Annotated in this window: 50 protein-coding genes, 1 tRNA gene and 1 pseudogene (2 of these 52 cut by a window edge); 19 read left to right on the top strand and 33 right to left on the bottom strand. The window is 66.1% G+C overall.

Features of this window, described 5'->3' with window-relative positions; all coding sequences use genetic code 11:
* From AC1DOM_RS07445 to AC1DOM_RS07425, 5 genes are all read left to right on the top strand, one after another.
* Positions 1-583, top strand: the 3' portion of a protein-coding gene (locus AC1DOM_RS07445) for a cytochrome C assembly family protein (RefSeq protein ID WP_498961800.1). 200 nt of this gene lie to the left of the window's left edge; 583 of the gene's 783 nt are visible here — the last part of the coding sequence; its start codon lies off the left edge, out of view; its stop codon occupies positions 581-583.
* Between the two features lie 78 nt (positions 584-661).
* Positions 662-1,108 carry a MarR family winged helix-turn-helix transcriptional regulator gene (locus AC1DOM_RS07440; protein ID WP_498961798.1) on the top strand — a complete coding sequence of 149 codons (447 nt, stop codon included), beginning with the start codon at positions 662-664 and terminating at the stop codon, positions 1,106-1,108.
* A 1-nt stretch (position 1,109) separates the two neighbouring features.
* The gene (locus tag AC1DOM_RS07435) at positions 1,110-2,570 is read left to right on the top strand and encodes an efflux transporter outer membrane subunit (protein WP_498961796.1); all 1,461 of its coding nucleotides are present in this window, start codon (positions 1,110-1,112) and stop codon (positions 2,568-2,570) included.
* A 31-nt stretch (positions 2,571-2,601) separates the two neighbouring features.
* Complete coding sequence (locus AC1DOM_RS07430; RefSeq protein ID WP_498961794.1) at positions 2,602-3,783, top strand: HlyD family secretion protein; 1,182 nt, start codon at positions 2,602-2,604, stop codon at positions 3,781-3,783.
* 9 nt (positions 3,784-3,792) lie between these two features.
* The gene (locus AC1DOM_RS07425) at positions 3,793-5,355 is read left to right on the top strand and encodes a DHA2 family efflux MFS transporter permease subunit (protein WP_498961792.1); all 1,563 of its coding nucleotides are present in this window, start codon (positions 3,793-3,795) and stop codon (positions 5,353-5,355) included.
* 19 nt (positions 5,356-5,374) lie between these two features.
* Here AC1DOM_RS07425 and radA read toward each other — a convergent pair whose 3' ends face one another.
* From radA to AC1DOM_RS07360, 13 genes are all read right to left on the bottom strand, one after another.
* Complete coding sequence (radA, locus tag AC1DOM_RS07420) at positions 5,375-6,772, bottom strand: DNA repair protein RadA (protein ID WP_498961790.1); 1,398 nt, start codon at positions 6,770-6,772, stop codon at positions 5,375-5,377.
* A 246-nt stretch (positions 6,773-7,018) separates the two neighbouring features.
* On the bottom strand, positions 7,019-8,092 hold the full coding sequence (locus tag AC1DOM_RS07415; protein ID WP_498961788.1) for a polysaccharide biosynthesis/export family protein: 1,074 nt from the start codon (positions 8,090-8,092) through the stop codon (positions 7,019-7,021).
* 168 nt (positions 8,093-8,260) lie between these two features.
* The gene (locus AC1DOM_RS07410; protein WP_498961786.1) at positions 8,261-9,028 is read right to left on the bottom strand and encodes a YdcF family protein; all 768 of its coding nucleotides are present in this window, start codon (positions 9,026-9,028) and stop codon (positions 8,261-8,263) included.
* Position 9,029: 1 nt separating this feature from the next.
* Positions 9,030-10,190 carry a glycosyltransferase family 4 protein gene (locus AC1DOM_RS07405; RefSeq protein ID WP_498961784.1) on the bottom strand — a complete coding sequence of 387 codons (1,161 nt, stop codon included), beginning with the start codon at positions 10,188-10,190 and terminating at the stop codon, positions 9,030-9,032.
* Positions 10,187-11,404 carry a hypothetical protein gene (locus AC1DOM_RS07400; RefSeq protein WP_498961782.1) on the bottom strand — a complete coding sequence of 406 codons (1,218 nt, stop codon included), beginning with the start codon at positions 11,402-11,404 and terminating at the stop codon, positions 10,187-10,189. Before AC1DOM_RS07400 ends, AC1DOM_RS07405 begins: the two co-directional genes overlap by 4 nt.
* Positions 11,401-12,753: a lipopolysaccharide biosynthesis protein gene (locus AC1DOM_RS07395; protein WP_498961780.1), complete on the bottom strand. Its 1,353-nt coding sequence runs from the start codon at positions 12,751-12,753 to the stop codon at positions 11,401-11,403. Before AC1DOM_RS07395 ends, AC1DOM_RS07400 begins: the two co-directional genes overlap by 4 nt.
* Before the next feature lie 153 nt (positions 12,754-12,906).
* A complete protein-coding gene (locus AC1DOM_RS07390) occupies positions 12,907-14,058 on the bottom strand; it encodes a glycosyl hydrolase family 28-related protein (protein WP_498961778.1) in 1,152 nt (383 codons plus the stop codon).
* 141 nt (positions 14,059-14,199) lie between these two features.
* Complete coding sequence (locus AC1DOM_RS07385) at positions 14,200-15,252, bottom strand: right-handed parallel beta-helix repeat-containing protein (protein WP_498961776.1); 1,053 nt, start codon at positions 15,250-15,252, stop codon at positions 14,200-14,202.
* A 14-nt stretch (positions 15,253-15,266) separates the two neighbouring features.
* Complete coding sequence (locus AC1DOM_RS07380) at positions 15,267-16,661, bottom strand: asparagine synthase-related protein (RefSeq protein ID WP_498961774.1); 1,395 nt, start codon at positions 16,659-16,661, stop codon at positions 15,267-15,269.
* Positions 16,658-18,136 carry an asparagine synthase-related protein gene (locus AC1DOM_RS07375; RefSeq protein ID WP_498961772.1) on the bottom strand — a complete coding sequence of 493 codons (1,479 nt, stop codon included), beginning with the start codon at positions 18,134-18,136 and terminating at the stop codon, positions 16,658-16,660. The genes AC1DOM_RS07380 and AC1DOM_RS07375 overlap by 4 nt, the downstream gene beginning before the upstream one ends.
* A 4-nt stretch (positions 18,137-18,140) precedes the next feature.
* On the bottom strand, positions 18,141-20,402 hold the full coding sequence (locus AC1DOM_RS07370) for a polysaccharide biosynthesis tyrosine autokinase (protein ID WP_498961770.1): 2,262 nt from the start codon (positions 20,400-20,402) through the stop codon (positions 18,141-18,143).
* Between the two features lie 135 nt (positions 20,403-20,537).
* A complete protein-coding gene (locus tag AC1DOM_RS07365) occupies positions 20,538-22,859 on the bottom strand; it encodes a UDP-N-acetylglucosamine 2-epimerase (protein WP_498961768.1) in 2,322 nt (773 codons plus the stop codon).
* 249 nt (positions 22,860-23,108) lie between these two features.
* Positions 23,109-23,546, bottom strand: coding sequence for a low molecular weight protein-tyrosine-phosphatase (locus AC1DOM_RS07360; protein WP_498961766.1), 438 nt, complete (start codon positions 23,544-23,546; stop codon positions 23,109-23,111).
* A gap of 36 nt (positions 23,547-23,582) precedes the next feature.
* Here AC1DOM_RS07360 and AC1DOM_RS07355 point away from each other — a divergent pair, with 36 nt between their 5' ends.
* Positions 23,583-24,074, top strand: a complete 492-nt coding sequence (locus AC1DOM_RS07355; RefSeq protein ID WP_498961764.1) for a hypothetical protein — start codon at positions 23,583-23,585, stop codon at positions 24,072-24,074.
* Positions 24,075-24,125: 51 nt separating this feature from the next.
* Here the strand turns inward: AC1DOM_RS07355 and AC1DOM_RS07350 are convergent, their stop codons facing one another.
* The 6 genes from AC1DOM_RS07350 to AC1DOM_RS07325 all read right to left on the bottom strand — a co-directional run bounded on the left by AC1DOM_RS07350 (position 24,126) and on the right by AC1DOM_RS07325 (position 31,085).
* Positions 24,126-25,691, bottom strand: coding sequence for a PAS domain-containing sensor histidine kinase (locus tag AC1DOM_RS07350; RefSeq protein ID WP_498961762.1), 1,566 nt, complete (start codon positions 25,689-25,691; stop codon positions 24,126-24,128).
* A gap of 148 nt (positions 25,692-25,839) precedes the next feature.
* Complete coding sequence (locus AC1DOM_RS07345; protein WP_498961760.1) at positions 25,840-26,964, bottom strand: S41 family peptidase; 1,125 nt, start codon at positions 26,962-26,964, stop codon at positions 25,840-25,842.
* A 92-nt stretch (positions 26,965-27,056) separates the two neighbouring features.
* Positions 27,057-28,040 (bottom strand): aldo/keto reductase, encoded by a 984-nt coding sequence (locus AC1DOM_RS07340; RefSeq protein ID WP_498961758.1) that lies wholly within the window; start codon positions 28,038-28,040, stop codon positions 27,057-27,059.
* A complete protein-coding gene (locus AC1DOM_RS07335; RefSeq protein ID WP_498961756.1) occupies positions 28,037-29,164 on the bottom strand; it encodes a (R)-mandelonitrile lyase in 1,128 nt (375 codons plus the stop codon). Before AC1DOM_RS07335 ends, AC1DOM_RS07340 begins: the two co-directional genes overlap by 4 nt.
* An 11-nt stretch (positions 29,165-29,175) precedes the next feature.
* A complete protein-coding gene (locus AC1DOM_RS07330; protein ID WP_498961754.1) occupies positions 29,176-30,228 on the bottom strand; it encodes an alpha/beta hydrolase in 1,053 nt (350 codons plus the stop codon).
* Complete coding sequence (locus AC1DOM_RS07325) at positions 30,225-31,085, bottom strand: aldo/keto reductase (RefSeq protein ID WP_498961752.1); 861 nt, start codon at positions 31,083-31,085, stop codon at positions 30,225-30,227. Before AC1DOM_RS07325 ends, AC1DOM_RS07330 begins: the two co-directional genes overlap by 4 nt.
* A gap of 101 nt (positions 31,086-31,186) precedes the next feature.
* On the opposite strand from AC1DOM_RS07325, the gene AC1DOM_RS07320 reads away from it, so the two are divergent.
* Together AC1DOM_RS07320 and AC1DOM_RS07315 are read left to right on the top strand one after the other, a co-directional pair.
* On the top strand, positions 31,187-32,077 hold the full coding sequence (locus AC1DOM_RS07320; protein ID WP_498961750.1) for a LysR family transcriptional regulator: 891 nt from the start codon (positions 31,187-31,189) through the stop codon (positions 32,075-32,077).
* A 109-nt stretch (positions 32,078-32,186) separates the two neighbouring features.
* Positions 32,187-33,323: an aldo/keto reductase gene (locus AC1DOM_RS07315; RefSeq protein WP_498961748.1), complete on the top strand. Its 1,137-nt coding sequence runs from the start codon at positions 32,187-32,189 to the stop codon at positions 33,321-33,323.
* 35 nt (positions 33,324-33,358) lie between these two features.
* Here the strand turns inward: AC1DOM_RS07315 and AC1DOM_RS07310 are convergent, their stop codons facing one another.
* The 7 genes from AC1DOM_RS07310 to murJ all read right to left on the bottom strand — a co-directional run bounded on the left by AC1DOM_RS07310 (position 33,359) and on the right by murJ (position 41,397).
* Complete coding sequence (locus tag AC1DOM_RS07310) at positions 33,359-34,222, bottom strand: DUF429 domain-containing protein (protein ID WP_498961746.1); 864 nt, start codon at positions 34,220-34,222, stop codon at positions 33,359-33,361.
* 171 nt (positions 34,223-34,393) lie between these two features.
* A tRNA-Thr gene (locus AC1DOM_RS07305) sits at positions 34,394-34,469 on the bottom strand.
* Between the two features lie 42 nt (positions 34,470-34,511).
* Positions 34,512-35,465: a 4-hydroxy-3-methylbut-2-enyl diphosphate reductase gene (ispH, locus tag AC1DOM_RS07300; protein ID WP_498961744.1), complete on the bottom strand. Its 954-nt coding sequence runs from the start codon at positions 35,463-35,465 to the stop codon at positions 34,512-34,514.
* 8 nt (positions 35,466-35,473) lie between these two features.
* Complete coding sequence (gene lspA / locus AC1DOM_RS07295) at positions 35,474-35,971, bottom strand: signal peptidase II (RefSeq protein WP_498961743.1); 498 nt, start codon at positions 35,969-35,971, stop codon at positions 35,474-35,476.
* The gene (gene ileS / locus AC1DOM_RS07290; protein WP_498961741.1) at positions 35,971-38,811 is read right to left on the bottom strand and encodes an isoleucine--tRNA ligase; all 2,841 of its coding nucleotides are present in this window, start codon (positions 38,809-38,811) and stop codon (positions 35,971-35,973) included. Before ileS ends, lspA begins: the two co-directional genes overlap by 1 nt.
* Complete coding sequence (locus AC1DOM_RS07285) at positions 38,808-39,749, bottom strand: bifunctional riboflavin kinase/FAD synthetase (RefSeq protein ID WP_498961739.1); 942 nt, start codon at positions 39,747-39,749, stop codon at positions 38,808-38,810. The genes ileS and AC1DOM_RS07285 overlap by 4 nt, the downstream gene beginning before the upstream one ends.
* 55 nt (positions 39,750-39,804) lie before the next feature.
* Complete coding sequence (gene murJ, locus AC1DOM_RS07280; RefSeq protein WP_498961737.1) at positions 39,805-41,397, bottom strand: murein biosynthesis integral membrane protein MurJ; 1,593 nt, start codon at positions 41,395-41,397, stop codon at positions 39,805-39,807.
* A 161-nt stretch (positions 41,398-41,558) separates the two neighbouring features.
* Here murJ and rpsT point away from each other — a divergent pair, with 161 nt between their 5' ends.
* Positions 41,559-41,828, top strand: coding sequence for a 30S ribosomal protein S20 (gene rpsT / locus AC1DOM_RS07275; protein ID WP_232897862.1), 270 nt, complete (start codon positions 41,559-41,561; stop codon positions 41,826-41,828).
* Positions 41,829-41,898: 70 nt separating this feature from the next.
* On the opposite strand, the gene obgE is transcribed toward rpsT, so the two are convergent.
* The 3 genes from obgE to rplU all read right to left on the bottom strand — a co-directional run bounded on the left by obgE (position 41,899) and on the right by rplU (position 43,613).
* A complete protein-coding gene (gene obgE, locus AC1DOM_RS07270) occupies positions 41,899-42,951 on the bottom strand; it encodes a GTPase ObgE (protein WP_498961735.1) in 1,053 nt (350 codons plus the stop codon).
* Positions 42,952-43,025: 74 nt separating this feature from the next.
* Positions 43,026-43,280, bottom strand: coding sequence for a 50S ribosomal protein L27 (gene rpmA, locus AC1DOM_RS07265; protein WP_498961733.1), 255 nt, complete (start codon positions 43,278-43,280; stop codon positions 43,026-43,028).
* Between the two features lie 12 nt (positions 43,281-43,292).
* Positions 43,293-43,613, bottom strand: coding sequence for a 50S ribosomal protein L21 (gene rplU / locus AC1DOM_RS07260; protein WP_498961731.1), 321 nt, complete (start codon positions 43,611-43,613; stop codon positions 43,293-43,295).
* A 205-nt stretch (positions 43,614-43,818) separates the two neighbouring features.
* On the opposite strand from rplU, the gene AC1DOM_RS07255 reads away from it, so the two are divergent.
* The 3 genes from AC1DOM_RS07255 (at position 43,819) to AC1DOM_RS07245 (ending at position 48,337) form a co-directional block, all read left to right on the top strand.
* On the top strand, positions 43,819-44,814 hold the full coding sequence (locus AC1DOM_RS07255; protein ID WP_498961729.1) for an OmpA family protein: 996 nt from the start codon (positions 43,819-43,821) through the stop codon (positions 44,812-44,814).
* 143 nt (positions 44,815-44,957) lie between these two features.
* Positions 44,958-47,933, top strand: coding sequence for an excinuclease ABC subunit UvrA (gene uvrA, locus AC1DOM_RS07250; RefSeq protein ID WP_498961727.1), 2,976 nt, complete (start codon positions 44,958-44,960; stop codon positions 47,931-47,933).
* Entirely contained in the window at positions 47,930-48,337 is a 408-nt protein-coding gene (locus tag AC1DOM_RS07245) for an acyl-CoA thioesterase (RefSeq protein WP_498961725.1), read from the top strand. Before uvrA ends, AC1DOM_RS07245 begins: the two co-directional genes overlap by 4 nt.
* Positions 48,338-48,567: 230 nt before the next feature.
* Here the strand turns inward: AC1DOM_RS07245 and AC1DOM_RS07240 are convergent, their stop codons facing one another.
* Entirely contained in the window at positions 48,568-49,017 is a 450-nt protein-coding gene (locus AC1DOM_RS07240) for a copper chaperone PCu(A)C (protein ID WP_498961723.1), read from the bottom strand.
* 41 nt (positions 49,018-49,058) lie between these two features.
* On the opposite strand from AC1DOM_RS07240, the gene AC1DOM_RS07235 reads away from it, so the two are divergent.
* A complete protein-coding gene (locus AC1DOM_RS07235; RefSeq protein ID WP_498961721.1) occupies positions 49,059-49,814 on the top strand; it encodes an enoyl-CoA hydratase/isomerase family protein in 756 nt (251 codons plus the stop codon).
* Here the strand turns inward: AC1DOM_RS07235 and AC1DOM_RS07230 are convergent, their stop codons facing one another.
* The 3 genes and pseudogenes from AC1DOM_RS07230 to AC1DOM_RS07220 all read right to left on the bottom strand — a co-directional run bounded on the left by AC1DOM_RS07230 (position 49,815) and on the right by AC1DOM_RS07220 (position 52,316).
* Positions 49,815-50,660, bottom strand: a complete 846-nt coding sequence (locus AC1DOM_RS07230; protein WP_498961719.1) for a sulfurtransferase — start codon at positions 50,658-50,660, stop codon at positions 49,815-49,817. It lies immediately after the preceding gene.
* Between the two features lie 43 nt (positions 50,661-50,703).
* Positions 50,704-51,539, bottom strand: a pseudogene (locus AC1DOM_RS07225) (NUDIX hydrolase).
* Positions 51,540-51,620: 81 nt separating this feature from the next.
* A complete protein-coding gene (locus AC1DOM_RS07220; RefSeq protein WP_498961718.1) occupies positions 51,621-52,316 on the bottom strand; it encodes an FKBP-type peptidyl-prolyl cis-trans isomerase in 696 nt (231 codons plus the stop codon).
* Positions 52,317-52,502: 186 nt separating this feature from the next.
* Here AC1DOM_RS07220 and AC1DOM_RS07215 point away from each other — a divergent pair, with 186 nt between their 5' ends.
* From AC1DOM_RS07215 to pstC, 6 genes are all read left to right on the top strand, one after another.
* The gene (locus tag AC1DOM_RS07215; RefSeq protein ID WP_498961716.1) at positions 52,503-53,285 is read left to right on the top strand and encodes an enoyl-CoA hydratase/isomerase family protein; all 783 of its coding nucleotides are present in this window, start codon (positions 52,503-52,505) and stop codon (positions 53,283-53,285) included.
* Positions 53,285-53,650 carry a hypothetical protein gene (locus AC1DOM_RS07210; protein ID WP_498961714.1) on the top strand — a complete coding sequence of 122 codons (366 nt, stop codon included), beginning with the start codon at positions 53,285-53,287 and terminating at the stop codon, positions 53,648-53,650. The genes AC1DOM_RS07215 and AC1DOM_RS07210 overlap by 1 nt, the downstream gene beginning before the upstream one ends.
* Positions 53,651-53,653: 3 nt before the next feature.
* Positions 53,654-54,334 (top strand): endonuclease III, encoded by a 681-nt coding sequence (gene nth / locus AC1DOM_RS07205; RefSeq protein ID WP_498961712.1) that lies wholly within the window; start codon positions 53,654-53,656, stop codon positions 54,332-54,334.
* Between the two features lie 98 nt (positions 54,335-54,432).
* Positions 54,433-55,713 (top strand): OprO/OprP family phosphate-selective porin, encoded by a 1,281-nt coding sequence (locus AC1DOM_RS07200; RefSeq protein WP_498961710.1) that lies wholly within the window; start codon positions 54,433-54,435, stop codon positions 55,711-55,713.
* 205 nt (positions 55,714-55,918) lie between these two features.
* On the top strand, positions 55,919-57,055 hold the full coding sequence (pstS, locus tag AC1DOM_RS07195; RefSeq protein ID WP_498961708.1) for a phosphate ABC transporter substrate-binding protein PstS: 1,137 nt from the start codon (positions 55,919-55,921) through the stop codon (positions 57,053-57,055).
* Positions 57,056-57,167: 112 nt separating this feature from the next.
* Positions 57,168-57,295, top strand: partial view of a phosphate ABC transporter permease subunit PstC gene (pstC, locus tag AC1DOM_RS07190; protein WP_498961706.1) — the beginning only. The gene runs 844 nt beyond the window's last position; only the first 128 of its 972 coding nucleotides appear in the window; its start codon is at positions 57,168-57,170; its stop codon lies off the right edge, out of view.

The following is a 57,295-nucleotide window of genomic DNA, read 5'->3' as shown; positions in this document are numbered from 1 at the left end:
CGGCCTGGGCATGGCCGTGCTGACCACCGCGTTCGGCGCGAGCGGGCGGATGGCGGCGCTGGGCGTGATCGTGTTTCCGATCGCATCGGTCGTCGCCATCGCCTACGCATCGCGCGGGCACGTCAATGCCACGCAACTGGACTGGCGCCTGCAATTGCATGCGTGGTGCGCGTTGCTCGCCTACGCCACGCTCGGGATCGCGGCCCTGATCGCGGTCCTGCTCTGGGCACAGGAACGCGGGTTGCGCCGCCGCGAATTCCACGGCTGGCTGCGCGCGATGCCACCGCTGACGCAACTGGAGTCGTTGCTGTTCCGTACGATCGCCGTCGGATTCGGCCTGCTCACGGCCACACTGCTGACCGGCGTGTTGTTCGTCGAAAACCTCCTGGCCCAGCACCTGGTGCACAAGACGGTGTTGAGCGTCCTGTCCTGGCTGGCCTTCGGGGTGCTGCTGCTCGGCCGCTGGCGCTGGGGCTGGCGCGGGGCGAAGGCAGTCCGATGGACGCTGGTCGCCATGGTGCTGCTGATGCTGGCCTTCTTCGGCAGCCAGTTCGTGCTGGAGATGGTGCTAAAGCGCGTTTAAGCGGCCGTTGGCGTGGGAAGGCTGCTTTCACAATAATTGCATTGACAACTATTGCAGGGGCACGCATCATCCCGCCCCATGTCGACCACCCCTCCCTGTAACGGCTCCTCCCTGGGCCTGCTGTTCCGCCAGGTGCGCGATGCCATGTGGGCGCGGATGGAAGCCGAACTCGCGGCCAACGGCCACGACCTGAACTTCACCCAGTACATCACCCTCAAGACGCTGGCCCATGGTCCGGCGGGCGCGACCGAACTGGCTCGAGCGGCCTACCTGCATCCCGGCGCGATGACCCGCCTGCTCGACAAGCTCGAAGAGCGCGGCCTGCTCGCCCGTGAAGCCGTCCCCGGCGACCGCCGCGCGCTGACGATCATGCTGACCGACGCCGGCCGCGCGATGTGGAACGACATCGCGCCTTCCGCGCAACGCGTGCACGACCTCGCTATGGCGCACCTGAGCCCCACCGAACGCGAAGAACTCCTCCGACTCCTTTCCCAGGTCCGCGACAACCTCGCGGCACAGGACTGACATGCGCTTGCCCCTGATCCCCCTCGCACTCGCCGCCACCGTCTTCATCGCCGGTTGCGCCAGTTCGCGCGGCCTTGCGCCGGAATCGCAGCCGCGCGATGCGAACGCGACGCTCGCGACGAAGCAATCCTTCGGCGCTGCGTCCGACGCGCAGTTCCCCGCGCACGACTGGTGGACCGCGTACGGCGATCCGCAATTGAACGCGCTGATCGACGAAGCGCTGGCCGGCACGCCGTCGCTGGCCGCCGCCGATGCGCGCGTGCGCCAGGCCGCCGCGCAGGCGGGCCTGGCCGATGCCGAACGCAAGCCGACGCTCGGCGCGAGCGCGCAATACATCGGCCTGCTCGTGCCGGAGAGCATCGCGCCCGAAGGCCTGGGCGGCGACTACCAGAACATTTACCTGCTCGGGCTCAACTTCAAGTGGAGCATCGACCTGTGGGGCGCGCATGCGGCGCAATGGCGCGGCGCACTCGACCAGGCGCGCGCCACCGAAGTGGACGCGCAAGCCGCGCGCCTGATGCTGGCCTCCAACATCGCGCGCACCTACATCGCCCTCGCGCTCGCGCACGACGCGGCCGAAACGGCGAATGCCGAGGCGGCGCGTGCGTCGAACCTCGCGTCGCTGTCGAAGCAACGCGTCGACGCCGGCATCGACAACCAACTGCAATTGCGCAACGCCGAAGCGAACGTCGGCGCGGCCAAGCAACAGGCGCAGGCCGCGGAACACCAGGCGCAGCTCGCGCGCAACGCCATCGCTGCGCTGCTGGGCAAGGGCCCCGATCGCGGAGTTGCGATCACCAAGCCTGCGCTTCTACAGGCACCCGCCCCCGGCGTGCCGGATGTGTTGCCGAGCGAGTTGCTCGGCCATCGCCCCGACGTCGTCGCCGCGCGCTGGCGCGTGGAAGCGGCGGGCGAATCGATCCACGTCGCGAAGGCCGCGTTCTACCCGGCGGTGAATCTCAACGCGCTGGTCGGGCTCGCATCCGGCCATCTGTCCGATCTGTTTTCCGGCGACGCCGCGCTCGTCAACGGCGGTCCTGCGTTGAGCCTGCCGATCTTCGACGGCGGCCGCCTGCGCAACTCGCTCGCCAAGACCGACGCGGCGTACGACCTGGCGGTCGCCGATTACGACCAGACGCTGGTCGGCGCGGTGCGCGAAGTCGCCGATGCCGTGCAATCGGCGCGCGCGCTCGAATCGCAACTGGCGACGCTCGCGCAGGCGCGCGAAGCAGCGCAGTCGGCGTACTCGGTCGCCTCGCAACGTTACAAGGCGGGCCTGGGCACGCAGCTCGACGTGCTGGCCGCGCAACGCCCGTTGTTGCAGTTCGACCAGCAGATCGACGCGTTGCGTGCGCAACGCTTGCAGTCGACGGTCGATCTGCAGGGTGCGCTCGGCGGCGGATTGCAGATCGCCCATCCGGTCGCGCTCGACGCCGCGAACGCCCAAGCCTCCACGCATTGATCCCCTTTCCCACTTTCCCCCGCGCCCAACCATGACCCAGCAAATCAATCCCAATGCCGCAGCGCCGGCCGGTGCGCCGGTGAACAAGCGCAAGCGCGCGCTGACGATCCTCGCCCTCGTGGTCGTGGTCGCCGCCCTCGCATGGGCGGCGTACTACTTCCTCGTCGCGCGCTGGCACGAAGACACCGACGATGCCTACGTCCTGGGCAACGTCGTTTCGATCACGCCGCAGACCCAGGGCACGGTGGTCAGCATCGGCGCCGACGACGGCATGAAGGTCGTTGCCGGCCAGGTGCTCGTGCAACTGGATCCGAACGACGCGCGCGTCGCCTACGAACAGGCCGAAGCCAACCTCGCCAATGCGGTACGCCAGGCGCGCGGCTTGTACAGCGCGGTCGAAGCCAACCAAGCCGACATCGCCGCACGCCGCGTCGCCGTGGAGCAGGCCAAGCAGGACGTCGCACGTCGCGCGGGCCTGGTCGCCACCGGCGCGGTCGCCGCCGAAGAACTCGCGCATGCGCGCGACGAATTGGCCGCCGCGCAAGCCGCGCTGGCCGGTTCGAACGAAAACCTCTCGCGCAACCGCGCGCTAGTCGATGCGACCACCGTGCAGACGCAGCCGCAGGTCGCCGCCGCCGCCGCGCAGTTGCGCCAGGCCTACCTCAACCTGCAGCGCATGGCGATCGTCGCGCCGGTGACCGGTTACGTCGCCAAGCGTTCGACGCAGCTCGGCCAGCGCGTGCAGCCGGGCGTCACGCTGATGACCGTCGTGCCGCTGGAACAGGTGTGGGTGGAGGCGAACTTCAAGGAAACGCAGCTCGCCAACATGCGCATCGGCCAGCCGGTGGAACTGCATTCGGATCTGTACGGCAAGGACGTGCGTTTCGACGGGCACCTGGTGAGCCTCGGCCTGGGCACGGGCAGCGCGTTCGCGCTGCTGCCTGCGCAGAACGCGAGCGGCAACTGGATCAAGATCGTGCAGCGCGTGCCGGTGCGCATCTCGGTCGACACCGAGCAGCTCAAGGAACATCCGCTGCGCCTGGGCCTGTCGATGCATACCGATGTCAGCATCCGCGATCGCAGTGGTCCGCTGCTCGCCGATGCGCCGCCCGCCAAGCCGCTGCTGACGACGAACGCGTATGCCAAGCAATTGGCCGACGCCAACGCGCGCATCGCGAAGATCGTCGAGGCGAACCTGGGCCGTCGCGGTTAAGCCACGCCCATGTCCGCAACCACCGCAAACGCGGCGCCGATGCCGCAGGCCGGCTTCCGCCCGCCGAACATGGCGCTCACGACGATCGGCCTGGCGCTCGCATCGTTCATGCAGGTGCTCGACCTGACAATCGCGAACGTCTCGTTGCCGACGATCTCCGGCAACCTCGGCGGCAGCGCGAACCAGGCGACGTGGGTGATCACCTCCTTCGCGGTGAGCAACGCGATCGCCCTGCCCCTGACCGGCTGGCTGACGCGGCATTTCGGCGAGCGCAAGTTGTTCGTCTGGGCCACCGCGCTGTTCGTCGTGGCCTCGTTCCTGTGCGGCCTTGCCAACAGCATGGGCCTGCTCGTGGCGGCGCGTGCGCTGCAGGGATTCGTCGCGGGCCCGATGTATCCGATCACGCAGGCCCTGTTGATTTCGATCTATCCGGCGCACAAACGCGGACAGGCGATCGCATTGCTGGCGATGGTGACCGTCGTGGCGCCCATTGCGGGCCCCATCCTCGGCGGCTGGATCACAGACAACTATTCGTGGGAATGGATTTTCTTCATCAACGTGCCGATCGGGCTGTTCTGCTCGTTCGTGGTCGGCCGCCAGTTGAAGGGGCGGCCCGAGCGGCTCGAAAACCCGAAGATGGATTACGTCGGCCTGATCACGCTGGTGCTCGGCGTGGGCGCGCTGCAGATCCTGCTCGACCTGGGCAACGACGAGGATTGGTTCCGCTCGAACCTGATCGTCGGTCTCGCGATCCTTTCGGCGATCTCGCTCGCGGTGTTCGTCATATGGGAGATGACGGACAAGGACCCGATCGTGAACCTGCGCCTGTTCCGCCACCGCAATTTCAGCGCGGGGACCGCGGCGCTGGTGCTGGCGTACGCGTCGTTTTTCAGCGCCAGCATCCTCGTGCCGCTTTGGTTGCAGCGCAACCTGGGTTACACGGCGATCTGGGCGGGTTTCGCCACCGCGCCGATCGGCATCCTCCCGGTGATCCTGACGCCCTTCGTGGGCAAGTACGCGCACAAGTTCGACCTGCGCGCGCTCGCGACCACGGCGTTCATCGCACTGTCGCTGACGAGTTTCGCGCGCGCTGGCTTCAACCTCGACGTGGACTTCAACCACATCGCGATGATCCAGTTGTTGCAGGGTTTCGGCGTGGCGCTGTTCTTCATGCCAGTGCTGCAGATCCTGCTGTCGGACCTGCAGCCGCACGAGATCGCCGCGGGTTCGGGCCTGGCGACGTTCATGCGAACACTGGGCGGTTCATTCGCAGCGTCGCTTACCACCTATGCATGGAGCGAGCGCGGCGCGGTGCACCACGCGCACCTGACGGAGAAGTTGTCGGCTTACGACCCGGCGACGATCGAAGCCACCACGCGCCTGGGCAACGGCGACCTGCAACGCGGCGCGGCGGTGCTCGAACGCCTGATCTCCAACCAGGCCGCGCAGATCGGCTTCAACGAGATCTTCCACCTGCTCGGGATCGTCTTCCTGATCGTGATCGCGTTCGTGTGGATCGCAAAGCCGCCGTTCCAGGCCAAGGCGGGGCCGGAAGCTGCTGCCGGGCATTAGCCTTTTCGCGCGGCGGCGATCAACTCGCCGCCGACAACGCATCCGACAAACGCTCGACCGCGATGACTTCCAGCCCCTTGTAGGCGCCCACCTTCGGCGCATTCGCCTTCGGCACGATGGCGCGCTTGAAGCCGTGCGTCGCCGCTTCACGCAAACGTTCTTCGCCGTTGGGCACGGGGCGGATTTCGCCGGAGAGGCCGATTTCGCCGAAGGCGACGGTTTTCTCCGCGAGCGGGCGGTCGCGCAGGGAAGACAACACCGCGAGCAGCACCGGCAGGTCCGCGGCGGTTTCCTGCAGGCGGATGCCGCCGACGACGTTGACGAACACGTCCTGGTCGCCGACGCCCACGCCCCCGTGGCGATGCAGCACGGCGAGCAACATCGCCAGGCGATTCTGTTCGAGGCCGACGGCGACGCGGCGGGGATTGGATAGCGGCGAGGAATCGACGAGCGCCTGTACTTCGACCAACAACGGCCGCGTGCCTTCGCGCGTGACCATCACCGCGCTGCCCGGCTGCGGCGTGCTGCCGCCGGAGAGGAAGATCGCCGACGGATTGGGCACTTCGCGCAGGCCCTTCTCGCCCATCGCGAACACGCCCAGTTCGTTGACGGCGCCGAAGCGGTTCTTGAACGCGCGCAGCACGCGGAAGCGGMTGCCGCTCTCGCCTTCGAAGTACAGCACCGCATCGACCATGTGTTCGAGCACGCGAGGGCCGGCGATGCCGCCTTCCTTGGTGACGTGGCCGACGAGGAACACCGTCGTCCCCGTTTCCTTCGCGTAACGCACCAGGCGCGCGGCGCTCTCGCGCACCTGGCTGACCGAACCGGGCGCCGCGCCCAGGGATTCGGTCCACAGCGTCTGCACCGAGTCGGCGACGATCACCTTCGGGCGCATCGCGACGGCTTGTTCGAGGATGCGCTCCACGCCGGTTTCGGCGAGCGCGTGCAGGTGATCGATCGGCAACCCGAGGCGGACCGCACGCCCGGCCACCTGCGCGAGGGATTCCTCGCCGGTGACGTACAAGCCCGGCAGGGTCGCGCCCATCAGCGCGAGCGCCTGCAACAACAAGGTGGATTTGCCGATGCCCGGATCGCCGCCGACCAGCACGACCGCGCCTTCGACCAGGCCGCCGCCGAGCACGCGATCGAATTCGCCGATGCCGGTGGACACGCGCGCTTCTTCGCTGTGACGCACTTCGCGCAAGGCGGTGACTTGCGGGGCGTCGACCTTGCCTGCCCAGCCGCCACGCCGCGCGGCGGGTGCCGCTGCCGATGTGGATTCCAACACGACTTCGCCCATCGAATTCCACGCTCCGCAGGCGTCGCACTGCCCTTGCCACTTGGCGTAGTCGGCCCCGCATTCGTTGCAGACGTAGGCGGAATTCTTCGGTTTCTTGCCGGCGGCGAGCTTGGACATTGGCAACGCACGTGCTTGGACGATGCAGCACTGTAGCCGCTGCAATCCCACGACGTGCGACGCCGCGTCGGCAAACGCACTGATCGCGCATAAAAAAAGGCCGGGGCGGTCCCCGGCCTTGCGACGCCATCCCTGGCGTGCGTCCCTGTCTGAATCCGTCCAGGCCTCCTTGCCCGGAGGCTCGCGCGAGCGCCGTCCCTTACGCCGCGCGAGCTTTGGTCGAACTGTTTTTCCCCACGTTGTTCCTTACAAATCGCTCCCGGCCGCGGCCGCGTTGCGGATCAGGCCCGAGAACGGCAGCAACTGCGTGATGTAACGGTTCCAGCGGGTGATACCGGCCGGGCCGATCCACACCACGTCGCCCGCCTTCAGCGTGAAGCGCGAGGCGACGGCGAAGGCCGCCGGCGACGTCGCATCCAGGTTGAAGACCGCCGCCGGATTGCCCTTGTCGTCCATGCCGCGCACCACGTAGACCGCGCTGCCCTTCGAGGTTTCCGGGTTCAGGCCGCCCGCACGCCCGAGGGCCTGCGTCAGCGTCATGTCGCTGGTCTTGAACGGGATCGCCTTCGGGTCGCGCGCTTCGCCCACCACGTAGACCTCGTTGCGATCGTTGTACGGCAGGTACACGCGGTCGCCGGGCTTGAGGTAGATGTCCTGCGCGACGCCATCGCGATTGATCGCGTCGAAGTCGATCGGGTAGTTGCGGCCATCGCGCGTGAGCACCAGGCCGGAGAGATTGGCGTTGGCGACGTCGACGCCCGCGCGGCCGATCACCTGCGCCAGCGTCTGCGGCACGGTCGTCGTGTCCTGCGGCGCGGTGTTGGTGAAGGCGCCCTGCAGCGACACGCGGCCACCGAAGCCGACGACGTTGACGTCGACCTGCGGATCCTTGAGGTAACGCGCCAGGCGCTTTTCGAGCGTGTTGCGCACCTGCTCGACGGTCAGCCCACCGACCTTGAACTTGCCGGCGTAGGGATAGAACAACGTGCCGTCGGACTGCACCTGGCGGCCGTTGGTGATCGCCTGCTGCTGCGAACCGGCCGGCGTCGTGAGTTCCGGGTGGTCCCAAACGGTGATGATCAGCGTGTCGCCCGGGGCGACTTCATAGGAGTTCGGCTGGAAGGCCGTGAGCTCGGCCGGCAACACCACCGGCTGCCGCTTGGCGGCCACCAGGTCGGCCGTGATCGGGGTCACCGCGATTTCCTGGCCGTTGTCGACGATGGTCGACGGGCCCCGCGCCGACATCTTCTGGCCCGGGATGCAGCCGGTCAGTGCCAGTGCGATCGCGAGTGTGGCGACGCGCGTCAGTTGGGTGTTCAAGGTGGAGCCCTCCTAGCTGGGAAGCGCGCGCCTGCGCGCCGATGTTTTGGATACCCCTGCTCGCCAGTCCGGATGCCCGGCGAGCCGAATTCAGGTTGTCGGCGGCAGCCTACGGACAGGGTTATCGGCGTCGCGTGAAATTGCCGGGCTACGCCAGCCCTGCCGGGTTCACGCCGTTTTTCTCTCGAAACAAGCGGCCATCAGGCCTGCGTACTCTTTCAACGCACGGCCGCTGCGCCACAGGGCACGGCCGCTCGGCAGCCATCGGTCGACCCAGCGGTCGCCGCGGACGGACGGCGGCTCGGCCACGGGCACTTCGATGACCTGCAGCCCCGCGCCGCGGAAGAGCACGCTCGCGCGCGGCATGTGGATCGCCGAGGTGACCAGCAGGACCGAGCGCACGCCGTTGGCGCGGGCGATCTGCGCGGAGTAACGCGCGTTGGTGGTGGTGTCGGTGCTGCGTTCTTCCAGCAGCAAGGCATTCCCGGGCACGCCGAACTTGCGCATGCCGCGCGCCATGTTGCGCGCTTCGGTGCGCCCGCCTTCGCCCCCGCCGGAGAGGATGATGCGCGGCGCGCGGCCGGCGATGTACAGGCGTGCGCCCTGCGCGAGGCGGCTGTATTTCAGGTCCTCGAGCGTCACGCCCGGCCGGTTGATCCAGGTGTACCCGCCGCCGCCCAGCACGACGATCGCATCGGCATTGGGCAGGACATTCGGCGATTCGACGGCATAGCGATCTTCCAGCGACAGGCGCAACCATTCGGCGTTGCCCGGCAAGGACCAGAACGCCGACCAGCCGATCGCGACCACCGCCAGCGCGAACGCCGCGCGCTTCCGCTTCAGCATCGCGTACAGCGCGCCCGCCAGTGCGAGCAGCACCAGCGTCAGCGCGAGCGGAAACGTCAGGCCGACGACGATGTCGCGCAGGAACTGCAAGTCAGGCCGCCGCCCGCTTGGGCATGCGACGCGACGGCAGCAACTCGTCGTACACCTCGATCGTGCGACGGATGACCATCTGCTCGTCGAAGTGTTCCATCGCCTTGCGACGCGCTTCGTCGCCGAGGCGGCGCACGAGCACGCGATCGTCGTCGAGCATCGCCAGGCGCTCGGCGAGCGAGCGTGCGCAACGCGGTTCGACATGCAGCCCGTCGACGCCGTCCTCGCTCACCACTTCGCGGCAACCCGGCAGGTTGGTCGTCACCACCGCGAGCCCGCAGGCGGCGGCCTCGATCAGGCTCTTGGGCACGCCTTCGCGGTAATAACTCGGCAAGGCGATGACGTCCATCGAACGCATCAGCGTCGGCATGTCGTCGACGTGGCCGCGCCAGTCCACGAGCCCTTCGGCGACCCAGGCTTGCGCCTGTTCGCGGCTGGCCGAACGCGGATTGCCCGGATCGGGCGAACCGGCGATCACGAACTCGATGTTGCGTCCCTGCGCGCGCAACAGGCGCGCCGCTTCGATGAACTCGCCGATGCCCTTTTCCCACAGCAGGCGCGCGGCCATCAACACGCGCAGCGGGCGCGCTTCGCCGATGGGATCGACGGGCAGGAAACGTTCGAGGTTGACGCCGGAACTGCGGATCACGCGGATGTGCTGCTGCGGCACCAGGCGTGCGCGCACGAAAGCATCGGCATCGTCGGGATTCTGCAGGATCAGGCGCGACTGCTTGCCGCCCAGCGTGCCGCGCATCAGCAGCTTCACCATCGGGCGCAGCGTGCGCGCGAGCACGGCATCGCTCGCGAAAACGTAGCCCATGCCGGCCACGGCATTGACCACCGCGGGCACGCGCGCCGCACGCGCGGCGATCGCACCGTAGATCGCGCACTTCACCGTGAAGTTGTGCAACAGGTCGGGACGCTCGGCGCGCAGGATGCGCGTGAGCGCGCTGATGGTTTGCGCTTCGCGCCAGGGATTGAGGCTCGCGCGATCCATCGTCAACTGGATCCACCGCAACTCGTGCGCCTGGAAACGTTCGCCGAATTCGCCCGGTGGCGAGAGCATGACGACATCGTGGCCCTCGGCCTTCAATTTCAGGGCCGTGGACAGTCGGAAGTTGTAGAGATACCAATCCGTGTTGGCATAGAAGACGAACTTCATCGGGTGGACTCCGCCAGACGATGGTGGTGCAGGTACGGCACGTAGGGCTTTGCCGTGGCGACCTCGGTTGCACGCGACGCCACGACCGAACGCAGCATCCACGGGAAGACGAGGAACAACAGGAAACAGGACGCGTAACGAATGCCCGACCCGGGGTTGTACATGCCGAACGGGACGTAGGCGACGAGGGTGACGAGCACCGCCGGCAGCCACGCGAGCACGAGGATCTTGCGACCGGTGGCATCGGGAATGCGGAAAGCCTGCTGGATCGCATAGAGCAGCAGGAAGAACACTGTAAGTCCCGACACCATGAACGGGAGCATCACCGGGCGCGCGAACACTTCGGCCGGCGTCGGCCCGACGACCGCCAACGGCAAGGTCCACCACAGGCTCGTCAGGTAGGCCTGCGTGGTTTCGATGTTGATCCACAGGCGCGTGGTGCCCGAGTCGATCGTGAAATACAGGCGCGCCTTGGGCAGCACTTCATTGGCGATGTAATCGTCGATCTGCGGCCACAGGGCGATGCACAGCACGCCGCCGATCAACACCATCAGGAAGGCCTGCACGCCCAGGCTCAGGCCGACGCGCGGTCCGCGTTGCAACATCCAGGCCATCAGGAAGAACAGGGCCATCGCGCCACCGAAGGGGGCGCGGATGAACACCATGCCGGCGATGCACAGCACGGCAAACCACCATTTGCTCCACGACGGTTTTCGGAAGTACCCGGCCATCGCGCCCATGAAGTAACCCAGCAGGCCGATGTACAACGACTCCCGCCCCACCACCGAGGCCCACACGCCGAAGCTCGGGATGAGCAGGATGGCGAGCAGCGGCCAGCGATACGGACCATGCACACGCGCCTGCCCGACGAGGTAGGCCACGCCGCTGGCGGCGAACAGCGAGAACACCAGGTGCGCCAGCACGTCGACCTTGAGCAGCCCGACCACCGTCGTGGCGAGCTGGGTGACGAAATACGTGCGCGCCGATGCTTCGTCGTCGTAGGCGCCGGTCAGGTAGGAGCGCGCGTCGCCCAGCTGGCTGAAACGGCTGTAGATGAACACGGCGAACAGCGTCCACCCCACGAAGATCGCGTACACGCTCGCCTTGCCGAGCCGGTTGCGGGCCGGCGGCGCCTGGTGTTCTGCCGCGAGGTCGGCATAGGGCACTTCGGTCATGACATTCTGATAACGATTGGGGCGTGAGAGGGAGGTCATGAATGGACACCCTTGGCCCGGCGCAATTGCCGCACGCCGTGCCAGGTCCCCGCGAGAAGTACCAGTTCCGCGGTGACAGTCGCCCACGCGGCGCCGATGACGCCGTAGTCCGGGATCAAGGCGGCGTTCAGCAAAATCGCCACGCCGGTCGCCCAGGCCATCGCGTAGACGCGGTAGCGCATGTGCTTGTCGGTGAGCAGCGCCGAGCCCATCGCCGTGGAGAGGAAGCGGATCGGCGGACACAGCGACAGGATCAGCAGGATCACGACGACCCCGCGATAGGCCTGCCCGAACACGATCGGAATCACGAAGGGCGACACGACCGCGAGCCCGATGCTCACCATCACGCCCATCGCGAACATGCCGATGTTGCCGCGCTTGTAGACCATCCAGAACTTCACCGGGTCGTGCGCGGCCCAGCGATGCAACTTCGACAACAGGAATTTCTGGTAGATCGTCGCGGGGATCAGATAGATGGCGGTCATGACCGCAAGGCCGATCGCCCAGAAGCCCGCCTGTTTGTCGCCGCCCAGGTACTTGAGCAGGATCGTGCTCACCTGGAAGAACACCGGGTAGAGGATCGCGACCATGCCGAAGGGCCAGGCCTGCGACCACAGTTCGGCCACGCGCGGTTCCTGCACGGGCGCCTGCGCCACCGGCTCGGGGCCGTGGCCGCGCAGGTCGATCTCTCCGCGCATCACCGAGCGCAACAGCGGCAACGCCCACACGACCATCGCCAGCGAGATCACCGCGTAACTGGTCGCGACGAAGCGACCCGTCAGTTGCGGCACGAGCAACAACGCAAGCGCGACGAGCAAGCGACTCGCCGGGATCGCGAGCTGCCAGCTGGCCATGCGCGCGTAGCGATCCTCCAGGCGGTACTTCGTGCTCAACATCTCGATGGTGAGGATGTGCAGCACGATGGGAACGAGCACGAGCAGGTCGAAGCGCGTGTCGGCATCGGGCGCGACGAACAAGGCCCAGCACACGATGATCGCGATCGCCAGCCCGCAGGTGCCGACGGTGAAGCGCAAGGAGGGGCCGATCCATCGCCGCGCCGCCCACCCTTCCACGCCATACACGCGCAGGCGGAACTGCGCGAGGCCGAAGCCCGCGAGCGGCGCGATCATCGTGATGGTGGCCAGCGAGGAAGCGAACAGACCGTAGTCGTTCGGTCCCAGTTCGCGCGCGAGCAGCGTTTGCGTCAGGAACACGCACACCGCGCCGATCGCGGTCGCCGCGCCCAGCATCGAGATCGTCTTCAACGCCCGTTTCCAGCCGGGCATGAGCCATTGCGCGACGCGCGACGGGCTTTCCATCGTGACGGCGCCTGCCTGTTCCGAATCCATGAGAACGCGATTGCCCCCTGCGAATTCGCGGGACCTTATCGCCAGAGACGTGAAGACCGGGTTGGACAGGGCAAAAAAAGGGGGAAGCGCCCCCCAGCGCTTCCCCCCGCGGCGGGCCCGCGCGGTGCGCGAAACCCTTCCGTCCCTTGAAACCTATTTGTAGCGGTTCGTGCCCACGCTGATGTTCGAGGTGATCCCCCGCACCAGGATGTCGCGTTCGACCTTCTGCGAATACCCCGACATCGAGAAGTCGACCCGGTCGACGATGCCGTTGCGGGCATAGTTACCGTAGAAAACATTCTCGCTGATCTCGCACCCGCTCGTGCCGTCCTGGAGATAGATCCCGGTCGCCGAATTCATGCGGACGGTGCACTGCGTGATGGCCATCGCAGTACTGCCGACGGTCACGATGCCGCAACTGCCGTTGTTCGCCACCGTGCAGCGGCGGACGGTGGTGTTCTGCGAGCGCTTGTAGGCCAGCAGGCCGTACTTGCGGTTGCCGCGCAGCACGCAGTTCTCGATCGAGACGTGGTCGGCGATGCCCGGGTCGTCGGGTTCGATGTCGATGCCGCACTCCGGCGCCGTGCCGTTGCTGTAGGAGAACTCGCTGTCGCGGACGACGATGTTGGTGCCGCGGCCGATGGACAGGCCTTGCCGGCGGTTGTTCGTCGAGACGATGTTGGACACGACGATGTCTTCGCACGGGATGGGCGCGGCGCCGAACACCAGCGCGGCCCCGATCGACATGCCGTCGCCCCAGCAATCGGACAGGCGCATGTCGCGCACGGTGACGCGCTGGCAGCCGCGCACGAACACGCCGTGCCCCCACTCGCCCGTCGAGCCGAGATGTCCGTAGCGGTCGCCGATGACCTGGCCGCCCGAGATCTCCACGTCGGTCACCTTGTAGGCGTAGACCACGTAGGCCTTGTCCAGGGTGTTCGGCTTGCAGACCAGGATCGCGTTCGGATCCAGTTGCAGGTGCATGTTGCTGCGCAGGTTGATCGACCTGCCCGCATCGATCAGGTAACGCCCCGCCGGCACGAACACCGTGCCCCCTTCGGCGGGCAATGCCTGGATCGCGGCGTTGATCGCCGCGGTGTCGTCGCGCGTGCCGTCGCCCTTGGCGCCGAAGTCGCGCACGTCCAGCGCCGCGCTCCCCCGAACGCGCGCGACCGGCAGATACACCGCGTTGGACATCGCCGCGGCGCCGAAGGCCGTGCTCCCCAGCACGACCGGCGCCGCCGCCAACAACGCATTGCGCAGGAAGACACGCCGCGCAACCTTCGCCTGACCGAGTCCGTCCATCCCCGACCCTCCCCTTCACGCCCTGCTAACAAGGCGTTGCCGGGCGATCTTGGTCGTCGGGTCGCGTGAATACACGCACCAAATGCGCGAAACGTGGACGCCGCCTCCAATTCACCCAGCTGACTGGGGCAAATCGCGGGTCTAGTCGAGGCGGTTGTCGCCGGCGACCTTGGGGAGATACGCGTCTTCGGCCACTTCCAGGTTGTGCGCCCAGCGAGGATCGGAGCCGAAGGTCGGCTTGCGCGGGCGGCCGGGTGCGTTGTCGGAGAAGGTGTTGCCGGAGATATCGACGTTGCGCGACTGCTTGCGCAACGCGATGCCGACCTTCGCATTGCCGCGGATGCGGTTGCCGCGGATCGACAGACCCTGCGTGCCGACCGCGAGGATCCCGGGATTGCGGTTGTCCTCGATCGTGCAGTCGCGGATCAACACGTCCTGCGTGTCGTGCCACACCTGGATGCCCGGGCCGCGATTGCGGCGGACCAGGCACCGTTCGATGCGCACGTCCTTCGCCATGTCGCCCTTGTCGGGCTCCACGTCGATGCCCGCCATTGGCGCGGTGCCGCCGGTGTCGGCCATCTCGCAATCGTGGACCCACACGCGACGCGAACGGCCGACGGTGAGGCCCTGCCTGCGATTGCCGATGAACTTGACGTTGGCGATCTCGATGTCGGTGCTCGGGCGCAGATCGTCACGGCTGCGCTTCTTTCCACCGATCGAGATGCCGTCGCCCCAGCAGCGCGAAATCTGCATGTCGCGCACGACCACGCGCACGCCGTCGTAGATCGCGATGCCGTGGCCCCACTCGCCATCGGTGCCGAGGTGGCGATCGCGATCGCCGACGATGCGGCCGCCGCTGATGCGCACGTCGGTCACGGCCTGCACCAGCAGCACGTAGGCGCGCGGCGCGGCGTTGGGGATGGCATGCAATTCGGCGCCGCGCGCCATCTTCAGATGGATGCCGCTGCGCAGCCGCACGCTGTGGAGGGGATCGATGCGGTAGATGCCGCTGGGGACTTCGACGGTGCCGCCGTTGGGCAGCGCGTCGATCGCTTGCTGGAAGGCCTGCGTGTCGTCGTTCGCACCATCGCCGTGTGCACCGAAGTCCCGGACGCTCACCTTCCGGGCGGATTTCGCGTACGCCTCGCGCCCAAGCGCGAGCATCGTGCCGGTGCCCGCCAGGCGCGCGAGCAACGAACGTCGCGAAATCAACGCTCCGCCCGGCCCGTCAACCACGGCAGCAACACCGCGAGCAGGTAGAACTTGGAGGCGTGGTACTTGTTGTCCATGCGCGAACGATTGCGTTCGAGCCAGTGCGTCGCACCCGGCAGCATGTAGCGCGCTTCGCGCGACTGCGCGTGCACCGCGTCGAAGCGCGTCTTGGCCAGGCCGCGCACGTCGAAACGGAAGCTGCCCTTGTGCGCCACATACGGCAGGTTCGAAAAGCGCGTCGCGATGTGCTCGCGCACGAGCACCTTGCTCATGCCGGTGACCGGATCCATCTGCAATTCGGCCGGCACTTCGTTGTAGACCCAGTCGCAGAAGTGCGCATCGCAGAAGGGATAGGCGATCTTCAACCCGGTCGCTTCGGCGGTATAGATGCCCTTGGCGAAGCCGCCCGCGGCCGCGGCGATGGACAGCGAGATGACGCGATACTCCTCGTCGCTGGTCGCCGACTGGATTTCCGACAGGAACGGCACCAGACGATCGCGCGAACGCTGCGAGATGCCGCGCCCGAACAACTCGTCGACTTCGGCATCGGTGAAGCGCGAACCCGGGAACACGCGCTCCACGGCGTTCATCTGCAAGGTCCCGAGCGCGAAGCACAACTCGAAGTTGTTGCTCACCCACGGCAATTCGGTCGCCATGCGCGGCAGGCGGATGCCGCGCGCGAGCCACTTGAGCACCTTGTATTGCGAATTGACCGGAATGCCGAAGTAGGTATCCGACCCCAGCCCGTCGACCATCCCGTCGCCACCGCCGGCCTGGATTTCGAAGGCCAGGTCGACATAGGACAACAAGGCGAAGTCCGCCGTCAGCGACGGCATGTGCTGCACGATGGACAGGTAGCGGTCGTACGCGCGCGCCGGATCGCAGACGAGGGATTCGTGCCGCAGGCCGAGCGTCGTCGCGACGACTTTCGCCGATTCGACTTCGTTCTCTTCCACGCCGCCGAGATAGGTGATGCACGTGGTGTCGGGCCGCGCATCGGCGAGCGCGATCGCCAGCGTCGTCGAATCCTTGCCGCCGCTCTGCAGCGACCACGGCCCGCGCATCGTCGCGCAGCTGGATTCGATCGCCTGGCACAGGTGCGCGTGATAGGCATCGACCCAATGCTTGCTCGGCGTGGCCTTGGCATCGTGCCGCTTGCCGCTGTCGCGCCAACGGAAACCGTAGGCCGTCGACCCTTGCGGATCGCGACCGGCGAGGTTCGCCGAAAGCGACGCCATGTCCTGCCCTTCGAAGATCGAATGCGGCGGATACACGAAGCCGTTGCGCAACACGTCGGCCACCGACACATCGTCAATCGGCCGCGCCGTCGAATGCGCGGGTGGCGGCGGCGCGAGCGTCGCCTGCATGGGCTGCGGAATCACGAGGCTCACGGCGGCGTCGGGCGCGTGCGATGCAGCTGGATCCAGGGGAGCACCACGGCCAGCAGGTAGAACTTCGAGGCGTGGTACTTGTTGCCCAGGCGATGGCGATTGCGTTCGAGCCACGTCACCGCGCCGGGCAACACGTCGCGTGCCTGCACGGCGAAATCGTGGACGGTGTCGAAGCGTTTTTCCGCAAGGCCGCGCACGTCGAAGCGGAAGCTGCCCTTCTTCTTCACGTACGGCAATTCCGGGAAACGCGTGGCGATATGGTTACGGACGAGCACCTTGTTCATCCTGGTCTGCGGGTCGATCATCTGATGCGGGGGTACTTCCCGATACACCCACTCCCTGAAACGCACATCGCAGAACGGATAGGACGCGTGCATGCCGAGCGCGCTGCAGGTGTACAGGCCCTTGGCGAACGCACCGGCCGAACCGGCGATCGACGTCGACATGTCGCGCCACTCGTCCAGGCTGGTGGCCGAGGCGATTTCCGCGAGGAAGGGCTTCAGGCGCGCCCGCGAGGCCTGCGAAACCGGCCTTCCGAAGATTTCGTCGGTTTCCGCATCGGTGAAGCGCGAGCCGGGGAACACCCGTTCGATGGAGTTCATCTGCAACGTGCCGAGCAGGAAGCAGAGTTCGAAACTGCTGGAGACCAGCGGTAGCTCGGAGAGCGTTGATGGCAGGCGCACGCCGCGGGCCAGGCGCATCAGCGTCTTTTGCTGGCGCGACATCGGCGTGCCGAAGTAGCTGTCCGCGCCGAGCCCGTCGATCACGCCGTGGCCGCCATGGCCGGCGATTTCGGTCGCCAGGTCCACGTAGGACAGCAACGCGAAGTCGGCGGTCAGCAAGGGCATGCGATCGGCGATCGCCAGGTAGCGGTCGTAGGCGCGGCCCGGATCGCACTGCAGCGTTTCGTGGCGCAGGCCGAGCGTGCGCGCGACGAAGGTCGCCGAATCGATTTCGTTTTCCTCGCGGCCGCCCAGATAGGTGATGCACGTTGTATCGGGCCGCGCGTCGGCCACCGCGATGGCGAGCGTCGTGGAATCCTTGCCGCCGCTCTGCAGCAGCCAGGGCGATCCGACATCGCGCGTGGACTCGGAGACCGCTTCGCACAGCAGGCGGTGATAGGTACCGACCCAATCCATGTCGTGGTCGGGATGGCCTTCGGTGTCGGCGCGCTTGCCCGAATCGCGGAACTTGAAGTGGAACTCCGGCGAGGCCTGCATGTCCTGCGAGGGCGAGAAGCCGAAGGTCACCAGCTTGATGTCTTCGAAGATCGAGTGCGGCGGATAGACGAAGGCATTGCGCAGGATGTCCGCGACCGAAACCATGTCGATGTTGCGTGCCGGCGCGTCGCTCCTGGACACACCCGAGAAATCCGGGCGTCCGTAGTAAGGCGACATGGTGATCTGCAGCGGTCCCCGGTGGGTGTCCACCGGGGAGGAGAAAGTGCGCGCGTCGAGCGTGGTCGTGGCGTTCATGGGGTCAGCGATAGGCCTTGTGCGTTCCGGTCTGCTGGCTCGGGAGATATTCGTAATAGGTATAGGCGTAGTGGCCACCGCTGCGCTTCTGCACACCGTTGAAGATGGCGCCCTTCACCTCGACGCCGTTCTGTTCCAGGCGCTGTTTGGCCAGCGCGATCTCGCGCTGCTGGTTCAGGCCGAAGCGCACCACCATCAGGCAGGTGCCGACCATGTGGCCGATCACGGCCGCGTCGGTCACCGCCAGCACCGGCGGCGTATCGATGATGACGATGTCGTAGTTCGGTCCGACCTGTTCCAGCAATTCGTTGAACGCCGGATTCATCAGCAACTCGGAGGGATTCGGCGGAATCGCACCGCGCGAAATGAACGACATGTTGTCGGCGCCCGCGACCTTGCGGATCGCTTCTTCCAGCGGGATCTGTCCGGCGATCAATTCCGACAGGCCGCCTTCCGAACGCACGCCCACCGCATGGTGCAAGGTGCCGCGGCGCATGTCCGCGTCGATCAGCAGCACGCGTTGGCCGGCCTGCGCCATCGTCACTGCGAGGTTGGCGCAGACGAAGGTCTTGCCGACGCCCGGGCTCGGCGCGGAGATCATCAACAGGTTGTTCTTCGTCTTGAAGCGCGCGAAGTGCAGGCTCGTGCGCAGGCTGCGCAAGGCTTCCATCGCAAGGTCGGTCGGCGAGCTGAGTGCGAGCAGGCGCTGGTGCCCGTTCGCGAAGCGCTGCGGATTGACGGTGAGTTCGCGGCCGCGTTCGCTGTAGGGGATCGACGCGTAGACCGGCAGGCCGAGCAGTTCGATGTCGGCCGGATCTTCGACGCCGCGACGCATCATCTGGCGCAGCAGCACGAAGCCGAACATGAGCAACGCACCGAGCAGCGTTCCGCCGGCGATCACCGGGATCGGCTTCGGCCACGCGGGGCTTTCGTAGTCGACGGCGGCCGGATCGATCACGCGCGCATTGCCGATCGCGCTGGCGCGCGCGATGTCGAGCTGCTGCGCCTGGTCGAGCAGGCTGGCGTAGGTCTGGTTGGTGACTTCCACGTCGCGCGTCAGGCGGAACAGGTTCTGCTGCGTTTCCGGCAAGGCGGCGATCTGGCCGCGCAACTGGCCCTTCTGCGCTTCGAACTGGCCGATCTGCGCGAGCAGCGCTTTGTAGGTCGGATGGTTCGGGGTGAAGCGGCTTGCGAGGTCGGCCTGCTGGATCCGCAACTGGCTGATCGCCGAGTCGATCGACACCGTCTGGTTGAGCAGCGACTGGTTCTGCACGGTGACATCGAGCGTCTGCGTGCGCGTCTGGTATTCGGTCAGCGCGGCCTGCGCCTTGTCCAGTTCCTTGCGCACGATCGGCAGCTGGCGCTTGACGAACTGCAGGCGCTTGGCCGCTTCGGCCGAATTGCGCGCCACGTTCTGGTGCACGTATGCACGGCTGATCTGCTCGAGCACCGAGCGGGCGAGGATCGGGTCTTCGCTCTGGTAGCTCAGCGCGATCACGCCCGAATCGCGGCCCTGCTCGCTCGCGCTGATGTCCTTGCGCAGTTGCGAGAGGATCGCCAGCGTGTTCAAGCGCGTGACGTCAAAACGCATGCCGGGGTTGGCGGCCATGCCGCGCACCAGCACGTTGACGCCCGCGGCCTGCGCCGGCTTGCCGACGATGCCGTTGACGAGCACGTCGCCGTCCGGGTCGTACAGCGTGTAGTGGTTCGAATCACCGGCGACGAGCTTGAGCGGCTGGTCGACGAGTTCGGCCGGCACGTCCAGGCGCGAGATCGACACGCTGTCGCCGCCCCAGCCGTAACGCGACAGGCCGAACCACGGCGAGTTGACGTCGTTCGGGCGATCGGAGGAGAAGTTGCGCGCGATGTAGTTGCCGAACACCGGGAAGCGCGCCGGCTTGACCTGCACGTCCAGGTCCAGGTTGTCGAGCGCTTCGCTGAGCACGCTGCGCGAGGTGAGCAACTGGATTTCGGTGGCGGCCGGGGATTCGGCGGCGGTGGATTGCGCGGCCGAATTCGCCGACAGGCCCGGGAAGGTCGGCGTGCGCCGCTCGACCTGCACCGTGGCGTTGGCTTCGTACTTCGGCGTGGCGAGGACGCAATACAACACGCTCGCCAGGAAGAACATCAATGTGCCGAAGAGGATCGCTTTCTTGTGGTCGCCCACCGTCGTGAACAGCGTGCGCAGGTCGAGCTCCTCGTCGCGCACCGAGGTGGGCGCGATGTGGGGAGGCGGCGTCGTGCGGTTGGAGAGGTAGGTCGCCATAAATCTCGCTCAGGAAAATGAAAGGCATCGGTGCGCAGGCATCGACGTTGGAACATCCTTGCTCCGCGGGGACGGCCGTATCAGCCGCCGCCCCGCGTCGTTGCCGGCCCCCTGCCGGCCCCCGTTCGCGGGCTGTCAGGAAACCTCGCGGACCCGTTCGGCGCCGGCCGCGAAGCGCGGCAGCTCGCCTGCCGGCAGCAACGGCACGACCGCGGCCGGGCTGGGCCGCATGGCGGCCAGCGCTTCCACGATCCGCTCGCACGCATCCACGCGCGGCCGCTCGTCGTTGCGCAGGGTTTCCCACGCACGGCGATCGGAGAGGAGGTTGAGTACGACATCGGAGATCGTCTGCTCGTGAACGTCGATGCGGCGGACGTTCGGAACCTCGCTGGTGAGCGGTCCGGCGAGGCTGGGCTCCCCAGCGGCGTTCAGCAGCAGGACAGGCTTCCCGAGCGGGGCGACCTCGGCCGCGCACTCTCCGGAGACGGCCAGGCAGAGATAGGCCGCGTCGGCCAGGTAGGCGAACCCGAGGTAATCGCCCGGGGCGACCAGATGGATGTTGGCGAAGGCGCCGAGCATGCCGTCGATGCCGTCCATGTTCCGCGAGGGCGGGAGCAGGCAGACCACGTCCAGGTCCGGCCGGCGCAGGGCGATGCGGCGCAGCGCGCGGGCCAGCGGCTCCAGGCGTTCGCCCATCTTCTCGCGGCCCAGGACCAGCAGCATCGGCGCGTTCTCGCGCAGGAAACCGAAGCGTTGGGTGAGTTCTCGATTCAACACGCCGTTCTCGTGGAGGCGATCGACCGCCGTGTGCAGCGTGCGCGCGGCCGGATCGCCGGTCATCAGCACGCGGTCGAAGGGCACGCCGTCGGCCACGAGCGAGCGGCTCATCGACTCGGTCGCGGTGAAATGCATCGCGGCAAGCGAGCTCATCACCTTGCGGCCCGCGTCGTGCGAGGCACGCAGCACGGCGCCCGCCGGTTCGACGCATGCAACCGGAATGTGCTGGTAGGTCGCCGCGAGCATGGTCGCAACGCTGGTCGGCGCGCCGGCGGGCACCACCACGATGTCGGGATGAAAGTCGCTGAGCACGCGGTCGAGCGTGCCGAGCGCGGCGGACGTCACTTGCGCGACGTCGTCGCCTTCCGACAGCGTGATGCGCACGTCGGCGGACAAATCGAACAGGTCGAGCACGCCTTCGGAATGGCTGTCGGCCTGCGCGGCGACGCACACGCGTGTTTCGAAGCGCGCATCGCGCGACATCTGTTCGACGATCGGGGCGATCTGCGCGGCATCGATGGAAGCGCTGAGCACGTAGAGCGCCTTGGTGACGCCCGACCCTGACGGCTGGGCGTAGATCGGCGCACGGTCTTCCACCGTGGCCTGCGGCGCAACGGCCACCGCCACGACGCGCTGCGGCAGGAGGGTGGCCAGCGCGTTGATCGCCTGCTGCAACTTCGACAGGTAAAGCGCGAACACGAAGACGAAAGCACCCAGGCTGGCCATCTCCGGCAGACCGCGCAGCAGGTAGCCGATGCAGCCGAGCGTCAGACCCGCCGCGACGATGATGCCGAGCGTGGCGCGCGCCGAGAAGCCGGCGTCGCACAACAGGTGATGCAGATGCTGGCGGTCGGGCTCGAACGGCGAGCGCCCCAGCTTCCGGCGGCGATGCATGACGCCCAGGGTATCCATTACCGGGATCGCCACGCACCACAGCGTGTCGACCGGCGCGAGCACGCCGACCTTGCCGTGGCTCAGGTAGATCAGCGACCACGCCATCAGGAAGCCGATGAGCGTGCTGCCCGCATCGCCCATGAAGATCTTGCGGCCGTCGGGCCAACCGAGGTTGACCGCCAGGTAGGGCACGAGCGCCGCGAACAACACCTGCAGCAACAAGACCACGCCCAGCGCCGGCCAACCGGAGGCGGCGAACAACAGGATCGAACCGATGCTCACCATCGCCATGCCCGCGGCGAGGCCGTCGATGCCGTCCATCATGTTGAACGCGTTGACCAGGCCGATGACCGCGACGATCGTGATCGGGATGCCGAGCAGGCCGAGCTGCAGGTCGATGCCGTCGCCGAGCAGGTGACCCGCGCTATCGAGATAGATGCCGGTGGCGCCGATGACCAGCCACGCCGTGCTCGCCTGGATGATCAGGCGCGACTTGACGCTCATGTTGTTCAAATCGTCGACCGCGCCGGTCATGACGATCAGCGCGCAGGGCACGAGCAGGCTCGCGACGAACGCGTCCACGTATCCGAGGTAGGTCAGGCCCGCCACCGTGCCGAGGAAAAAGCACAGCCCGCCGATCAGGGGCACGCGGCCCTTGTGCGCCTTGCGTCCGCCCGGCTTGTCGACGAGACCGAGTCGCTTCGCCACGGGGCGAAGCGAAAAGATCGCGAAGAGGGTGACAGCCAATGCAATCGCACTCGCGGCCACCAGTTTTGCTTCTTCCATGTGCGCCTCTCGATGACCGGGTCATGGGGCGCCGAACTCTCGTCGTCCGCCCCCTTCCCTGCCGCAAGCACTCCGTTAACTCCGGGTGCAACGCGACAGGTTCGAAAAGGCTATGGATGAGGACTTGACGAAAAGATGAAGAAAAACAGTTAAATGCCGATCGAGGCCTGCCGATCGTCGAATCGTTCAGCAACGTTCGTCTGCTTGGCCGGTGCCGCGGCCGACGTCCGTTTACCGCAACGAGCAGGCCTAAAGGTGCATTCGCCAGGCGTACAGCATGCGGTCGATGCGGCGGTAGGCCTCCTCGAAAACCGGCATGGTCTTACCGTAGGGGTCGGGCACTTCGTCGTCGCCTTCCCACTTGCCCAACAGGAAGGTCTTGCCCCGAGCCTGCGGGGCGATCGCATGGATCGCGCCGATATGACGCCTCTGCATCGCAAGCACGAGATCGGACTGCGAAATCATCGCTTCGGTGACCTGCCGCGCAGAATGCCCCTGCGCCGTCAGGCCGTGATCGACCAGCACGCGCTCGGCGAGGGGGTCGATCGGATTGCCGACCAGCGCGGCCAGGCCCGCCGATTCCACGCGCACCTCCTCGCCCCCGCCGAGATGCTTGCGGAGCACCACTTCGGCCATGGGCGATCGGCAGATGTTGCCGACGCAGACGATCAGGATGCGATGGATCATGATTCGCGCAGTCTACGGCCTTAGCGAGGACTCCCGATGGAACCCGTCCTGCCCCTGAACCACCCGCTGACACTGGTCCACGTCGCGCTCAGCCTGATCGCCATCCTGACGGGGCTGGTCGTCGCCAGGGGCCTGCTCGCATCGCAATTGATGCCGCGATGGACGCACTGGTTCCTGTGGACCACGGTCGCCACGACGGTCACGGGCTTCTTCTTCCCGTTCCGCGGATTCACGCCCGCCTTCGGCACCGGCATCGTGTCGACGCTCGTCCTGGTGCCCACGCTGTTCGCACTCTACGGCCGGCACATGACCGGCGCGTGGCGGTGGATCTTCGCCGTCGGCGCGATGATCTCGCTGTACCTCAACGTGTTCGTGCTCGTGGCGCAGTTGTTCCTGAAAGTGCCGGCCCTGCACGCGCTGGCACCGACGCAGGCCGAACCGCCGTTCGCCATCGCGCAGGGCGTGGTGCTGGTGGTGTTCGTCGTTTTGACGATCTTCGTCGTGCGGCGGTTCCACCCCGCGAGATGAAACAAAAAAACCCCGCTTGCGCGGGGCTTTGGAGTGACGGCGTGCGATGCGTTACTGCGTGCCGGTCGCCGCGGGAAGCTCGATCACGAACCTGCTGCCCTGCCCCGTGCCTTCGCTGATCACCTGGATGCGCCCGCCGTGCGCATCGACCAGCGCTTTGACCAACGGCAAGCCGATGCCCAATCCACCGGTGCGATCGGCCGATCGCTTCTCCTGCGCGAACTGGACGAACAGGTTCGGCATGAGCTCCGGGCCGATGCCATGGCCGTTGTCCGCCACTTCCAGCCGGACGTGGCTGTCGCAAAGCGCGAGCGAGACTTCGATCGTGCCGCCGCGCGGCGTGTAGCGGATCGCATTCGACAGCAGGTTGGAGAGCATCTGCGTCAGGCGCGTGGCGTCGCCGGTGACGAACGCCGATGTCTCCGGGAGGTTCACGTTCAGCGCATGCGCGCGCTCGCTGGCTTTATTCCGCATCTGGTCGACGGCGCCCCGCACGACGGCACACAAGTCCACGCGTTCGGATTTCAGCGTGAGCAGCCCGTTGCCGATCCGCGTGATATCCATCAGGTCTTCGACCATCGACGACATTTGCTGCGCCTGCCGCGCGATGACGTCGACGCATTTCATGGCACAGTCGTCGTGAGAGACGAGATGGCGCAGCACCTGGGCGGCGGTGTGGATCGGCGCCAACGGGTTGCGCAATTCGTGCCCGAGCACGGCGAGGAACTGGTCCTTGCGCGCATTCGCCTCGCGCAGGCCCTGTTCCGCCCGCACGCGATCGGTAACGTCCGAGCCCTGCGTGAAAACACCCCACACGCTCCCGTCGTCATCGACGATCGGCTGGTGGACGAAGTCGACGTAGAAGGTGTCCTGCGCCGCATGGCCGGCGGTGCGCGCCAGTCGGACCGGCATGGCGCGACCGACGAAGGATTCGCCCGTCGCGTAGACGTTGTCGAGCAATGCGAGATAGCCCTGGTCCACGATTTCCGGAAGCACGTCCCGCACTGCACGTCCCAACATGTCGACATCCGAAAGCCCGATCAGGTTTTCGAACGCGCCATTGACGATCGCATACTCGTGCGTCGGCCCCTGCGTGATGCACATGAAGCCAGGCGCCTGCTTGAACATGCGTTGCAAGCGATCCAGTTCGGACCGCCGCCGCGCGTGCGCCTGCATCTCCTTCGTGCGCTCGGCCAGGACGCACATCAGACCGCACACCTTTCCGTCATCGGCCTGGACGGGCGTGTACGAAAAACTGAAATACGTCAGTTCGTCGTAGCCGTGCCGTTGCAACACGAATGGCAGGTCTTCGAAGTAATGCGCCTCGCCATCGCGGATCGAGGTCGTCACCAAAGGCTCGATGTCTTCCCAGACTTCCGGCCAGACCTCGGCCATCGGCATGCCGAAACCCGCCGGATGCTTGATGCCGATGACCGGAAGGAAGGCGGCGTTGTAGAAGAAGCGGCGATCGGGCCCCCATACCAGGTATTGCGGGCGGCGGCTGCGCTTGAGGAGTGCAAGGAACGCGTCGAGCGCGGGTGGCCACGTGGATCGGCCGCCAAGGGGCGTGTCTTCCCAGGCCACTGCATCGAGCAGTGCATCGAAATCGAAGGTCATCTGGACTCGCGGGGGTAGGCCGATTGGAGGAGGCCTCCTGCCGCGTGGATTATCCCTCTCCGAGGGGACAGAGGACTGTAGTGCGGGAGGCGCGAAAGTGATCCCCCCGGAAACGGGGGGGCAGTAAACGCGCCTTGACCGAAAACGGTCACTCGGAGCGCGAATGGCAGTCCTGATGCATCAACCAATCGATCGCTGCATCCAACGTCGGGCCACCGTAACCGGTGTCTTCGTCCGGCAGAACTACATCGACATACTTCTTGCCGGTGCGATCGACGCCCCACCCGTCCGTCATCACGATCACAGCGCCATCCGACAGGGTCATCGGATCGTTTCCGGTCACATACCCTCCGGTCGGCGATCCGAAAAAACGGGTGTTCGCACGGCCCTTGAACGACATCGCCGTCAATTCGCCGGAACTGGCGGTGCGTGTGCCGAGCAGGACGGCGACGGGCAAGGTTGCTGCCTTTTTCGGCGCTACGTTCGCGAAAGCCGCATTTGTCTCGAGCGCATCCCCGCCCTTGAGCCCCCAGTACGTCATGTGCCCGTCGGCATACTCGAACCTTCCGAGGTTGCCATCGTCGAGCAATGGACTTAGCGCACTCAGCATCGGATACATGTTGCCGCCGCCATTCGACCGCAGGTCGAGGATGAACCTGCACACGCCCTCGGCCTGCAGCCCCGCGATCCTGCTGCGCCCATGGTCCACGTACTGCCTGGCCCACGCGTCCGGGCCCTGGAAGCCATACAGACGCACGAGCCCCACTCCGTTGGCGAGCTTTGCCACTTCCGCAAGCGCCAGTGGTGGTGCAGTCGCCGAACTTGTCGAAACACCGGTGGCTTCCGCCTTTGCGGCATCGGGATCCATGAACCTGGTGTGCTTTTCGCCAAGCGCCTCGATGATCAGTTGGATCGCCGGATAGGTATCGCGCGGCGTCCTGGCCCCGGCTGCGGTGGCATGGGCCTTCGCCGTCAACGCAGGCCAGTCCATCTTTCCCGCATTGATGTGCGACTTGCGAAACAAGGCGATCGCTTCGTCGAGATACGCCTTGGCTTCGGGCGCCATGGAGGACGCTGGCGCCGCGGGAACGGCTTTGGTTTCCGCGAATGCCGACGGCACCAGCGACGCCAACGCAACGAGCATCAAGAGATTGCGGCCACGCATTGGATCCTCCCCGGCGGAAGCGCCATGACCGTCGGAACGCGGCAAGACATCGGTTGCGGTCACGCCTGTCGGGAAAAGAAAAAGGGCCTGCAAGGTTGTGCCTTGCAAGCCCTCGTTCTTCTGGTGCCGGAAATAGGAATCGAACCTACGACCTACGCATTACGAAGACGGGCCACTCCCTCGACTCCGGCCACGAGCGGTCAGCGCCCGACTCGCGCCTGCAATGCCGGCGGATAACGATCCCCCTCTATCTTCACCTGCGCGAGAACCTGCGCGATTTCGTCGAGGTCCATGGCTGACAGCGTTATGCCCTCGGCCCCAAGGTTCTCTTCAAGGCGATGGAGCTTGGTCGTCCCGGGGATCGGCACGATCCAAGGCCGCTGTGCGAGCAGCCACGCGATCGCGACCTGCGCTGGTGTCGCGCGCTTGTCTTCGGCGATCTTGCCGAGCAATTGGATCAACACCTGGTTGGCTTGCAGTGCTTGTGGAGAGAATCGCGGCACGACGCTGCGGAAGTCATCGCTCCCGAACGTCGCATCGGCGCGGATCGTGCCGGTTAAGAAGCCTTTGCCCAGCGGGCTGAAGGGCACGAAGCCGATCCCCAGTTCCTCAAGGGTCGGAAGCACCCGCTCTTCCGGCTCACGCCACCAGAGGGAGTACTCGCTCTGCAACGCGGCCACGGGTTGCACCGCATGAGCACGACGAATCGAGTCGACGCCCGCCTCAGACAATCCGAAATGCTTGACCTTGCCTTCCGCGATCAAGTCTCGAACCGTGCCCGCGACATCCTCCATCGGCACGTTCGGATCGACACGATGTTGGTAGAACAGGTCGATGCGATCGGTGTGCAACCGCTTCAGCGCGGCGTCTGCCACCACTCGGATACGCTCCGGCCGGCTGTCCATGCCTTGCGTCGGATCGCCGTTGGTGAACCCGAACTTGGTCGCGAGTACGACCTCGTTACGCACAGGCGCCAATGCTTCTCCCAACAGTTCCTCGTTATCGCCCTGGCCGTAAGCTTCGGCGGTGTCGAAGAACGTCACGCCACGCTCGAATGCACCGCGGATCAGCGCGATGCCGTCGGTCTTTTCCACCGCGGGTCCGTAGGCGTGGCTCAAGCCCATGCAGCCCAGGCCGATGGCGGAGACTTCGAGGTTGCTGTTGCCGAGTTTGCGCGTCTTCACTTGCGATCTCCCGCAGGTTGTTGCATGTGGTGATCCAGCGCTTCACTTGCGCGCCTCGCGGCTTCCGTCTCGCCAGCGTCGGCGAGCACGTTCGTCAAACCACGCAACTGGTGGGTCGTGAGGCCGACGCGCATGCTCGCTGCCATGTGCGAAAGCAACTGCGGTTCTGCACCCGGCGTGGCTGCGAGCGCGCCGACGGTGGCAAGTTCACGGCTTTGCCAATCTAGGTTGTCGCGCTCGAAGACGTCGCCGAACAGGTGCGCTTGAAGGTATCGTTTGATGACGGGCGCGAACTCGAACAGCGGACCCCCAACGGGCGCGCCCGAGATGCGCGTCTGGTTTGCTGTGCCTGCCGCGAGCAAGGCGTCGCCGGTTGGGATCGTGCGTGACGGCTCTCGCCCGGGCGCGTCTTCAATGCCGCGCTGCTTACGCTCGCCGACGACTTTCATCAGCGCGCCGAGTGCGTTGAGGCTGCGCGGGAAGCCCGCATAGGCGTAGAGCTGCACCAGGACTTCTTTGGCTTCGCTGATAGTCAGGCCCGCGTCGAGTCCTCGATTTAGGGCGGCTTCGAGGGCGGGCAGGTCGCTCCTTGCCATCGCAGCGCCGATAAGCGGGATCGCCCTCTGCCTGGAAGTTAGCGACTCGGCTTCCGGCTGCGTAATCGCCTCGCGTGCGCCGTACTCCGCGTCGGTTACCTTTTCCATCCACTCCACGTTCTTGCCGTCCACCGCGCCGGTGATCGCGAGGTGTTTCATCGGCGTCGAAGGCGCCGCACCATGCCAATGCTTGACGCCAGGCGGGCACACGATGACGTCTCCCGGATGGATTTCCTGCACGGGCTTGCCCCACTCCTGCGTCAGGCCGACACCGGACACCACGACCAAGCGTTGCCCCGCGGGATGCGTGTGCCACGCGGAGCGCGCGCCCGGCGCGAAGCTCACATACGCAGCGGAGGCGTTGATGTTCGGGTCGGGCGGAAACAGCGGGTCGACCCGCACGTTGCCGGTAAAGTATTCCACGGGCCCGACCGTTGCCGCTTGCGCACCTGCGCGCGTGATCTGTTGCGCCGCGTCGGCCACCATCGGCGTGACCGTAGATAGCGCGAGTCCCAACAGCATCTTCATGGTCCCGCTCCTCAAAGGGTTCTCGTGTAGAACGCGGTCAGCTTGCCAATCGCAGCGTCCACGTATTTCGGCACCCAGTACGTTTCGATGTGCGTCGCGCCGTCGATTTTGAACAGATCCTTGTCTTGCGTGCCGGTCGCCTTGGCGAAAGCTTGCTCGGACATGTACAGGCTGTCAGCTTTGCTGCCCGCGATCATCAACAGCGGTTGATCGATGAGCTCGATCTGGTCGGTGGCATCGAAGCGCATCAAGTCCAACAGGCTGCTCGTCGTGTACTTGAAGGTCGAGTTGGGATGCGCGTGCGTCTTCCAGTAGTAGACGTATCCCTGTCGATAGAGATCGAATGGCAACTTGGCGATCTGTTCGTCCGTCAGATTGGCGTCGCCTGAATAGAGCACTTCTCCACCGGCGGCTTCCTGCGCGCGAGCCGCCGATGCCTGTCGCATCCGCTCGTTGATCGTCGCGAGCTGCGAGTCCATGTAGCCGTTCCGACGCACCCGGCCGGAGTTGAACATGCTCAGTGTTGCGACTGCCTTGAAGCGCTTGTCCGTCTGCGCCGCCGCCAGCGAGTACCCGCCGCCGCCGCAGATGCCAAGCAGGCCCAGGCGGGTCGCATCGACCCCCGGATAGCGCGTGATGTAGTCGGCCATCCCATGGATGTCTTCGATGCGATACGCCGGCTTGTCGACGCTGCGCGGTTGCCCGCCACTCGCGCCCTGGTATGCGGCGTCCGCGGTGATCGTGATGTAGCCCGCTTCGGCCAGACGCTGCGCGTACAGGCCCGCCGCCTGTTCCTTCACGCCGCCGTTCGGGTGCGCGACCACGACCGCGGGGTAAGTGTTCTTCGCGTCATAGTTCGCGGGTGTGTAGACATTCGCCGCGATGCGCAGGCCGTTGAGCTCGTAGGTGACCGGGTGGATGTTGACGTGGCCTGCCACGTTTTCCGTGATCGCGCCGTCGTATGCGAGCGTGTAAGGGTTCCCTCGGTAGTCGGCCGCGGCGGCTTCGCGTGCCGCGAATGCCAACACCACGGCGAGCAGGGTGATCTTGAGTGTGTACTTCATGCCGGCGCTCCCGACTGCTTGCGACGCACGCTGAGGAACTCGACCATCTTTGGATCGCGATGATCGAAAAACAGGCTCTGCCCGGTGTCGAGCGTCGTGATGGCGGCCATCTCCTCCGGCGCCAGATCGAAACCGAAGATGTCGAAGTTCTCGGCGATCCGATCCGGCTTGATCGATTTTGGAATCACGACGATCCCGCGCTGTGTGAGCCAGCGCAGCACAACTTGCGCGACGCTCTTGCCGTGCCGCTGCGCGATTCCGGCGAGCACCGGGTTGTGGAACATGTCATTGCGGCCTTCCGCGAAAGGCGCCCACGACTCGTGCTGGATACCGCGCTCCTTGAGCAACTCGCCTGCAACCATCTGCTGCTGGTAAGGGTGCGTCTCGATCTGGTTCACCGCAGGCGGTACGCGGTGGTGCACCAACAGGTCGATGAGCCGATCGGGCTGAAAGTTGCTTACGCCAATCGCGCGCAGCGTGCCCGCGTCATTGAGGGCCTCCATCGCCCGCCATGCGCCGTGCACGTCGTGGTATGGCTGGTGGATCAGGTAGAGGTCGAGGTAGTCGAGTTGCAGTCGCGCAAGGGATTGGGCGACGGCGCGCTTCGCGCCGGCCTCAGTCGCGTCGTCGATCCACAACTTGGTGGTGACGAATAGCTCCTCGCGCGGCACGCCGCTGGCCTTGAGTGCGCGGCCCACGGCTTCTTCGTTGCCGTAAATCGCCGCGGTGTCGACGAGGCGATAGCCGACGCGCAGCGCTTCAAGCACGCTCGCCTCGGTATCGGCGTCCGTCATCTGGTAGACGCCGAAGCCGAGAATCGGCATCTGGACGCCATTGTTGAGCGTGACCGTTTGCATCAGTCGCTCCGGGATTGGTGTTGGGGGACTGCCATCTTTCTCCCGTCAGCCATACGGATAAAGTGGTAAAAGCCGATTGTCCCTATGCGCAGGATTCATCAATGGAGCGGCAGAACCTCTCGGACCTGGTCGCCTTCCTCGCGGTCGCCGAAGAACGAAGCTTCACGAAGGCGGCCGCCAAACTCGGCACGTCGCAGTCGTCCATCAGCCATACGGTGCGGCGCCTGGAAGCGCGTCTGGGTGTGCGGCTGCTCTCGCGCAGCACGCGCAGCGTGTTGCCTACGGCCGCTGGCGACGAGCTCATCGCGACCCTCAAACCGGCGCTTCAGGACATCGACGCGAAGATAGGCGCGCTGGGTGAGCTTCGTGAGAAGCCGGCTGGACTCGTACGCATTACGACAAGTCGACACGCTGCCCAGACCGTGCTGATCCCGAAGCTGTCACCGCTGTTGTCGGAGTACCCGGACATCCACGTCGAGCTGAGCCTGGATGCCACGTTGGTCGATATCGTTGCGGACCGCTTCGATGCCGGCGTTCGGCTCGGCGAGCAACTCGCCAACGAAATGATCGCAGTCCGGATCGGCGGCGACTTGCGCCAGGCCGTGGTGGGCTCGCCCGACTACTTCAAACGGCATCCGATTCCCCAGACACCGAACGACCTCACTGCCCATCGTTGCATCAATCTGCGCATGCCGACGCGCGGCGGCCTGTATGCGTGGGAGCTGTCGCGCGATGGTCGCGACGTCAACGTGCGCGTGGAGGGGCCGATGATCGTCAACGATTCGATCGTTGCGCTCGACGCGGCGGTGAACGGCGTCGGGCTGGCCTTTCTGATGGATGACCTTGTCTCGCAGGCAGTCGCCGATGGCCGCTTGGTTCGCGTACTCGAAGATTGGTGCGAGCCCTTCGCCGGCTATCACCTGTACTACCCGAGTCGCCGCCAACCTTCGCTTGCGTTCTCGCTGGTGGTCGACGCCCTGCGCCACGGATGAGTGTCGATTGATGCGAGCGGTTCATGACCGCATCCAGTCCAGCCTACTCAATCGCCATGAGCGCAGTGCCTAACATCGATCTCCTGTCACGCAGGACGAGGAGAAGCCCATGGCGCGCCACGAAGCCGATAACGGTCGCCGCAATTTCCTGATGGGAGCCGCGGGGCTCGCCGCCGCGCCGCTGGTTGCCGGCGGGGCCCGCGCTGCCAGCGGAGCTGCTGCTTCTGAGACGCGGCTTTCCCGACGTCGCAAGCTCGGCGCGCTGGAAGTTTCGAGCATCGGTCTCGGCGTGCAGAACATGAGTCGCACGTACCAGACGACGGTGCCGACGCGATTGGAGATGCACAACATCATCCGCACCGCATTCGATCGCGGCGTGACCTTCTTCGACGCCGCCGAGGCTTACGGCCCACATGAGGTGGAACGCATCCTGGGCGAAGGCATCGCGCCGTTCCGCAACGATGTTGTGATCACGTCCAAGTTTGGCTGGAACATCGACCTGAAAACTGGCGCGCGCGGGCCCGGGCTCAACAGTCGTCCCGACCACATCAAGTTGGCTGTCGACGGAATGCTCAAGCGGCTGCGCACAGACCGAATCGATTTGCTCTACCAGCACCGCGTCGATCCCGCGGTGCCGATCGAAGACGTCGCCGGCGCCATCAAGGAACTAAAGCTACAAGGCAAGGTGCTGCACTGGGGGCTCTCCGAAATGGGACTGGGCACGCTGCGGCGCGCGCACGCCGAGTTGCCACTCACCGCCGTGCAGAACGAATACTCGATGCTGTGGCGCGGCCCCGAACAAGAAGTGATCCCGCTGTGCGAGGAACTGGGTATCGGCTTCGTGCCGTGGAGCCCGCTCGGCGTCGGATTCCTCACCGGGGCAATCGACGAGAAGACGCGCTTCGCCGACGGCGACATCCGCAAGATCGAGGGCCGGTTCTCGCCCGAAAACGTGCCGCACAACCTGACGCTGGTTGCGCTCTTGCAGGAGTGGGCTCGTCGAAAGCAGGCGACGCCGGCGCAAATCGCGCTCGCGTGGCTGATGGCACGCAAGCCCTGGATCGTGCCTATCCCGGGGACGACGCAGATGGCCCACATGGTCGAGAACATCGGCGCAGACAAAATTGCATTTAGCGCGGTGGACCTTGAAGAGCTCGATTCCGCGCTTGCGAAGATCGCGATTCAAGGTGAGAGATTGCCGCCAGCCGTACAGGTCTTCAGCGGAGTAGAAGCGCCCACCTCTTAGCGCGCATTACGAACGTTGTATTGGTAACGCGTGGGCTATTCGCGCTTTGCCACTGTCGTCATGCTGAGCTTGAACGTGCATACCCACTCGGACGCCGGCCTGACGGTGACGCTGCATCGCGCCTCGAGTTCCGATTGTAGGCTTGGGCTGTGCGGCACGACGATGTAGCCGCTTTGATGATCGCCGACCATCAGGCAGTCCCTGCCCTCTGCCATGTGCAGTGCCACGAGCAGACATAAACAGGCATCCAACTTGTCCTGGTCTCTCTTGCCCGGGCGATCCTTGTCGTGCGCCTCGTCGATCCAGCGAGCAATCCCGCCAAGATCCCGCTCTTGAAATGCAGCGGACGCCATGGTGCAAACGTACTGCCAATCTTCCAACGAAAACGTCTTCTTGCGCTCCGGGTTGTACTTCGGAAGGCGCCCGGCATGCCGCAGATCCTCCCGGAGCCAGCCAAGCGCGATGAGCACCAGGACCGGGTAGGTTTCAAAGACAACGGCGTCGTCACCGGGTCGGGGAGTCAACGGGTCGGCGGCGCCGCCGAATTGGTCGATGAAGGTCCAAACTGGCGCGCCTTCGCCAAACATGTCTGCTCGTGCGGTGTTGGCAGGCTGCATGCCCCCATGGCGAAGGCTCACGCTGGAAGAAACGATGTTCTCGACAGGTCGCTGACCTGCGCTGTTGTTCACGATCGTCGGCTGGTCGAGCAGGATGACCGTGGAGACCGGAGATAGTTCGGCCTGCCATCTGCGAATCGCATCTTCAGCTTCACGGAAGTTTGCGATTTGCGGATCGCCTAGTACCCGGAACGCGCCATCATCGTTTTGGATGGCGGCGACGATCGCCCCGCGCTTTCCCGGGGTCCAGGCCGAATCAAATCCAACTAGCAGGTTCGCCATTCCAAATCCCTTCTGCGGAAGATTCCCGGGATTGCCACAGCGAGAATGCATCAACGTAGAGAGACTTGCGGCTACCCATTTCAGGGGTGGACGCATGGACCCCAATTGGACCCCAGCAAGCGCAAAGAAAAAGGGCCTGCAAGGTTGTGCCTTGCAAGCCCTTGTTTCTACTGGTGCCGGAAATAGGAATCGAACCTACGACCTACGCATTACGAATGCGCCGCTCTACCAACTGAGCTATTCCGGCTGAGCCGTGAATTCTAGGGGCCGGCGGGGGGCCGGGTCAATGTCACTCGACCAGCGTCAGCCGCAATTCCTTCGGCAGCGCGAACACCATGTCCTCGGGTTTTCCGTCCAGTTCACGCACGCCGCCGGCGCCGAGCTCGCGCAGGCGCGCGATCACGCCCCGGACGAGCACGTCGGGGGCCGAGGCGCCCGCGGTCACGCCGATGTGGCGGCGGCCGACCACCCAGCGCGGGTCGATTTCGCTCGCGCCGTCGATCAGGTGGGCTTCCACGCCCTCGCGTTCGGCCAGTTCGCGCAGGCGGTTGGAGTTGGAGCTGTTGGGCGAACCGACGACGAGCACGAGGTCGCAGGCGGCCTGCGTGAGTTCGCGCACCGCGTCCTGGCGGTTCTGCGTGGCGTAGCAGATGTCGTCGTTCTTCGGGCCCTGGATCTGCGGGAAACGCACGCGCAGGGCATCGATGATGCTGCGCGTGTCGTCGACCGAGAGCGTGGTCTGCGTCGTGTACGCGCAGTTGGTCGGCTGTGCGATGTCGAGCGTGGCGACGTCATCGATGTCTTCGACCAGGTAGATCCGGCCGCCACCGGCCTGCATGTTCCACTGCCCCATCGTGCCTTCCACTTCCGGGTGGCCGGCGTGGCCGATCAGCACCATGTCGCGGCCGGCGCGGCATTGGCGCGCGACTTCGAGGTGGACCTTGGTCACCAACGGGCACGTGGCGTCGAAGACTTTCAACCCGCGGCGCGCGGCTTCCTGGCGCACGGCCTGCGAAACACCGTGCGCGGAAAAGATGACCGTCGCGTTGTCGGGCACCTCGTCGAGTTCTTCGACGAAGATCGCGCCGCGATGCTTGAGGTCGTCGACCACGAAGCGGTTGTGCACCACTTCATGGCGGACGTAGATCGGCGCGCCCAGCAATTCGAGGGCGCGCTTGACGATCTCGATCGCGCGGTCGACGCCGGCGCAGAAACCGCGCGGATTGGCCAGCAGAATGTCCATGGGACGGATTATCGCGCTTCCGGCGCCCGCTTGCCTTGCAGCAAGCCGAACAGGGCGATGCCGATGGCCCCGACCACGATCGCCGAGTCGGCCACGTTGAAGGCCGGCCAGGCGTGGTCGCGCCAATGCCACTGGATGAAATCGACCACGTGGCCGTGGCGCAGGCGGTCGATCACGTTGCCCAGCGCGCCGCCGATCACCAGCGCGAAGGGCACTGCGGTGCGCCAGTCGCGCCGCGGGGTACGCGCCAGCCAGAAGGCCAGCAGGCCGCTGATCACGAAGGCCAGCGCGGTGAACATCCACTTCTGCCAGCCGCCGGCGTCGCTCAGGAAACTGAAGGCCGCGCCGGTGTTGTAGCTGCGATACCAGTTCCAGAAGCCTTCGATGACGACGACCGGCTGGTATTCGGGAAGGCTGGCGAGCACCCAACTCTTCGAGAGTTGGTCCAGCACGATGATCGCGACGGACAGCAGCAGCCACGGCGTTGCGTTGGGGGAATTGCGCATCAGAAATACATCCTTGTTTCGCCGGGGCCTTCGACGTTGCTGACGCAACGCCCGCACAATTGCGGATGCGCCGCGACCGCGCCGACATCGCCGCGATGCTGCCAGCAACGCACGCACTTGGTCTTCTGCGTGGGCGCGGCGGTGATCTGCATTTCTTCGGCGTTGTCGTCGGGGTTCAAATGCACGTCGCCGCTGATCAGCAGGAAGCGCAACTCGTCGACGAGCGGCGCGAGCCAATTCTGGTCGGCGACGCCACAACGAATGCCGATCTCGGCTTCCAGCGCGGCACCGATCTGGCCATTGGCACGCATCGGCTCGAGCACCTTCGCCACGTTGTCGCGCAGCTCCAGCAGCCGATCCATGTCTTCGACAGTCAGCACCGCATCGTCGCCGAGCGGCGCCAGGCCGTCGTACCACGTGGCGAACAACACGTTCCCCTCGCGGTGGCCCGGGATCTGCGCCCACATTTCATCGGCGGTGAACGAGAGGATCGGTGCGATCCAACGCACGAAGGCTTCCGCGATGCGGTACATCGCCGACTGCGCCGAACGACGCGCGGGCGAGTCCTCGCGCAGCGTGTACAAACGATCCTTCGTCACGTCGAGATACAACGCGCCCAGGTCCACGCTGCAGAAGTTGACCAGCGCCTGCACGATTTCCGCGAAGTCGTAACGCGCATAGGCGTCGGCGATCTTCTGCTGCACCTCGAAGGCGCGATGCACGATCCAGCGGTCGAGCGCGACCATCGCATCCAGCGACGCGAGGTCGCGCGCGGGATCGAAACCATGCAGGTTGCCCAGCAGGAACCGCGCGGTATTGCGGATGCGGCGATACACATCGCCGTTGCGCTTGAGGATTTCGTCGGAAACCGAAATCTCGTTGCGGTAGTCGGTCGAAGCGATCCACAGGCGCAACACGTCGGCGCCCATCTGGTCGATCACCTTGTGCGGATCGATCACGTTGCCGAGCGACTTGGACATCTTGCGGCCGTTCTGGTCGACCGTGAAACCGTGTGTCAGCACCTGGCGATACGGCGCATCGCCGTCCATCGCCACGCCGGTCAGCAACGAGGACTGGAACCAGCCGCGATGCTGGTCGGAGCCTTCGAGGTAGAGGTCCGCGGGCTTCGCGAGCATGTCGTCAGGGCGCTGCGCGAGTACGCATTCGTGGCTCACGCCGGAGTCGAACCACACGTCCAGGATGTCGCGCACCTTTTCGTATTTCGACGCGTCGGCGCCCAACAGTTCGGCGGCATCCAGTGCGTACCAAGCATCGACGCCGGATTGCTCGACGCGATCGGCGACCTGGCGCATGAGCGCCGGCGAATCGGGATGCGGTTCGCCGGTTTCGCGATCGATGAACAGCGCGATCGGCACGCCCCAGGTGCGCTGGCGCGAGATGCACCAGTCGGGGCGGCCTTCGACCATCGCGAAGATGCGCGCTTCGCCCCAATCGGGGAAGAACTGCACGCGGCCGATCGCCGCGAGCGCATCGCGACGCAGGCCGGCCTGCTCCATCGAGATGAACCACTGCGGCGTCGCGCGGAAAGCCACCGGCGTCTTGTGGCGCCAGCAATGCGGATAGCTGTGCACGAGCGTGGAATGCGCGAGCAACGCGCCGTTCGCACGCAGTACTTCGACGAGCGCGTCGTTCGCTTTCCAGATGTGCAGGCCCGCGAGCTGCGTATCGCCTGCAGCCGGCGTCGACGGCAAGTAAACGCCGCGCCCGTCGACCGGATTCACCTGCGCCGCGGTGTAGGCATCGGTGAGCCCGTAGCGCAGGCCGACCGCGAAGTCTTCCTGACCGTGGCCGGGCGCGGTGTGCACGGCGCCGGTGCCGTCTTCGGCGGACACGTGTTCGCCGAGGATCAGCGGGATTTCGCGATCGTAGAACGGGTGTTGCAGGCGCTGGCCTTCGAGTTCGACACCCTGCGCACGGCCGTGCACGACGTAATCGTCGACGCCGTAACGCGCGAGCGCCTTTTCGGCGAGCGCTTCGGCGAGCACGAGCCACACGCGCTTGCCCTCGCGTTGTGGGCCTTCGACCAGCACGTAATCCAGTTCCGGGCCGAGCGTGACCGCGAGGCTGGCGGGCAGCGTCCACGGCGTGGTCGTCCAGATCGGCACGGCGACGTCGACGCCTTCAGGCAACGCGACGCCGAACGCCGTGGCGAGCGCCTGCGGCTGGCGCGCGCGATACGCGACATCGATCGCCGGCGAGGCCTTGTCCTGGTATTCGATCTCCGCTTCGGCCAGCGCCGAACCGCAGTCGAAACACCAGTGCACCGGCTTCACGCCGCGCGCCAGATGGCCGCGGTCGATGATCTTCGCCAGCGAACGCAGCATGTCGGCTTCGTAGCGGAAGTCCATCGTGCGATACGGGCGCTCCCACTCGCCGACCACGCCCAGGCGCTTGAAGCCCTTGCGTTGTTCGTCGATCTGCTCGGCGGCGTATTCGCGGCACTTCGCGCGGAAGGCTTCCGCGTCGAGATTCACGCCGACCTTGCCATGCTTCTTTTCGACGACCAGTTCGATCGGCAGGCCGTGGCAATCCCAACCGGGCACGTAGGGCGCATCGAAGCCGGCCATCAGCTTCGACTTCACCACGATGTCCTTGAGGACCTTGTTGACCGCATGGCCGATGTGGATCGGGCCGTTGGCGTAAGGCGGGCCGTCGTGCAGCACGAAACGCGGGCGGCCCTGCGTCTTCGCGCGGATCTGCGCGTAGAGGCCGTCGGCCTCCCAACGCTTGAGCGTTTCAGGCTCGCGCTTGGGCAGGTCGCCGCGCATCGGGAAGTCCGTCGCGGGCAGGTGGATGGTGGGCTTGTAATCCTGGGTCACGCGCAAGCCTGTTGCGAGAGGGAAGAGAGGAGGTCGCGCGCCTGGCGCGCGTCGCGATGGATCTGTTCGACCATCGCGGGCAAGTCGGTGAAGGTCGCCTCGTCGCGCAGGTGCGCCACGAATTCCACTGCGATGTGCCGACCGTACAGGTCGCCGTCGAAGTCGAACAGGTGCGCCTCGAGCAAGGGCTCCACGCCCGCGACCGTCGGGCGCGTGCCGAAGCTCGCCACCGAATCAATCGGCGCATCGCCAAGGCCATGCACGCGCGTGGCAAAGATGCCCTGCAGCGGCGGGCGGCGACGGCCGTAGCGCAGGTTCGCGGTGGGATAGCCGAGCGTGCGGCCGAGCTGCTTGCCGCGCACGACGCGGCCGGCGATCGAATAACGGCGACCGAGCAGGCGTTGCGCGGTGTCGAAGTCGCCCGCGGTCAGCGCGGCGCGGATGCGCGTGCTCGACACGCGCTCGCCGTCGACGACGACCGGATGGATCGCGTGCGCTTCGAATTCGCCGAAGGTGCGCAGCAACGCAAGGTCGCCGGCGCGGCCCTTGCCGAAACGGAAATCGGGGCCGATCCATACTTCGCGCGCGTCGAGGCGATCGATCAACACCTCGCGGACGAAGCGTTCGGCGGACATCGCAACGAGCTTCGCATCGAAGCGCAGCAGGCCGACGAGGTCGATGCCGAGATCGCGCAGGCCTTCGAACTTCGCGCGGGCGAGCGTGAGGCGCGGCGGCGGTTCGGCCGGTGCGAAGAATTCGCGCGGCAGCGGTTCGAAGCTCAGCGCGACCGCGGGCACGCCCAGCGCGCGCGCACGCTCGACGGCGCGGCGCACCAGCGCGCGATGGCCGAGATGGAGGCCGTCGAATGCGCCGATGCAGACCACGCTGCCTTGGGGGCACAAGGGCCCGCCTTCGACGTCACGGAACAGCCTGCTCATGGAACGCGGGAGTATAGCTGCCGCCCTGCCCTCCGCCCCGCGGAACACATCGATCTCAATGTTCCTTCAGGTCCGAGAGGCGGAAGCCCATCGCGACCATCGCCGCTCCGTACACCGCGACACCGCCGCCGACCAGCAGGCCGAGCCACAGGATCCGCGTGGCCACCGCGACCGTCGTGAAATCCGGCGCGATGCGCAGGCCGAGGATCAACGCCACCGTCATCGCCCCGCAGGCCACGGCCAGGCGCACCAGGAACTTGCCCCAGCCGGGCTTGCGTTCGTAAACGCCCGCTTGCCGCAGCCAGCGCCACAGCAGCAGCAAATTGAGGTAACTCGCCGCCGCCGACGCCATGCCCAGCGCGAAATGCAGGCCGGGCGTGTGCGAAAGCGCGACCAGCACCGGGCCCTGCTTCATCGCCGGCGAGACCCAGACCATGTAGAGGATCGCGAGGAACAGGCCGTTGAACACCATGTTCGCCACCAGCGACGCCACGCCCGCGCGCACCGGCGTCTTCGTGTCCTGGCGGGCGTAGAACGCGGGCAGCACGACTTTCACCAGCGCGAAGGCCGGCAGGCCGAAGCTCAGGCCGAACACCGACAGCGCCGCCATCTTCGTGTCGAACGCGGTGAAGTGGCCGTGCTGGAACAACGTGGACACCAGCGGTACGCACAGCAGCATCAGGCCGAGCATCGCGGGAGTGGCGATCATCAGCGTGGTACGCAGGCCCCAGTCCAGCGCCGCGGAAAATCCGGCGCGATCAGTGTTGACGTGGTGCCGCGCGAGCGCCGGCAGGATCACCGTGCCCAGCGCGACGCCGAACACGCCGAGCGGCAGCTCGAGGAAGCGATCGGCCTGCGACAGCCAGGTCTGCGAACCGGCGATCAGCAGAGATGCGATCACCGTATCGAGCAACAGATTGATCTGCGCGACCGAGGAGCCGAACAGCGTCGGCACCATCAGGCGCATCACCTTGCGTACGTCCGGATGGCGCGCGCCCCAGCGGGGCCACGAGAGCAGGTCCAGCTTCGCCAGCTGCGGCACCTGGAACAGCAGCTGCAGCACGCCCGCCGCGAGGATCGCCCAGCCCAGCGCGAGGATCGGCACCTGCAGCAAGGGCGACAGCCACAAGGCGCCTGCGATCATGCAGACGTTGAGGATCACCGGCGTCAGCGCCGGCATGCCGAAGCGATGGAAGCTGTTGAGCGCGCCGGCCGCCAGCGCGGTCAGCGAGACGAACAACAGGAACGGGAACGTGAGCTGCAGCAGCGTGACCGTGAGGGCGAACTTCTGCGGCTCGTCGGCCGCGCCGGGCGAGAACAGCAAGGTCACCTGCGGCGCGAAGAACACCCCGAGGGCCACGATCACCAGCAGCACCCCGCCCAGCGTGCCGGCCGTGCGCGAGACCAGTTCCTTCAGCTCGGCGTGGGTCCGCTTCTCCTTGATCTCCGTGAACACCGGGACGAAGGCAGTCGAAAACGACCCTTCGGCGAACAGCCGCCGCATGAAATTCGGGATGCGGAAGGCGACCCAGAACGCGTCGGTCATGGCGTTGGCGCCGAAGACGCTGTTGATCACCATGTCCCGGACCAGGCCGAAGACCCGGCTGACCATGGTCATGCTGCCGAAGGAGAGCAGGCCCCGCAGCATCCGGGGGCGCGGGGCGGACGGACCGGGACCACTCATGCGGCGTGGGCCCCGTGGTTGACGCAAGTGGTTGAAACGCCCATACTTCCGCGCTTCGTTGTGCCGGGAAAGCCCTGGTACCGATCCATTTCCACCCTCATCGTTTCGTTCCCAGGATTCCCGTCGTGGCCAATATCAAGTCCGCCAAGAAGCGCGCCAAGCAGACCGTCGTGCGCAACGCTCGCAACGCCGCTCAGCGCTCGATGCTGCGCACCGCCGTCAAGAAGGTGCTGAAGGCGCTCGACGCCAATGACGCCGCCGCCGCCCAGGCCGCGTTCGTCGTGGCGCAGCCCATTCTCGACCGCTTCAGCGCGCGTGGCCTGATCCACAAGAACAAGGCCGCCCGCCACAAGAGCCGCCTCACGGCGCGCATCAAGGCGCTGCAGGCTGCCTGATTCGATCAGCGCAGTTGCTGTCTTGAAAAACCCGGCCTCGGCCGGGTTTTTTGTTGCCTGTGCGCAGGCCTCACGCATCGGCCTGCCCCTGCTCCAGCTGTTCTTCGCGCAGGCGATCGAAGAAGGTCTGCACCGCGAGCATGATCGGCCACGTGCCTTCGCGCGCGAGCGCGGACACCATGTACCAGGGCTGCGTCCATCCGAGTTCCTGCACGACCGCTTCGGCCTGCGCGCGCGCTTCGTCCTCGAACATCAGGTCGGCCTTGTTGAGCACGAGCCAACGCGGCTTCTCCAGCATCGCCGGATCGTACTTGCGCAACTCGTGTTCGATCGCGCGCACTTGTTCGGCGGGTGAAGCCTCCACGCCACCTTCCATCGGCGCCATGTCGACCAGGTGCAGCAGCAAACGCGTGCGCTGCACATGGCGCAGGAACAGGCTGCCCAGGCCCGCGCCTTCGGCCGCGCCTTCGATGATCCCCGGGATGTCGGCGATCACGAAGCTGCGATGGTGTTCGACGGAGACGACACCCAGGTTCGGATAGAGCGTGGTGAAGGGATAGTCCGCGACCTTCGGCGTCGCGGCGGAAACCGCGCGGATGAACGTGGACTTGCCCGCGTTCGGGAAGCCGAGCAGGCCCACGTCGGCGAGCAGCTTGAGTTCCAGGCGCAGAGTGCGTTGCTCGCCTTCGTCGCCCGGCGTCGCACGACGCGGCGAACGATTGGTCGAGCTCTTGAAATGCATGTTGCCCAGGCCGCCCTTGCCGCCCTTGGCGACGAGCAGGCGATCGCCGTGCCGCGTGAGGTCGCCGATGACCTCGTCGGTCTCGATGTTGTGCACGACCGTGCCGACGGGAACCGTGATCGTGTGGTCCTCGCCGCCCTTGCCGTACATCTCGCTGCCCCTGCCGTTCTCGCCGCGCTGTGCGCGGAAGGTCTTCTCGTGGCGGAAGTCGACCAGCGTGTTGAGGTTTTCGTCGGCCTGCAGCCAGACGTTGCCGCCGCTGCCGCCGTCGCCGCCATTGGGGCCGCCCAGCGGGATGAATTTCTCGCGCCGGAAACTGATGGATCCATCGCCGCCGTTGCCGGCGATCACGGTGATGTCTGCTTCGTCGACGAGTTTCATTTCACTTGCATTCCTTGCTGCAGAAACGACGAACCCCGCCGGAGCGGGGCTCGTCGGACACCGGCGCGCCGAGGTTACTCGACGACGCTGACGGTGCGGCGCTTGTTCGGGCCCTTGGTCGAGAAATCGACCTTGCCATCGACCAGCGCGAACAGGGTGTGGTCGCGGCCGAGGCCGACGCCCGAACCCGGGTGGAACTGCGTGCCGCGCTGGCGAACGATGATGTTGCCGGCTTCGACGGCCTGGCCGCCGTAGAGCTTCACGCCCAGGTACTTCGGATTGGAGTCGCGGCCGTTGCGCGAGGAACCTACGCCCTTTTTATGTGCCATGGCTGCTTCTCCTTACTTCTTGTCGCCACCGGCGATGCCGGTGATCTCGATTTCGGTGTAGTGCTGCCGGTGGCCCATCTGCTTGCGATGGTGCTTGCGGCGGCGGAACTTCACGATGCGCACCTTGTCGGCGCGGCCGTGACCCTTGACGGTGGCGGTGACGCTCGCGCCCTTGAGCGCGTCGCCGAGCTTGACGCCTTCGCCGTCGCCGAGCATGAGCACGTTGTCGAACGTGATCGACTTGCCGGCTTCGACATCGAGCAGCTCGACGCGGAGCGTCTCGCCTTGCATCACGCGGTATTGCTTACCGCCGGTGACCAGTACTGCGTACATGACCAGGCATTCCTCTGTAGTTATTGTGGTCGCCTGAACGCCTTCGAGGGCGGACAGAAGCGGAATTGTAGGGGTTTCAGCGATTTACGGTCAACTCTGGCCGCTTGCTGCCGGTGTGATGCCCGCTTAACCGGCCTTGGCGCCTGATTCCCCGGCCCGCGAGAGGGGCGCGGCGCTCCCCCACCACGCTCAGGGAGGTCGTCCCATGTTCGAGGGTCTCATCGACCAGGTCGCCGCACGCTTCGGCATCGGCCCCGACAAAGTCCGCCAGTTGCTTCCCCTGCTGGCCGGCCTGATGTTCAACCAGTCCGGCGGTTTCGCCGGTTTCCTCGATCGATTCCGCCAGCAGGGCCTGGGGGATGTCGTCCAATCCTGGGTGGACACCGGGCCCAACCAGCCGATTTCGCCCGGACAGGTCGAAAGTGCGCTCGGCCCGTCCACCGTCAACGAGATGGCCAGCAAGGTCGGCGCCGATCGCAACGCGGTCTCCGGCGCGCTCAGCGGCCTGTTGCCCGACATGGTGAACGGGCTGACCGAAGGCGGCCGCATCCCGACCTCGATCCCGGCCAGCCTCGCGGGCCTGCTCGGTGGCGGTGCCGCCGCGCTGGGGACCGGCGCACGAACGGCGGCTGCGGCCGGCGGCGAGGTCGTCCGCGCGGCGGGCGGCGGCATGGGCCGCTGGCTGCCCTGGATCGCGATCATCGCCCTGGCGCTGATCGCCTTCTTCGCCTTCCGCGGTTGCAAGCGCGAAGCGATGCCGGGCACCCCGACTGCGGAAGCGCCATCGATGTCGTTGCCCGACGCCGGCGCCGCACTCGATGCCCTATTGGGCCGCACCTTCAGCGCCGACGACCTGGTCAAGGCGCTGAACCTGATGACGATCCACTTCGACACCGACAGCGCCCGCATCTCCGCCGACAGCACGGCGATGCTCGCCAAGGCCGCGAGTGTCATCAAGAAGGCACCGGCCGGCACGCGCATCGAAGTGGGCGGCCACACCGACAACACCGGCGATGCGGCCGCCAACATGACGCTCTCGCGCGAACGCGCCGCGGCCGTGGTGGCCGAACTGACCCGCGACGGCGTGGACCCGGCCAACCTCACCAGCCAGGGCTACGGACAGGACCGGCCGGTCGCCGACAACGCCACCGAAGCCGGTCGCGCGAAGAACCGGCGGATGGAGTTCACGGTCCTGCACTGACGCGCCGGCCCGTTCAGGAGCCTGAGTCGCAGCCTGTGCGCCCCCGCGCGCACAGGCTGGCGTTGCGCCGATTTGCCCCCACCTAGTCGGCTCGTTACGCTCCCCTGTTCGACCTTCGCTCCCCGCACCGGACTCCCTACTCGATGGCGATGGACTTCATCCGCATCCGCGGCGCGCGGACGCACAACCTCAAGAACATCGACCTCGACCTTCCGAGGGAGAAGTTGATCGTCATCACCGGGCTCTCGGGTTCCGGCAAATCCTCGCTCGCCTTCGACACCATCTACGCCGAAGGCCAGCGCCGCTACGTCGAGTCCCTCTCGGCCTACGCGCGCCAGTTCCTCAGCGTGATGGAGAAGCCCGACGTCGACCACATCGAGGGCCTCAGCCCCGCGATCGCGATCGAGCAGAAGGCCACTTCGCACAACCCGCGCTCGACCGTCGGCACGATCACCGAGATCTACGACTACCTGCGCCTGCTCTACGCACGCGTCGGCACCCCGCGCTGCCCCGACCACGGCTTCCCGCTGGAAGCGCAGACCGTCAGCCAGATGGTCGACCAGGTCATGGCGCTGGCGAAGGACGAGAAGCTCGCCGAGCAGCGCTGGATGTTGCTCGCGCCGGTGATCCGCGAACGCAAGGGCGAGCACGCGCAGATCTTCGAACAACTGCGCGCGCAGGGTTTCGTTCGCGTCCGCGTGGATGGCGTGTTGCACGAAATCGACGCGGTGCCGCCGCTCGCGCTGCGCCAGAAACACACGATCGAAGCGGTGATCGATCGCTTCAAGGTGCGCGACGACCTCAAGCAGCGCCTGGCCGAATCCTTCGAGACTGCGCTCAAGCTCGGCGACGGCATGGCGATCGTCCAGGCCATCGACGACGCGTCGCTCGCGCCGCAGCTGTTCTCTTCGAAGTACAGCTGCCCGGTCTGCGATTACTCGCTGCCGGAGCTCGAACCGCGCCTGTTCTCCTTCAACTCGCCCGTCGGCGCGTGCCCGACCTGCGACGGCCTGGGCGTGAGCCAGTTCTTCGATCCCTCGCGCGTGGTCGTGCATCCCGAGCTTTCGCTCGCGGCCGGCGCGGTGCGCGGCTGGGACCGTCGCAACGTTTACTACTTCCAACTGATCGCCTCGCTCGCCAAGCATTACGGCTTCAGCGTCGACACCGCGTGGCAGGACCTGGGAGAAGACCAGCGCCAGGCGGTGCTGTACGGCAGCGGCAACAACGTCGTGACGTTCTCCTATCTCACCGAAGCGGGCGGGCGCACGTCGCGCAAGCACAAGTTCGAAGGCATCCTGCCGAACCTCGAACGCCGCTACCAGGAAACCGAAAGCGCCGCGGTGCGCGAAGAGCTGGCGAAGTACATCAGCGAGCGCCCCTGCGTGGAATGCGGCGGCGCGCGCTTGAACCGCAGCGCGCGGAACGTGTTCGTCGCCGATCGGCCACTGTCGGACATCGTCGTGCTGCCGGTCGACGAAGCGCTCACCTTCTTCCAGCACCTGGAACTGCCGGGCTGGCGCGGCGAGATCGCGGTCAAGATCGTCAAGGAAATCGGCGAACGCCTGCGCTTCCTCGTCGACGTGGGCCTGGATTACCTCACGCTCGAACGCAAGGCGGACACGCTGTCCGGTGGCGAAGCGCAGCGCATCCGCCTGGCCTCGCAAATCGGCGCGGGCCTGGTCGGCGTGATGTACGTGCTCGACGAGCCCTCGATCGGCCTGCACCAGCGCGACAACGAACGCCTGCTCGGCACGCTCACGCGCCTGCGCGACCTGGGCAACACGGTCATCGTGGTCGAACACGATGAAGATGCGATCCGCCTGGCCGACCACATCGTCGACATCGGCCCCGGCGCCGGCGTGCATGGCGGCGAAATCGTGGCGCAGGGCGTGTTCGCCGACGTACTCAAGGCGCCGCGCTCGCTCACCGGCCAGTACATGAGCGGCAAGAAGCGCATCGAGATTCCCGCGCACCGCCACAAGCCGAACAAGAAGATGTCGCTGCGCCTGCTCGGCGCCAGCGGCCACAACCTCAAGAACGTCGATCTCGAAATCCCGGCGGGCCTGTTCACCGCGATCACCGGCGTCTCCGGTTCGGGCAAGTCGACGCTGATCAACGACACGCTGTATGCGCTGGCCGCCAACGAGATCAACGGCGCGTCGCACAAGCCGGCGGCCCATCGCGAAGTGCACGGCCTGGACCTGTTCGACAAGGTCGTCGACATCGACCAATCGCCGATCGGCCGCACGCCACGTTCGAATCCGGCCACGTACACGGGGCTGTTCACGCCGCTGCGCGAGTTGTTCGCGTCGGTGCCCGAGTCGCGTGCGCGCGGCTATTCGCCGGGGCGTTTCAGCTTCAACGTGCGCGGCGGGCGTTGCGAAGCGTGCCAGGGCGACGGCCTGATCAAGGTCGAGATGCACTTCCTGCCGGACGTGTACGTGCCCTGCGATGTCTGCCACGGCAAGCGCTACAACCGCGAGACGCTGGAAATCCTCTACAAGGGCTACAGCATCCACGACGTGCTGGAGATGACGGTCGAAGATGCGTTGTCGCTGTTCGAACCGGTGCCCGCGATCGCGCGCAAGCTCGAAACGCTCGTCGATGTCGGCCTGACCTACGTCAAGCTCGGCCAACCGGCGACCACGTTGTCCGGCGGCGAAGCGCAGCGCGTGAAGCTGTCGAAGGAACTCTCGCGCCGCGATACGGGCCGCACGCTGTACATCCTCGACGAACCGACCACCGGCCTGCACTTCCACGACATCGAACACCTGCTCGCCGTGCTGCACAAGCTGCGCGACGACGGCAACACGATCGTGGTGATCGAACACAACCTCGACGTGATCAAGACGGCGGACTGGGTCATCGACCTGGGCCCCGAAGGCGGCCACCGCGGCGGCACGATCCTGGCCACCGGCACGCCGGAGGACATCGCAGGGATCGGCCATTCGCACACCGGTCGCTTCCTCGCAAAGGTCCTCGGGACCGACGCCAAGCCGACCAAACCCGCGCCCTCGCCGCGCCCGGAAGCCCCGCGCCCGCCGTCGAAGGCGGAGAAGGTCGCCGCGAAGAAAGCCGCCAAGCAGGCAGCCAAGACGACGCGGAAGTCGGCGGCATGAGTGGTGACGCGCTGTTCCGCATGGAGATCGCGCCGCGTTGGCGCGACCTGGACGCGTTCAACCACGTCAACAACAGCAACTTCCTGACCTACCTGGAAGAAGCGCGCATCCAGTGGTTCGCATCGCTCGGCCGCGAATGGCTCAGCGACACGATGATGCCGTTGCTAGCGGCCGTGCAACTGAACTATCGCGCGCCGATCCCGTATCCCTCGAAAATCGCGATCGCACTGTTCGCCGATCGCGTCGGCAACACCAGCGTGACCGTCGGCCACCGCATCGAGTCCATCGATGGCGCGACCTTGTATTCCGACGGCCATGTCGTGCTGGTTTGGATCGACCCGAAGAGCGGGCGACCGATTCCGTTGCCTGATGGCGTACGCGAGATGGCTTCTTCTCGGGCGTAAAAACCTCGGCTTCGAAAGCATGCCTCTTCGACAAAGATCGGGACAGTGCGAAGCTCGCTTCGCACCGGCAAAACGAATGCCCGGGCGAAACCCCCGATCGAAAGCCAACGCACGAAAGGTGATGCCCCAGCGTTGTGAGTTTCAAATTTTTTTCCCAAAAAAATTTGGAACTCACGACGTTCGGGCGGCGCGAAAGCGGAGGGTGTAAGCCCTTTCGGACCAACGCACCCTCAGGGATTGCGCACCACAAACGCCCCCCGCACCACCCGCCCATCCTGCAACGCGAAATCGATCGCCACCTTGTCCCCCGCCTTCAGCGACGACTTCGGATCCATCAGCATCAGATGCAAGCCACCCGGCTTGAATTCCGCACTGCCGTTCGACGCGATCGGCAATGAAGGCACGGCGCGCATCCGGCTCACGCCATCGACGAGCTTCGTCTCGTGCATCTCGACGCTCGCGTAACTCGCGCTCTTCGCGCTGGCGACTGTCGCAGCCGTCTTGCACGCATTCTCGATGCGCCCGAACCCTGCATGCATCGGCATGCCACCCGGAACCAGCCGAATCCATCCGTCGCGCACGACGGGCACGCAGGCGTCAGGCTTGCCTTTCGCGCAAGCGGGCATCGCGAACAGGAAGGAAACAAGCGCCAGGGCAACGATGGAGCGGAAAGTCTTCATGCGCCTATGATAGCGCCGCCCCCCATCCCGGACTCCCCCGCATGCTTGTCGAACGCATTCCGCACGGCCCCATCGTCGAACTCAAGCTGGCGCGTGCGCCCGTCAATGCACTCGACCCCGCGCTCTGCAACGACCTGCGCACCGCGCTCGTCGATGCGGTCAAGGGTGGTGCGCAAGGCATCGTGTTGTCGGGTGGGCCGAAGGTGTTTTCTGCCGGCCTCGACGTTCCGTATTTGCTGTCGCTCGGTGAGGATCGCGCAGCGCTGCTGAACGCATGGTCGGCGTTCTTCGATGCCGCGCGCGCGCTCGCCGAGTCGCCTGTCCCCGTCGCCGCCGCCCTCGCCGGTCATGCGCCTGCAGGCGGTTGCGTGCTCGCGTTGTGCTGCGACTATCGCGTCATGGCCGAAGGGCCGTATCGCATCGGCCTCAATGAAACCCAGGTCGGCCTGGTCGCGCCCGAAGGGATCCAGTGGCTGATGCGTCGCATCGTCGGGCTGCATCGCGCCGAGCGTTTGCTGGTGAGCGGCCAGGTGCTCGACAGCGCGCAGGCGCATGCGATCGGCCTGGTCGACGAGCTCGCGGCGATCGACGAGGTGGCCACGCGCGCGCGCCTGTGGCTCGAAGGGCTCGTGGCCTTGCCGCGCGAACCGATGCTGCGCACGCGTTCGATCTCGCGCGCCGATGTCGTGGCCGCGATGCAGCCCGAGCGCATCCAGCTCGAAAGCTTCATCGACGCGTGGACGGCGCCCGATACGCAGCAAGGTTTGCGCGCGTTGATCGCGCGCCTCGGAAAATGATCAGGCGCCTTCGGCGATCGGCCGCGATGGATCGGAGATCCATCCGCTCCACGAACCGGTGAACAAACGCGCGCCGCGCAAGCCGGCGCGCTCCATCGCCAGCAGGTGGTGGCAAGCGGTGACACCCGAGCCGCACATCACGATCGCTTCGCCGGCAGGCTTGCCGTGCAGCAACGCGCGGAATTCATCTGCCAGGTCGGCCGGCGGCTTGAACTTGCCGTGGTCGAGGTTCATCGCGAAGTGGCGATTGACCGCACCCGGCACGTGGCCCGCGACGCGGTCGATCATCTCGTTCTCGCCGCGGAAGCGATCGGCCGCGCGCGCGTCGATCAGGATGTAACCGGCGTCGAGGCTTTCCTGCACCTGCTCGGCATCGAGCAAGCGCGTCGCATCGAACGTGCCGGTATAGCGCGTGGTGATCGGCTTCTTCGGCGAAGAATCCACGGGCAAGCCCAGCGAGGACCAGCGCGACCAGCCCCCATCGAGCACCGCGACTTTCTCGTGCCCGAGCGCGCGCATCAGGAACCAGAAGCGCGAGGCGTGCGCGCCATCGCCGTCGTCGTAGGCGACGACCTGGTCGTCGGGCCCGATGCCCCATTCGCCCAGCCGTTGCGTGAAGCGGGCCGCGTCGGGCCATGGATGGCGGCCCGCGCCGGTGCGCTTCATGTCGGACAGGTCGCGGTCCAGGTTCGCATACACGGCGCCGGGCACATGGCCGACCAGATACGCGCTTTCGCCCGCCGTCGGGTTGGCCAGGGAGAAGCGGCAATCGACGATCTTCACGTCGGGCCGGCCGATCGCGATCGCGAGCGTTTCGGCCTGCACGAGGGTATTCCAGCCGGACATCGGTTCCTCCGGTGCGGGCGGGGGCCCGCGGGTGCGGATGGGTCTAGCTTGCCGCAGCGATGCGTTCACGCAAGTTGAAGAGGATCGAGGCGGTGGCGCCCCAGATCCGTTGCCGCGGGTTACCCCTATCCACGAATTCCAGCACCCGGCGCGGCCGCCCGCCCGGAATCGGGCGACCCAGCAGGGTCGCGACATCGGTGGCGTTGAGGTTGGCGGGGTCCAGAAGATAGTCGAGCGGGACTTCGAAGACTTCGGCCACCTCGCCCGGATCGGGCCGCGGCACGAACTCCGGATCGACCATCGCCACCAGCGGAAGCACCCGGAAACCGGTGATCGTGCACAGCGGATCGAGGAAGCCGAGCGGCGCGGCCTGCGCGGCTTGCAACCCGATTTCCTCGCGGCTTTCGCGCAGCGCGGCGGCGATGGCATCGCGGTCGTCCGGTTCGATGCGCCCGCCCGGGAAACTCACCTGGCCTGCGTGGTGGCGCAGTTCGTCGGTGCGGCGCGTGAGCAGGACCTGCCAACCCTCGCTGCGCGTGACCAGGCCGACGAGCACCGCGGCTTCGCGCAAGGGCGCGTCGGGCAGCAGGTCGACGAGGTCCTGGTGGTTCCATCCGGGGCCCGTGGGCGGAGCATCGACGGGATGCAGCACCGCGCGCAGGTGCATCAGGTCCAGGCCCACGCTCATTTCGGCGCGTAAGGCGGGCGCGCGGGAAGCACCACGTCCATGACGTGCAGGCGTTCTTCGTCGCTCATCAGGCTCCAGCGCGCGATCTCGTTGGTCGTGCGACGGCAACCCGAGCACAGGTCCTGCGTGTCGAGCTCGCAGATGCCGATGCAGGGGCTGAGGATCGGGCGGAAGGTGGGCGCTGGGTGCACGGTGCGATTTTGACGGATTGCGAGGCCGGAAAAAGAGAACGCCGGCGCTAGGCCGGCGTTCGTCCTTGCTGCGTTGTGCGATTACTTCGCCGAAACCAGCTTCACCTCGAACACCACCGCGACATTCGGCGGGTACGGGCTGCGCGGATCGGCGCCGAAGCCCTGGTCCGGCGGGAGGGCGATTTCCCACTTCGAACCGGCCGGCATGTTGGTCAGCGCTTCGCGCATGCCCTTCATTTCCACCGCGCTCATCTTGATGCCCGTGAGCTTCTCGGCGGCCGGGGCCGCTTCGGGGCGCTTGTTGAGCGGGAACGGACCGGTGACTTCCAGGTCGACCGTGCTGGAAGCGGTCGGCTTGGCGCCGGTGCCGGTTTCGATCACGCGGTACTGGACGCCGCTGGGCAGGGTCTTCACGCCGGCCTTGGCCTTGTTGGCGGCCAGGAACTGGTCGGACTGGGCCTTGTTGTCGGCCGAAGCCTTGGTGAACTCGGCCTTGCGCTGTTCGGCGCGCGCCTGCTGGCGCTTCTGCAGGCCGGCGATCACCGGTTCGAGGTCCTTCTCCGCGACAGCGGGCTGCTTCTTGGCGTAAGCGTCCTGCATGGCCTTGTACACAGTGGCCATGTCGACCTGCTCGCCGCTGGCGGCGAGATCGCTGCCGAAGCGGTAGCCGAAGTAGTAACTGAGCTTGCCCTTTTCACTCGTGGTCTCCTGGGCGTGGGCGAAGCCCGCGAACAGGGTCAAAGCCGCGACGGTGGCGGCAAGCAGACGCAACTTCATTCGGAACGTACCTCTTGGAATGGGAATGCCCGTCCGTCGGTCCCGGATGGGCGCGCTAGGATAGCGGCGCGAGCGCTGAATCGCCACTGACGACCGGGCCCTGTGACCGGGCCTGGCGTGAGAAGTTCCGCGCCCGGCGAAAGCCGCGTCAATCCACACTCGCCCCCACACTTACGAGCCCCGAGCATGCCCGACTCCGTCCTGCTGACCGCCGACCGCGGCGCCGTTCGCACCCTCACCGTGCACCGCCCCGACAAGCTCAACGCCCTCAATGCGCAAACCCTCGATGCCCTGCACGTGGCCTTCCGCGCGGCCGCGGAGGACGCAAGCGTCCGTTGCGTGGTCCTCACCGGCAGTGGCCCGAAGGCCTTCGTGGCCGGTGCCGACATCAGTGAAATGAATGCGCTCACGCCCGTGCAGGGTCGCGACTTCTCCCTGCGCGGCCAACGCATGATGCGCGGGATCGAAAAGATGCCCAAGCCGGTGATCGCGATGGTCAACGGCTTCGCGCTCGGTGGCGGTCTTGAACTGGCCATGAGCTGCCACCTGCGCATCGCCGCCGACACGGCCAAGGTCGGCCAGCCCGAAATCAACCTCGGCCTCATCCCCGGCTTCGGCGGCACGCAGCGCCTGCTGCGCCTGGCCGGCCGCGCGGCGACGCTGGAACTGTGCCTGGCCGGCGCACCGATCGATGCACAGCGCGCGATGCAACTGGGCATCGTCAATCGCGTCGTGCCCGCGGCGGAACTGGAAGCGCAGACGATGGCACTCGCCGACCAACTCGCCAACGCCGCGCCGCTCGCCCTGCGCGGCATCCTGGACTGCATCAATGTCGGCGGCGAGTGCGGCATCGAAGAAGGCCTGGAATACGAAAGCGCGCAGTTCGGCCTGATGTTCGCCACCGACGACATGCGCGAAGGCACCACGGCGTTCCTAGAACGTCGCAAGCCCGCCTTCGCCGGCCGCTGATGGAAGCGTGCGTCACCTGCGCATGCGCCTCGCCCGAGGGCGAGGCCGCGCATCGCATCAATGCGGCCTTGCGCGAGGACGACCTGGATCGCGCGATCGAACTCGGCTTGCTCGATGACATCGCATGCGCGCAATGCAGCGCCGATTGCACACAGGCCCTCGCACTCGCGCGCGACACGCGACGCCGCGCCCTGGCCGCACGCGAGCGCTTCCGCGACCGCGCATTGCGCCTGGCCCGCCTGCAACGCGAACGTGATGCGCAACGCGCGCCGGTGCAGACGCAAACCGGTTCGCCCGCACTGCCGGCCGCCGCAGCGGCCGCGCTCGAGCGCGCGAAGGCACGCGCTGCCCAGAAAAAGGATTGATGCGTGGCAGTCGCAAAGAAACGGCGCGCCCGCCGAACGCTCCTGACCAAACCGCAGATCGTCGAACTCTTCTCACGCCTGCGCGAACTCAACCCGCACCCCACCACCGAACTCGAGTTCAAGACGCCGTTCGAACTCCTCGTCGCCGTCGTGCTGTCCGCGCAATCCACCGACGTCGGCGTGAACAAGGCCACGCGCAAGCTCTTCCCCGTCGCCAACACGCCGGCGGCGATCGCGAAACTCGGCGAAGAAAAACTCAAGCGTTACATCGCGACCATCGGCCTGTTCAACACCAAGGCCGCCAACGTCATCGCGCTGAGCCGCCGCCTGCTGGAAGAACACGACGGCCAGGTGCCGCGCGACCGCGCGGCGCTGGAAGCGCTTCCGGGCGTGGGCCGCAAGACGGCGAACGTCGTCCTCAACACCGCCTTCGGCGAGCCGACGATGGCCGTCGACACCCACATCTTCCGCGTATCCAACCGCACAGGCCTGGCGCCAGGCAAGGACGTGCGCGAAGTCGAGGACAACTTGTTGCACGTGGTGCCGCCCGAATTCCTGCACGACGCGCACCACTGGTTGATCCTCCACGGCCGTTACACCTGCATCGCGCGCAAGCCGCGTTGCCCGGCCTGCCCCATTCGCGACCTCTGCCGCTACAAGGAGAAGACAACCGAGCTGGAATGACGCCCGAATGTCATGTGGGCGCAACTTGTCACAATAACGAAAGATTCACGCCCTACGCTGCGCGGCATTCATCCACCACCCGCCCAGAAGGGCCCGCCATGAATCTGACCCGCAGCACCCTTGCCCTCGCGCTGCTCGGCGCCATCGGTTGTTTCGCCGCCCCGGCCGCGAAGGCCCAAGTCGCCATCGACGTGATCGGCGACTCCGAAGTGACCTTCGAAGGCCTCGTCCAGGCCGACCTGTACTGGTATGACGCCGACTTCGCGCTGCTCAACGCCGACGGCCCCGACGGCCGCGACGGCGACTACGAAATGCGCCGCGCCGAGCTCGTGCTGAAAGGCAAGGGCCCGGGCAACTTCGAGTGGGTCATGGGCTACGACGCCAAGGCCGACAAGTGGCTCGACGTCAACGCCAGGTACAAGTTCGGCGGCAACCCGAACCACTTCGTGCAGCTCGGCCAGTACAAGCAGCTGATGTCGCTGGAAGAGCTGTCCTCGACGAAGAACAACGACTTCATCGCCAAGGCCTCGATCACCAACACCTTCGGCGTGGCGCGTCGCCTCGGCGGCATGTACCAGTACGGCGACAACAACTGGGCGCTGCAGGCCAGCATGTTCACCCGCGAACTGACCGAGCATCCCTCGCCGACGCCGCACGGCCCGGGTTGGGGCGTCCGCGGTTACTGGGCGCCGATCAACGGCAACGGCAACATCCTCCACCTCGGCGCTTCGTGGAACGAATACGACACCTTCGGCGACACCGCCCGTTGGCGCGCGCGTCCGCTAGCCGACCTGTCGAACCGCATCATCGACACGTCCGACATGAAGAACACCGACCGCAACAAGACCTTCGGCTTCGAATCGTTCTGGGCGCACGGCCCGTTCAAGGTCCAGGGCGAGTACATGAAGACGGAAACCGATCGCTACGGTCTCGGCCCGAATGCCGATACCTACTCGGCCGACGGTGCGTACATCTCCGGTCTCTGGAACATCACGGGTGAGTCGTTCGGTTACAAGAACGGCGTGCCGACCACCCCGCTGCCGAACAATCCGGCCGGCGGCATGTGGCAGGTGGGCCTGCGTTACGACACGATCGATCTGAACGACGGCGCGGTGGTCCCGGGTTCCACCCCGACTTCGAGCCCGAAGGTCGTCGGCGCGCTCGGCGGCGAGATGGATTCGTGGACGCTCGGGGTGAACTGGTACTGGCGTTCGAACTTCAAGTTCATGCTGGACTATGTGATCGTCGATAGCTCGAAGTACATCGGCACGACGTCGGCGACGTATGCCGAGGATGCGATCAACAACAATCGCGTGTTCAACCGGGTCGTGGACGACAAGCCGAACATCCTGGAAGCGCGCATCCAGTTCTACTGGTAATTCGACTCCCCACGGGTCAACGGAAGGCGCGGCCGGTTGGTCGCGCCTTTTCTTTTGGCCTTTTGAAAGCGCTCCACCCTCCGCTTTCGCGCATCACCTTTCGAGCGTTGGCTCTCGCTCGGGGCCTTCCGCCCGGGCATTCACTTGCCGGTGCGAAGCAAGCTTCGCACTGCCCCGATCGTTGCCGCTCTGAATGGCGGACGCCATGTCACACCGTTGTCATATCCCCAACATCCGAGTGTCACGCAACGGTTATGGAATGCACGCATCCGGGCGACGTCGCTCGTGCATATCCCTCCAGGAGACACTCGTGTCCTACTTCGCTCCGCTCCGCACCACCGCACTGTCGCTGGCAATCGTCCTGGCCGGCGGCTTTGCCGCGTCCGCCCACGCCGCCGACGTCACGGGCGCGGGCGCGTCCTTCGTCTATCCCATCATGTCGAAGTGGTCGGCCGATTACGCCGCCGCTACGCAGAAGAAAGTGAACTATCAGTCGATCGGTTCGGGCGGCGGTATCGCCCAGATCAAGGCCGGCACGGTGGACTTCGGTTCGTCGGATGCGCCGCTGAAGCCGGAAGAACTCGCGAAGTTCGGGCTGGCGCAGTTTCCCTCGGTGATCGGCGGCGTGGTGCCGGTGATCAACGTGCCGGGCGTCGCCGCCGGTGCGATGAAGCTCGACGGTCCGCTGCTGGCCGACATCTTCCTCGGCAAGGTCACGATGTGGAACGATCCGCGCATCGTCGAAATCAACGGCGGCCTGAAGTTGCCGGCGAAGAAGATCACGATCGTGCATCGCTCCGATGGTTCGGGTACGACGTTCAACTTCGTCAACTATCTGTCCAAGGTCAGCCCGGAGTGGAAGACCAAGGTCGGTGAAGGCACGGCCGTGAAGTGGCCGGGCGGCATCGGCGGCAAGGGCAATGAAGGCGTCGCTGCTTACGTCAAGCAGATCAACGGCGGCATCGGTTATGTCGAGATGTCCTACGCGCTGCAGAACAAGATGACCTACTCGCGCATGAAGAACGCCGCGGGCAACTTCATCAACCCGAGCAACGACAGCTTCCAGGCCGCCGCGGCGAGCGCCGACTGGGCGAACGCGAAGGACTTCTATCTGGTGATGACCAACGCCCCGGGCGCGCAGTCCTGGCCGATCACCGCGACCAACTTCATCCTGATGTACAAGCAGCCGAAGAACGCGGCCGGTGCGAAGAACGCGAAGGAATTCTTCGAGTGGGCCTACAGCAACGGGGATGCGTCGGCGACGAAGCTCGACTACGTGCCGCTGCCGGACGACCTGGTGAAGCAGATCGAAGCGTACTGGTCGCAGAACCTGAAGTACTGAAAAAGGCTCCGGCCCTCCTCCGGACCTCCAAGAACGCGGGCGCAATGCCCGCGTTCTTTTTGCCCGGCACCCTGTCATCCGCGTGTCACGGAACTGCCACACGCTACCGACCATGAATTCCATCGCCCTGCCCGTTGATCTTTCCGACGCGCGTTCCTCCCGCGACGTCCGCAACGACCGCACCTTTGCCTGGATCGTCGGCACGGCCGGCGTGTTCGTGCTCGTCTCGCTCATCGCGGC

It is taken from the genome of Lysobacter sp. P5_B12 (assembly GCF_056400425.1).
This window is presented reverse-complemented; position numbering and strand designations above follow the sequence as displayed.

Bases quoted from the DNA above. Each gene is read 5' to 3' on its own strand.
- lspA (WP_498961743.1), bottom strand. From the start codon at position 35,971: ATGCGCAATTCCCCCAACGCAACGCCGTGGCTGCTGCTGTCCGTCGCG.
- AC1DOM_RS07395 (WP_498961780.1), bottom strand. From the start codon at position 12,753: ATGGATTCGGAACAGGCAGGCGCCGTCACGATGGAAAGCCCGTCGCGC.
- AC1DOM_RS07440 (WP_498961798.1), top strand. From the start codon at position 662: ATGTCGACCACCCCTCCCTGTAACGGCTCCTCCCTGGGCCTGCTGTTC.
- AC1DOM_RS07310 (WP_498961746.1), bottom strand. From the start codon at position 34,222: ATGGCGAACCTGCTAGTTGGATTTGATTCGGCCTGGACCCCGGGAAAG.
- AC1DOM_RS07425 (WP_498961792.1), top strand. From the start codon at position 3,793: ATGTCCGCAACCACCGCAAACGCGGCGCCGATGCCGCAGGCCGGCTTC.
- AC1DOM_RS07245 (WP_498961725.1), top strand. From the start codon at position 47,930: ATGAGTGGTGACGCGCTGTTCCGCATGGAGATCGCGCCGCGTTGGCGC.
- AC1DOM_RS07235 (WP_498961721.1), top strand. From the start codon at position 49,059: ATGCTTGTCGAACGCATTCCGCACGGCCCCATCGTCGAACTCAAGCTG.
- AC1DOM_RS07390 (WP_498961778.1), bottom strand. From the start codon at position 14,058: ATGGACGGACTCGGTCAGGCGAAGGTTGCGCGGCGTGTCTTCCTGCGC.
- AC1DOM_RS07255 (WP_498961729.1), top strand. From the start codon at position 43,819: ATGTTCGAGGGTCTCATCGACCAGGTCGCCGCACGCTTCGGCATCGGC.
- AC1DOM_RS07375 (WP_498961772.1), bottom strand. From the start codon at position 18,136: ATGAACGCCACGACCACGCTCGACGCGCGCACTTTCTCCTCCCCGGTG.
- pstS (WP_498961708.1), top strand. From the start codon at position 55,919: ATGTCACACCGTTGTCATATCCCCAACATCCGAGTGTCACGCAACGGT.
- AC1DOM_RS07215 (WP_498961716.1), top strand. From the start codon at position 52,503: ATGCCCGACTCCGTCCTGCTGACCGCCGACCGCGGCGCCGTTCGCACC.
- AC1DOM_RS07330 (WP_498961754.1), bottom strand. From the start codon at position 30,228: ATGAAGTACACACTCAAGATCACCCTGCTCGCCGTGGTGTTGGCATTC.
- AC1DOM_RS07350 (WP_498961762.1), bottom strand. From the start codon at position 25,691: ATGACCTTCGATTTCGATGCACTGCTCGATGCAGTGGCCTGGGAAGAC.
- AC1DOM_RS07240 (WP_498961723.1), bottom strand. From the start codon at position 49,017: ATGAAGACTTTCCGCTCCATCGTTGCCCTGGCGCTTGTTTCCTTCCTG.
- AC1DOM_RS07435 (WP_498961796.1), top strand. From the start codon at position 1,110: ATGCGCTTGCCCCTGATCCCCCTCGCACTCGCCGCCACCGTCTTCATC.
- AC1DOM_RS07220 (WP_498961718.1), bottom strand. From the start codon at position 52,316: ATGAAGTTGCGTCTGCTTGCCGCCACCGTCGCGGCTTTGACCCTGTTC.
- AC1DOM_RS07325 (WP_498961752.1), bottom strand. From the start codon at position 31,085: ATGCAAACGGTCACGCTCAACAATGGCGTCCAGATGCCGATTCTCGGC.
- AC1DOM_RS07285 (WP_498961739.1), bottom strand. From the start codon at position 39,749: ATGAGCAGGCTGTTCCGTGACGTCGAAGGCGGGCCCTTGTGCCCCCAA.
- AC1DOM_RS07320 (WP_498961750.1), top strand. From the start codon at position 31,187: ATGGAGCGGCAGAACCTCTCGGACCTGGTCGCCTTCCTCGCGGTCGCC.
- rplU (WP_498961731.1), bottom strand. From the start codon at position 43,613: ATGTACGCAGTACTGGTCACCGGCGGTAAGCAATACCGCGTGATGCAA.
- AC1DOM_RS07230 (WP_498961719.1), bottom strand. From the start codon at position 50,660: ATGTCCGGCTGGAATACCCTCGTGCAGGCCGAAACGCTCGCGATCGCG.
- obgE (WP_498961735.1), bottom strand. From the start codon at position 42,951: ATGAAACTCGTCGACGAAGCAGACATCACCGTGATCGCCGGCAACGGC.
- rpmA (WP_498961733.1), bottom strand. From the start codon at position 43,280: ATGGCACATAAAAAGGGCGTAGGTTCCTCGCGCAACGGCCGCGACTCC.
- AC1DOM_RS07370 (WP_498961770.1), bottom strand. From the start codon at position 20,402: ATGGCGACCTACCTCTCCAACCGCACGACGCCGCCTCCCCACATCGCG.
- AC1DOM_RS07405 (WP_498961784.1), bottom strand. From the start codon at position 10,190: ATGAAGTTCGTCTTCTATGCCAACACGGATTGGTATCTCTACAACTTC.
- ispH (WP_498961744.1), bottom strand. From the start codon at position 35,465: ATGGACATTCTGCTGGCCAATCCGCGCGGTTTCTGCGCCGGCGTCGAC.
- AC1DOM_RS07430 (WP_498961794.1), top strand. From the start codon at position 2,602: ATGACCCAGCAAATCAATCCCAATGCCGCAGCGCCGGCCGGTGCGCCG.
- AC1DOM_RS07335 (WP_498961756.1), bottom strand. From the start codon at position 29,164: ATGAAGATGCTGTTGGGACTCGCGCTATCTACGGTCACGCCGATGGTG.
- AC1DOM_RS07365 (WP_498961768.1), bottom strand. From the start codon at position 22,859: ATGGAAGAAGCAAAACTGGTGGCCGCGAGTGCGATTGCATTGGCTGTC.
- murJ (WP_498961737.1), bottom strand. From the start codon at position 41,397: ATGCTGCGGGGCCTGCTCTCCTTCGGCAGCATGACCATGGTCAGCCGG.
- AC1DOM_RS07200 (WP_498961710.1), top strand. From the start codon at position 54,433: ATGAATCTGACCCGCAGCACCCTTGCCCTCGCGCTGCTCGGCGCCATC.
- AC1DOM_RS07355 (WP_498961764.1), top strand. From the start codon at position 23,583: ATGGAACCCGTCCTGCCCCTGAACCACCCGCTGACACTGGTCCACGTC.
- AC1DOM_RS07210 (WP_498961714.1), top strand. From the start codon at position 53,285: ATGGAAGCGTGCGTCACCTGCGCATGCGCCTCGCCCGAGGGCGAGGCC.
- uvrA (WP_498961727.1), top strand. From the start codon at position 44,958: ATGGCGATGGACTTCATCCGCATCCGCGGCGCGCGGACGCACAACCTC.
- AC1DOM_RS07315 (WP_498961748.1), top strand. From the start codon at position 32,187: ATGGCGCGCCACGAAGCCGATAACGGTCGCCGCAATTTCCTGATGGGA.
- AC1DOM_RS07400 (WP_498961782.1), bottom strand. From the start codon at position 11,404: ATGACCTCCCTCTCACGCCCCAATCGTTATCAGAATGTCATGACCGAA.
- AC1DOM_RS07360 (WP_498961766.1), bottom strand. From the start codon at position 23,546: ATGATCCATCGCATCCTGATCGTCTGCGTCGGCAACATCTGCCGATCG.